Here is a 44,614-nt window from a genome sequence, read left to right as displayed (position 1 = left end):
GGAATCATTCCTTTGCATCTGGCCTAGGAATCACATCTCGATTCCACCAGTCTACCCCTAAGGTTAGCGCCTATGGGACAGCGCCCCCCTCTGTCCTGCCGGACATCTCCCCCACAAGGAGGGAGATTGGCCTTCATCACTGATTTCGCCAATCACAAACCTTGCAAAAAGGACGCTGTCCGCGAAGCTACCAATCTCCCCCCAAGTGGGGGAGATGCCAAATTTTGGCAAAGAGGGCAGGACAGAGGGGGCGCGAAGGATCGCTACAGAGCGCTTTTATTCTGAGCCGCAGCATTATGGACGGAAATTAGCTGGGATGACGAAGTCGTGGTGGCTTATGCCAATCGCCAGCGTTGGAGATCGGCTGCAGTCTGGTCGGGCAGCGGCCACCCACGGGCCTTTTCAGGCTCAGTCAAAGAACCAAATTCTCTATGCAGAGACTACGTGCTTCATCTTATCGGCAATCCGCAACGGCATCCGGAACGACCACCAGTTTGCCGACAAAATCCTTGGCAATGAAATCCGCCTGGGCGCGGTGGAAATCGGACAGCTTGTAGACACCGCCGACCAGCGGCCGGATCTTCTTCTCCTCGATGTAGCGGACGATACGAAGGAAATCGTGTCGCGTACCCTGGCTGGAGCCGTGCAGCTGCAATTGCTTGAGGTACATGGTGCGCAGATCGAGCCGCACGACCGGGCCGGCAATCGCGCCGGCGGTGGTGTAGCGACCCTCGGGCCGAAGGATGCGCAACAGGTCGTTGAAGATCGCACCGCCGACGAGGTCGGCAACCACGTCGATCGGCTGGCCGCCGGTTGCGTCGTTGACGGCGGCGGGCAGATCGGCGACGCCACGGGTGATCACCGCCTCGGCGCCGATGGCGAGCACCGCCTGTTCCTTGCCTTTGGCGACGACGGCATAGGGGATGGCGCCGCGCGCCCGCGCCAACTGCACGATACCGGAGCCGACGCCGCCCGACGCGCCGGTGATCAGCACGCGCTCGCCGCCCCTCAATGCGGCGCGTTCGAGCATCTGTTCGCCAGTAAGGTAAGCGCAGCAGAAGGTGGCGAGCTCGACGTCGGTCAGGTCGGTGGCGACGACATGGGCATTCTCGGCCGGCACGGTCTGGTACTCGGCATAGCCGCCGTCTCGGCCGTGGCCCATATAGTCGATGTCGGCGAGTGAATCATCGTCGCGGTTGTAGATCGAGAAATCGACCATCACCCGCTCACCGATGCGGGCCGAAGAAACACCCTCGCCGACGGCAACGATGTTGCCGACCGTGTCGGTGCCCTGGATACGCGGGAAGGCCAGTGTATTGCCCTGACGCCGCCAGGTCGACACGGCGGCAGCATCTTCCTCCGTGCCGTAGGCGCCCTGGCGCACCCAGACATCGGTGTTGTTCATGCCGCAAGCGGTGACCTTGACCAGCACTTCACTTGGGGCGGGCCAGGGCACTTTCACGTCGGTGCGGTAGACGAGCTTTTCCGGTCCGCCGTGGCCGGTCAGCTGCACGGCGGCCATGGTGGCGGGGAGGGCTTTGGAGGTCATTGATGTTGCTTCCAGATATTCCAGGTTCGCGCTGCCCCTCACCCTTACCCTCTTCCCGTGAACAACGGGGAGAGGGGGTCGCCAGCGCTGGAGCTTGTCCCTTCTCCTCGTCGTTCACGGTGAGAAGGTGCCGGCAGGCGGATGAGGGGCGGCACCAAGGTCGATAATTAGATGCTGGCAAACACGCCCTTCACCGCATCCGCTGTCTTGGAGACGACGATGTCCGCCTCTTCGCGGGTGAGGCACAGCGGCGGCGCGAAGCCGAGAATGTCGCCTTGCGGCATGGCGCGGCCGATGACGCCACGCTCGGCAAGCGCGGTCGCGACCTGCGGCCCGATTTTTTGCGCGGCATCGAAGAACACGCGGTCGTCCCGGTCGGCGACGAATTCGATTGCCGCCAGCATGCCGTCGCCGCGCACCTCGCCGACATTCTTGTGGCCGCCGACGGCTTTCGCCAGTTCGGCGCGGAAGTAGGCGCCGGTCTCGCCGGCGTTGGTCACCAGGTCCATCTCGTCGATCAGTTCCAGGTTGGCGACACCGGCGGCGACGCAGATCGGATGCGCCGAATAGGTCCAGCCATGGCCTATGCTGCCGAGTTTGTCGGAACCTTGGACCAGCACCTGCCAGACCTTGTCCGAGACGATGACGCCCGACAGCGGCGCATAGGCCGAGGTCAGGCCCTTGGCGATGGTGATCAGGTCGGGCTTGATGCCGTAATGATCGGAGCCGAACATGGTGCCCAGCCGGCCGAAGCCGGTGACCACTTCGTCGGCGACCAGCAGCACGTCGTATTTGTTCAGAACCGCCTGGATCTTTTCCCAGTACAGAGCGGGCGGCGGCACGATGCCGCCGGTGCCGAGGATCGGCTCGCCGATGAAGGCGGCGACCGTGTCCGGGCCCTCGGCCAGGATCATCTCTTCGAGCTTGTCGGCACAGTGTTGGGAAAACTGTTCCTCGCTCATCGAGCGGTCGGCGCGGCGGAAATAGTAGGGCGCCTCGGTGTGCAGGATCGGCGCACGCGGCAGGTCGAAGGCGTTGTGGAACAGGTCGAGCCCGGTCAGCGATCCGGTCATGACACCGGAGCCGTGATAGCCGCGCCAGCGTGAGATGATCTTCTTCTTCTCGGGACGACCGAGCACGTTGTTGCAGTACCAGATCAGCTTGATGTTGGTTTCGTTGGCGTCGGAACCGGAGAGGCCGAAATAGACCCTCGACATGCCTTGCGGGGCGCGGTCGATGATCATCTTGGAAAGGGTGATCGACGCCTCGGTGCCGTGGCCGACATAGGCGTGGTAATAGGCAAGGTTCCTGGCCTGGGCGGCGATGGCGTCTGATATCTTCTGGCGGCCATAGCCGACATTGACGCAATAGAGCCCGGCGAAGGCATCGATGCTCTTGCGGCCGTTATTGTCCCAGAGGGTGACGCCTTCGCCGCCGGCGATGATGCGGGTCGGCGATTCACCCCGCGCATGCGTGCCCATGTGGGTCGAGGGATGGAAGAAGTGGTCGCGATCCCAGGCGGCGAGTTCGTTGGACTGGTCGAGCATTTTTTTGACTCCTTGGAGAAAGATGGTCCCGACGCGGCCTAAGGTGTGTCGAGATTCAGGTCAGGCCGAGTCGACAATGGTGGCTTCAGAGAACCGGAGCGGAGCGTACTTTTTCGTACGTGTCACCGGAAGCGAAGGACGCCGCCATTTGCAGACCGGCATCACCTGAATGTCGATACACCTTACGCTACGTCCAGGCAGAGATATCTGAGATCGGTAAAGGCTTCGAGCCCGTGGCGCGAGCCCTCGCGACCGATGCCGGACTGCTTGACGCCGCCGAACGGAATCGGCGCGCCGGTGATCTTGACGCGGTTGATGGCGACCATACCGTAGTCGAGTGCACGGCCCATGCGCAATTGGCGGCCGCCGTTCTCGGTGACGACATAGGCGACGAGGCCGTATTCGGTGGCGTTGGCGCGGGCGATAACCTCGTCCTCGCTGTCGAAGGGCGTCACTGCGGCGACCGGACCAAAGGTCTCCTCGCGCATGATCAGCGCGTCGTCGGTGACATCGGCGAGCAGGGTCGGCCGGTAGAACAGCGGTCCTGCAGAATCGCGTTTGCCGCCGGTGAGGCAGCGCGCGCCATGGGCGAGCGCATCGGCGACCTGCTCCTCGACCTTCTTGACGCCGCGCTCATGCATCAACGGCCCGATGTCGATGTCATCGGCCAGGCCATTGCCGGTCCGCAGCGCCTCGATGCGCCTGGCGAAGGCGGCGCAGAAACGATCATAAATCGGACGCTGGACATAGATGCGGTTGGCGGCAAGGCAATCCTGGCCGGAAGTGGCGAATTTGGCGTCGACGGCGATGGTCACCGCCTTGTCGAGATCGGCATCGGCGAAGACGATCAGCGGCGCGTGACCGCCAAGCTCCATAACCAGCCGCTTCATCGTCGGCGCGCTTTGCGCGGCGATAAGCCTGCCGATCTCGGTCGAGCCGGTGAAGCTCATAGCGCGGACGCGCGGATCTTCGCACATCCGCCCAACGATGGTCGAAGCCTTGCCGGTGAGAACGTTGAAGACGCCAGCCGGCAGGCCGGCGCGTTCGCCGAGCTCGGCCAGCGCCAGTGCCGACAGCGGCGTTTCCGACGAAGGATGCGCGACGATCGTGCAGCCGGCAGCAAGCGCGGCCGCCGCCTTGCGGGTCAGCATGGCTGCGGGAAAATTCCACGGCGTGACGACGCCGACGACGCCGAGCGGTTCGCGCCGCACCATCATCTCGGCGTTTGGCAAATGGCTGGTGACGCTTTCGGCGTTGAGGCGCTTTGCCTCCTCGGCATACCACTCGACGAAGGAGGCGGCGTAGTCGATCTCGCCAAGCGATTCCCTAAGCGGCTTGCCCTGCTCGAGCGTCATCAACAGCGCCAGATCGTCCTTGGCGGCGATGATCAGATCGAACCATTTTCGCAGGATTCTTGCGCGTTCCTGTGGGAGGGCCGCGCGCCAGGCGGGAAAGGCGCGCGCCGCCGCGTCGATCGCCTTGCTCGTCTGCCTGGCATCGAGCGCGGCAACCCAGGCAACGGTGGCGCCTGTAGCAGGGTCGGTCACCCCAAAACTCTCGGCGGCTTCACTCGCCGTCCAGTGGCCGTCGACATAGGCGAGTTGGCGCAGCAGCCGGCGGTCGGCGAGCCGGTCAAGCGCTTCGTGGCGTTGTGGGCGGGCAAAATGCGCGGACATGTTCGAGGTCTCCCGGTTTCGGAGTGATGCGGAGAGACTATGCGCGCGGCGCAGACAGAGAGGCTGTTTCGGAGCGCACGCGTAGAGAGATTGTCTCTATTGGGCTGCTCGGGCAGACAATCTGTTCAGCTTATAGGCTGGGCTATCTCATCGAGGAAGTGCCCCCTCACCCGGATTGCCAAAAGAATTGCAAAGGGCAATTCGGGGCAATCCGACCTCTCCCCCGAGGGGAGAGGAGATCGCAGCGCCGGCACCTTTCTCTTCTCCCCGCCGGGGAGAAGGTGGCCGCGAAGCGGCCGGATGAGGGGGCTCTTTGCGATTTGCTCAGACCTCACGACGGCGCCGGCAACAGATTCGCCACCGGCAAGGCGACCTCCTCCTTCACCGTCTTGGTGACGATGTAGGTGAAGTAGCGGTCGATGCCGATCTCGCGTTCGAGCAGGGCGTCGACGAGCCGCTGGTAGGCGTCGATGTCGCGCGCCATCACTTTCAGCAGATAGTCGACGCCGCCGCCCACCGACCAGCAGGCGACGATTTCGGGGACGTCGCGGATGACGCGCTCGAAACGGTCGAAATCGGCCTGGCGGTGGCTGGCCAGCGTCACCTCCATCAGGACGGTGGCGACCGGCGCGACGGCGCGCATTGCAACCCTGGCGTGATAGCCGGAGACGATGCCGGCCTTTTCCAGCTTACGCAACCGCATCCAGCACGGCGTCGGCGACAGGCCGACCTTGTCGGCGAGCGCCAGCTTGGTGATGCGCCCGTCGCGCTGAACCGCGTCGAGGATTTTCAGGTCGATCTGATCCAGTTTCAATGCGGCCATAAGCGTCCACTTTTTTCCGCGACACCATGACGGCGCATTATTTCGATTGTCAATTGCACTGATTTCGATCTCTAATATGTCATGACATTGTGGCGTCCAGATCCCGCGCTTATCCGGCGGCCGGCCTATCAATCGCTCGCCGACCAGTTCGCGCGCGCCATTCATGACGGACGGCTGGCCAACGGCGCGCGGCTGCCGACGCATCGCCGGCTGGCCGACGATTTGAAGCTTTCGGTGCAGACAGTCAGCCGCGCCTATGAGGAACTGATCCGCCGGGGCCTGGTCTCCGGCGAGATCGGCCGCGGCAGCTTCGTGCAGACGCAGCGACGCGAGCCGGAGCCGCCCTATCTGCCGGAGCGCCTTGGCGAGGTCATCGATCTGTCGATCCTGAAGCCGGTCTGCGAGCCGATGCATCTGGAGAGGCTGAAGCAGGCGCTGGGCTGGCTCGCCGAGAACCTGCCGTCGACCTCGGCGCTGTCGTTCCGGCCGAACATGGTGTTTCCGCGCCACCGTGCAGTGGCGGTCGAATGGCTGCGGCTGTGCGGTCTCGACGTGTCGGCGCAGAATGTCAGCCTGACCAACGGCGCCACGGCCGGCATGACGGTGGCGCTGATGAGCGTGGCGCCGCCGGGTTCGACCGTCGCCACCGAGGCGATCGGCCATCACACGCTGATCCCGCTGGCGCGCTATCTCGGCTTCAACCTCGAGGGTCTGCCGATCGACGACAACGGCCTGATCCCGGAGGCGCTCGACGAGGCGTGCCGGCTTTCCGACATCCGCGCGGTATTCGTGCAGCCCTCGGTGATCAATCCGACTGCAACATTGATGAATGCCGCGCGGCGCGAGCAGATCGCTGCGGTGGCGCGCAGGCACGACATCGCCATCATCGAGAACGACGTGCTCGGGCCGCTGGTCGAGGGCCGTCCGCCGCCGGTCGCCGCCTTCGCGCCCGAGCGCACGCTCTACGTCACCTCCTTCACCAAGATCGTGCTGCCAGGCCTGCGCATCGGTTATCTCGCGGCGCCCGACCGCTATGTCGCTGCCGTCGCCAACCGGCATCTCGTCTCCAACTGGATGGCGACGCCGATGGTGGCGGAGATTGCGACAAAATGGGTGACCGACGGCACGGCGATGGAACTCGTCCGCTGGCAACGGTCGGCGCTGCGGCGGCGGCAGGAGATTGCCGCCCAGGTGCTTGCCGGGGTCGACTACCGCGTCCATCGCGACGGGCTGCATCTGTGGCTGGAACTGCCCGGCGACCGCGCCGAGGAGGGCTTCGTCTCGCAGGCCCGCCTGCAGGGCGTGGCGATCGCACCGGGCACATCGTTCCGCATCTCGGCGGCGCCCTGGCAACCGGCAGTGCGCATCTCGCTGGGCTCGACAACCGAGGGGGAACTGCGCGCCGGCCTCAGCGTTGTCACCAAGCTTCTGCTCGGCGACCCAGAGCATCTGCTGCTGGCGATCTAGGCAGACATTGCCGCGAAATTCTGCGGAGTCAGAAACATTGTCATGAGTTTATTTTCCTGATTGACATGATTTGGCGCGTTCCGCATCGTTAAGACACAGCTTCTCCAGCACGGGGAAATTCTTTGTCCGCGCCCATCATCAAGATCGACGCCATTTCGAAAAGCTTCGGCACTTTCAAGGTGCTGGACGGACTGTCGATGCAGGTCATGCCGCGCGAGAAGCTGGCGCTGATCGGCCCATCCGGCTCCGGCAAGACGACGATCCTGCGCATCCTGATGACGCTGGAGAGGATCGACAGCGGCCACATCCAGATCGACGGCGAGCAGCTTTACCACATGGAGCGCAACGGTCAGTTGCTGCCCGCCGACGAACGGCATCTGGCAAGAATGCGCCAGAAGATCGGCATGGTCTTCCAGCTGTTCAACCTGTTTCCGCACAAGAGCGTCATCGACAACGTCACGCTGGCGCCGATCCTGACCAAGGGCATGCCGCGCGCCGCCGCCGAAAAACGGGCGATGGAACTGCTCGATATGGTCGGCATGGCCGACAAGGCGAAAGCGATGCCGGCGCAGCTTTCCGGCGGGCAGAAGCAGCGCGTTGCCATCGCTCGCGCCTTGGCGCTGCAGCCCAGGATCATGCTGTTCGACGAGGTGACATCGGCGCTCGATCCGGAACTGGTCGAGGAGGTGCTGAACGTGTTGTGGCGGCTCTGCTCCGAGACCGACATGACCATGCTGCTGGTCACCCACGAAATGGGTTTTGCCCATGATTTCGCCGACCGGGTTCTGTTCTTCGACCGCGGCAAGATCGTCGAGGAAGGCAAGCCGGACGAGATTTTCCGCAACCCCAAGCAGGAGCGTACGCAAGCTTTCCTGAAGAAGATCATCGCGGCCGGACATCGCGTCTGACTGCCATGCCCCGGGCGGCAGCGCCGTCCTCCCAGGGCGGCGAAGCCGTCCCGTGGAACGACCAAACCAAAAGAGAAACAAGGAGTTGGGAACAATGAAGAAACTTGGCATTCTGGCCGGCGTCGCCGGTGTTGCGCTGACCGCAATCCTGGCCGCTTCGACCGCGGGATCGGCCGACGACAGCAAGCTCGAAGAACTCAAGGCACAGGGCTTCGCCCGTGTCGCCATCGCCAACGAGCCGCCCTATACGGCGGTTGCGGCCGACGGCAAGGTTTCGGGTGCAGCACCCGATGTGGCCCGTGAAATCTTCAAGCGTCTTGGTGTCAACGACATCGTCGCCTCGATTTCGGAATATGGCGCGATGATCCCTGGCCTGCAGGCCGGCCGTTTCGACGTCGTCACCGCCGGCCTGTTCATGAAACCGGAGCGCTGCGCGGCGGTCGCGTATTCGGAGCCGGTGCTGTGCGACGCCGAGGCGATGCTGGTCAAGAAGGGCAACCCGAAAGGCTTCAAGAGCTATGAGGATGTCGCCAAGGATGCCACCGCAACGATCGGGGCGCCGGGCGGCGGCACCGAGGAGAAGCTGGCGCTCACTGCCGGCGTGCCGCGTGACCGCGTCATCGTCGTGCCGGACGGCCAGAGCGGCCTGAAGATGCTGCAGGACGGCCGCATCGACGCCTATTCCCTGCCGGTGCTGTCGATCAACGATCTGGTCAAGAAGGCCAACGATCCGAACCTCGAAGTCGTCGCCCCGGTGGTCGGCGCGCCGGTCTATTGCGACGGCGCGGCGTTCAAGAAGGGCGATGAGGCGCTGCGCGACGCCTATGACGTGGAATTGGCCAAGCTGAAGGAGTCCGGCGAATTCGCCAAGATCATCGAGCCCTACGGTTTTTCGGCCGCGGCGGCGATGTCGACGAGCCGCGACAAGCTCTGCTCGGCAAAATAGGCGCCTTTTTCCTTCTCCCCGTTCACGGGGAGAAGGTGTCACGAAGTGACGGATGAGGGGCAGCGCCAGTTCTGCCAAATTGGCTCTGCCCCTCATCTGCCTGCCGGCATCTTTTCCCCGTGAACGGGGAGAAGATGCCAAGACTGTAACCGTAAAACGCTGGAAATTCGAACTTCATGACCCAATGGTCCGGCTATTTCGGCCTGATATTGCAGGGAGCGCTTGTTACCATCGAGCTGACGCTGATAGGGTCGGTGCTTGCCCTGATCATGGCCTTTCTCGCCGGGCTGGGGCGGCTGTCGCGCTTTTTCGCAATTCGGGCGCTGGCCACCGCCTATATCGAATTCTTCCGCGGCACCTCGATCTTCGTGCAGCTGTTCTGGGCCTATTTCGTGCTGCCGTTCATCGGCATTTCGCTGACGCCGCTGCAGGCCGGCGTCCTGGCGCTTGGCCTCAATGTCGGCGCCTACGGCGCGGAGGTGGTGCGCGGCGCCATCCAGTCGATCGGCCGCGAACAGTACGAGGCCTGCACCGCGGTCAATCTCGGCCGCTGGCAAGCCATGCGCCATGTCATCCTGCCGCAGGCGCTGCTGGTGATGCTGCCGACCTTCGGCAACAACGCCATCGAATTGCTCAAGGCCACCGCCGTCGTTTCGCTGATCTCGCTCACCGACCTGACCTTCCAGGCCCAGGTGGTACGCTCGCAGACCGGCAACACGCTGGTGCCGTTCACCACCATTCTCGTCATCTATTTCGCCCTTGCGCTGATCATTTCCTGGGGTGTGCGTTCGCTGGAACGCCGCATGGCGCGCGGCCTCGACGGGGTGCGCGTCTGATGGATCGGGCCTCGTAATGGAATGGGATTGGAATTTCGTCTGGGAGATCATGCCGACCCTGATCGAGGGCGTGAAGATCACCATCCTGGCGACGCTGCTCGGCTCGGTTCTGGCAGCGATGGTCGGCTTGGCTATCGCGCTGGCGCGGCGCTCGCCGAACAAGGGCTTGTCGCGCAGCGTCGGCTTCCTTGCCGAGTTCATCCGCGGCACGCCGCTCTTGGTGCAGCTCTATTTCATCTTCTACGTGCTGCCGGACATCGGTATCCTGCTGCCGCCGCTGGTGGCGGGCGTCATCGGCCTCGGGCTGCATTACGGCACCTACACGGCCGAGGTCTATCGCGCCGGCATCGACAATGTGCCGCGCGGCCAGTGGGAAGCCGCCAAGGCCTGCAATCTCAACGCCAGGCAGACCTGGACCCACATCATCATGCCGCAGGCTATCCCGCCGATGATCCCGGCGCTTGCCAACTATTTTATCGCCATGTTCAAGGAGACGCCGCTGCTTTCGGCGATCACCGTGCTGGAACTGATGAACCAGGCCAAGAGCGTCGCCAACACCTATTACCGCTATGTCGAGCCGATGACCTTGGTCGGCGCCTTCTTCCTCGTCATCAGCCTGTTCTCGGTCGTGCTGCTGCGCTGGCTGGAACGCCGCTACGGGCGCATTGAAAAATGACAGTTCCTTCGACCAAACCGTTGGCAAGGAGCGCATGGTGACCGCTCCAGTCGACATCCGCTTGCACTCGACACGGCCGGCGCTCGACGCGCGTCCGCTGGAAAAGCGCGTCGGCCTGATTATCCTTGCCACCGACCATACGACCGAACCGGATTTTCGTCGCATGGTGGCAAGCGACCGGATCGGCGTCTATGTCGCGCGCATTCCCTACGCCAATCCGACGACGCCGGACAATTTGCGCAAGATGCAGCCGTCGCTGACGGCGGGCGCCGCGCTCATCCTGCCTGATGAGCCGCTCGACGCGGTCTGCTATTCCTGCACCTCGGCCTCAGTCGTCATCGGCGATGCCGAAATCGAGGCGGCGGTGCAGGCGGCCAAGCCCGGCGTACCCGTGGTTACGCCGCCGATGGCAGGGCTGCGCGGCTTGAAAGCGCTGGGCGCCAGGACGATCAGTATTCTCACTCCTTATACTGTCGAGACCAGCCGGCCGATGGCCGCCTATTTCGCGGCGCACGGGTTCGAGATCGCCAGCTTCACCTGTCTCGGCTTCGACGACGACCGCGAGATGGCGCGGATTGCACCGGCCACGCTGGTCGATCTGGCGCGCGAGGCGACTGATGCGCAAGCGGACGCGCTGTTCGTCTCCTGCACGGCGCTGCGGGCCGCACTTGCCGTCGTCGGCATGGAAGAGGCGATCGGCCGTCCGGTGGTGACCAGCAACCAGGCGACCGCCTGGAACTGCCTGCGGCTTTGCGGCGACGACGAGCCGCGCGCCGAATTCGGCCGTCTGATGACCCTGTTGAGACAATGAGGCGATGTCCGGCATGAGCGAGCACCCCCCTCTGGCAACAGGCATGTCTGTAACCCTTCAGGATATCCGCGCCGCCCGCGAGCGCGTCGCAGGCAAGGTCGAGCGCACGCCGACCGTGCTTTCCCCGAGTCTTTCCGGGCACTTGGGCGCGCCCGTTTATCTCAAGCTCGAACATCGGCAGACCACCGGCAGCTTCAAGCTGCGTGGCGCCTCGAACACCATCGCTTCGCTGAACGCCGAGGAGAAGGCGCGCGGCGTGGTCGCCGCCTCGACCGGCAATCACGGCCGGGCGCTGGCTCATGCGGCAAAGCTCGAAGGCATGCGCGCGACGATCTGCATGTCGCGACTGGTGCCGCAGAACAAGCTCGACGAAATCCGCCGGCTCGGCGCCGAGATACGCATCGTCGGCAACAGCCAGGACGATGCGCAGCAGGAGGTCGACCGGCTGGTCGCGGAAGACGGTCTGATCATGCTGCCGCCCTTCGACCATCCCGATATCATCGCCGGGCAAGGCACGCTTGGGCTGGAAATCATCGAGCAGGTTGCTGACGCTGCCCTGGTGCTGGTGCCGCTGTCCGGCGGCGGGCTGGCGGCGGGTGTCGCCGCTGCCGTGAAGGGCGTCAGCCCCGGCACGAAGGTCATCGGCGTTTCGATGGCGCGGGGTGCGGCGATGAAGGCAAGCCTCGATGCCGGACATCCGGTCTTGGTCGAGGAACTGCCGACGCTGGCGGATTCGCTCGGAGGCGGTATCGGCCTCGACAATCGGCTGACCTTCTCGATGTGCCGCGACCTGCTCGACGATGTTATCCTGCTCAATGAGGACGAGATCGCCGCCGGCATCCGCCACGCCTATGAACAGGAGCGCGAGATCGTCGAAGGCGCCGGCGCGGTTTGCATCGCCGCCGTGCTTGCCGGCAAGGTCAGGGCGAGCGGCCCCACTGTGCTCATTCTGTCGGGCCGCAATATCGACATGACGCTGCACAGGAAAGTCGTTTGTGGCGAAGCATTTGAGGAGAGCGCCGCATGAGCCGGATGACGATACTGACCGAAGCCGAATTGCGCGCGATCGTGAAGCTCGATCTCGATGCCGTCGCCTGCGTCGAAAATGCGTTCCGCGCGCTTGCCACCTTGCCGGTGGCGATGCCGCCGATCCTGCGGCTCGACATTCCCGAGCATCGCGGCGAGGTCGACGTCAAAACCGCCTATGTGCCTGGCATCGACGGTTTTGCCGTCAAGATCAGTCCCGGCTTCTTCGACAATCCGAAGCTCGGCCTGCCCAGCGTCAACGGCATGATGGTGCTGCTGTCGTCAAAAACCGGGCTGGTCGAGGCGCTGCTGCTCGACAATGGCTATTTGACCGACATCCGCACGGCCGCGGCCGGAGCGGTCGCGGCGAAACATCTTTCGCGAACCGACTCCTCTGTCGCCGCGATCTTCGGCGCCGGCGTCCAGGCTGGACTGCAGCTCGAGGCGCTTATGCTGGTGCGGCCGATCGCCGAGGCGCGGATCTGGGCGAGGGATGCCGCGAAGGCCGAAGCCGCGGCGGATGCATTGCGCGAAAAACTGGGCATCGTCGTGCATGCTGAGCCCGACGCGGCAAAGGCGGCGGCCGGCGCCGACATCATCGTCACCACGACGCCGTCGACCGAACCGCTGATCAAGGCCGGCTTCGTCTCGGCCGGCCAGCACATCACCGCGATGGGCTCGGACGCCGAGCACAAGAACGAGATCGCGCCGGCGATCCTGCGCATGGCCGATCTCTACGTCGCCGACAGCGCGAAGCAGACGCGGCTGCTGGGCGAATTGCATCATGCCATCGCAACGGGGGTGATGGCAGCCGATGCCGAGATCACAGAGCTCGGCCTGATCATCGCCGGCGATAGACATGGCCGCCGTTCGGACAGCGACATCACCATCGCCGACCTCACCGGCACCGGCGTGCAGGACACCGCGATCGCCACGCTCGCCCGCGACCGTGCCCGGGCGGCCAAGACGGGTACGATTTTCGAAAGCTGATGCCGGCCGCAAGGCCCAACAAACGAGGACCAAGAACAATGCAGCCCAATCTAAAATTCTCGCGCGGCGAATATGCGGATCGCCTCGCCAAGACCCGGAAGGCCATGGAAGCCGAGGGCGTCGATCTGCTTGTTGTCAGCGATCCGTCCAACATGGCCTGGCTGACCGGCTATGACGGCTGGTCGTTCTACGTGCACCAGGCCGTCATCGTGCCGCCGTCGGGCGAACCGGTGTGGTACGGGCGCGGCCAGGACGCCAACGGCGCCAAGCGCACCGCCTATCTCGCGCACGACAACATCGTCGGCTATGCCGACCATTATGTGCAGTCGACCGAACGCCACCCGATGGATTTTCTCTCGCAGGTGCTGGCCGATCGTGGCTGGGGCAAGCTCAGCATCGGTGTCGAGATGGACAATTACTGGTTCTCGGCCGCTGCCTTCGCTTCGCTGCAGAAACATCTGCCCAATGCCCGCTTCGTCGACGCCACGGCACTCGTCAACTGGCAGCGAGCGGTGAAGAGCCCGACCGAAATCGACTATATGCGCAAGGCCGCCCGCATCGTCGAAGCGATGCACCAGCGCATTGTCGACAAGATCGAAGTCGGCATGCGCAAATGCGACCTGGTCGCCGAGATCTATGATGCCGGCACGCGCGGCGTCGACGGGCCAGAGGGAAGAATTGGCGGCGACTATCCGGCGATTGTGCCACTGCTGCCGTCGGGCGCCGATGCGTCGGCGCCGCATCTGACCTGGGACGACCGGCCGATGAAGTCGGGCGAGGGCACCTTCTTCGAGATCGCCGGCTGCTACAACCGCTACCATTGTCCGCTTTCGCGGACTGTGTTCCTCGGTAGACCGACGCAGGAATTCCTCGATGCCGAGAAGGCGACGCTGGAAGGAATGGAAGCGGGGTTGGCCGCGGCAAAGCCCGGCAATACATGCGAGGACATCGCCAACGCCTTCTTCGCGGTGCTGAAGAGATACGGCATCGTCAAGGACAACCGCACCGGTTATCCGATCGGGCTTTCCTATCCGCCGGATTGGGGCGAGCGCACTATGAGCCTGCGCCCCGGCGACCGCACTGACCTGAAGCCCGGCATGACCTTCCATTTCATGACCGGCCTGTGGCTGGAGACGATGGGGTTGGAGATCACCGAATCCATCCTGATCACCGAGACCGGCGTCGAGTGCCTGGCCAATGTGCCGCGCAAACTGGTGGTCAAGAATTGAGCCCGATGTCCAGCCTTCGCCCATCGCCAATCACGCCGAGCGTAGATTTCGACCGCGACGGCGTGCAGCACGGCTTCTTGCGCCTGCCCTACAGCCGCGACGACTCAGCCTGGGGATCGGTGATGATCCCGATCTGCGTGATCCGCAACGGCAGCGGGCCAAGCGCATTGCTCACCGGCGGCAACCATGGCGACGAGTATGAGGGGCCGCTGGCGCTCTACGATCTCGCCCGCACGCTCGATCCCAAGCAAGTCAGCGGCACGGTCATCATCGTGCCGGCAATGAACTATCCGGCGTTCCGCGCCGGCACCCGCACCTCGCCGATCGACAAGGGCAATTTGAACCGCAGCTTTCCCGGCCGGCCTGACGGGACGGTGACCGAGAAGATCGCGGACTATTTTCAACGTGAGTTGCTTCCCCGCGCAGACATCGCGCTCGACTTCCACTCCGGCGGCAAGACGCTCGACTTCGTGCCGTTCTGCGCCGCCCATATCCGGCCCGACAAAGTGCTGGAGGCGAAGGGCTTCGCCGTGGTCGAGGCGTTCTCGGCACCCTGGTCGATGAAGATGCTGGAAATCGACGCGGTCGGCATGTTCGACACTGCCGCCGAGGAGATGGGGAAGCTGTTCATCACCACGGAGCTTGGCGGCGGTGGCACCTCCCGCGCGGAAACGGTGCGGATCGCCCGTCGCGGCGTGCTCAATGTGCTGCGCCATGCCGGCATTGTCGCCGGTGCGGTCGAGACGCAGCCGACCCGCTGGCTCGACATGCCGTCGGGCGATTGTTTCTCGTTCGCCGAGGACGACGGGATGATCGAAACGATGATCGATCTCGGCGAGCCTGTCGAGAAGGGCCAGGTCCTGGCGCGCATCCACTCCATCGGCCGCACCGGTGCCGCACCTCAGGAGATCAGGGCAAGGATGTCGGGTCTTTTGGCTGCCCGCCATTTCCCTGGATTGGTCAAGGCGGGCGACTGCACCGCAGTGGTCGCTGTGCTGGTCGATTGAAGGCAAGGCAATCGAAAAGCTTGCGACTTCGCTACTCAATCAGCAGCAAGCCGCGCTTTTTGTCGCCATCGCTATCGATTGTGTCCATGGCTGAGAACAGGCGCTCACGCTCGACCAGCCAAGGCTTATAATCCTCGTTTACATCGAGGACGAAGACCATGTCCTCGGCCTCCAGATATCCTCCGACCGGGGAGAAATGGCCAACGCCGGCGCCGAAAATCTTCTCACGGGTAAAGTTGACGATGTAACGGCGGCCGGGATCGTTGGCGCGCTTCATGTGCTCGCGAAATGCATCGGCGCTCAGATCCCGAAGCACGGAGACCTTCCGCTTGGTGTTCGTTCGAGCGACCTCGGCAAGCTCGTCCAGCGTGAGCCCGATGATGCAGAAGCCCGTCCAGCACTTTCCGGTTCCAGCGAGGACTTCGGCTTCGGTTGTCTCCTCCTCGCCGATGGAGCGGAATGTGTTTGCGACACTTGCCGGGCCGCACCTTGATCCGTTTGATTGCCATGTGACGTCGGCATCGAACGTGGCAGCCACGGGCAGCTTCCAGGCGCTGTCGATCAATTCAGCGGTGCGGGTAACCGACGACTGGATCGCATCTTGCGAAACTCTGGACTGGCCGGCAATCAAAAGTGCGGCGCCGCCCAGCAGGCCGAGGACGGCGATCACAATCACACCGAAAGCGAGACTGCGCTTCATTGCTGAATCTCGTATCAGGCAGCAACAGGAGAATGAAGAAAAGGCACAGCAACGTCAATCGGCGCCCGCACCCGGCCAGTCGCGATCTGGTCCGGCAGCAACCGGCCGCTTGCCAAGCGGGCTGCCACCGCTCATCGCCGTGAGCGCTGCGTCTGGGAGAGTATGGATCAGGCAAGGAACTTCGCCGGTGAAAGAGCGGGGTCGTTTCGCTAGCCAATAGCTGCTGCGCCTGCAAACCTCAGGCTCCCAGAGACGACCCAAATTACGACTTGCTCGGCGTAGGCGTCGCTAAAGGCGAACCTAACGAAGGCCAAGGAAGCTGAGTATCGCAATTACGATAACGACGGCCCCGACCAGCCAGATGATATTGTTCATGACAGCTCTCCTTTATCTTTGCCGCGAGCCTGTGGCGGCTCCCGATAATTATGGCGAACGCCCTCACGGCGTTCTCGTTCCAAACTGAGCCTAAGCCGCCAATTACTCTTTGGACCGGAGGCCCGCGCCTCTGGAGGAGCGCGGGCCGACCGGGATCCCGGTCCAGCAGCCAACATCCGGGAGATATTCGCTGTCACCCTACAATCGTTAGTATGCGCTAATGTTCCATCGCTCAGAAAAATACCGCGCCTACCGAGGGCCGGAAGCAATGGCGCCGCGGCCCGAAGCGAGGGTACTTCGGTGGACGCCTCGGTTATGGAGCCTATGTTCCTACATGCCGGCGAACCGCAGCATCGCCTGGCAACAGCACAGGTGGGATGAAATCAGTTCTCAGAAACGTTCATCAACAACACTCAATGCCTGCTGCCCGACACCTGGTGCCGATGACCAAACAACCTCCGGCGGTGGTTTTAGAAAATACCGTGCGCGACGCCGTGGAGACCGAATATGCCGGCCAAAGCGTATATTAACCGGATCGCGACAGCAGTGCCGGAGCACGAGGTTCATCAATTCTATCTGCGTTTCGCCGCCTCCATGCTTGCGGCCGATCGTCGAAGAATTTTCGAACGCATGGTTGACGTTGCCGGCATCGAGCACCGCTATTCATGCTTTGCACCTGCCGGCGACCCCGAAGGTCCATCAGCAGATCTGGCCGGGAGGTTCATCCGGGGTGCCTTTCCTGGAACAGCCGAGAGAATGGCGATGTTCTGTCATGCCGCACCTGTTCTCGCGCAAAAAGCCGTCGACGGATTGGAGCTTGGTGGTGGCGCTTCCCGCATCACCCATCTCATCGTCACCACCTGCACCGGTTTTTCAGCGCCGGGCATCGACCTGGAGCTGGTTGCGCGATGTGGCCTGCCGGACACGGTCGAACGCACGATGATCGGTTTCATGGGCTGCTACGCGGCGATCAACGGCCTCAAGCTTGCCCGCCACATCGTCCGCTCCGATCCGCAGGCCAGGGTCCTGCTGGTCAATATCGAACTCTGCACGATGCATCTGCGGGAAACCAGCGAACTGGAAAAGCTGCTGTCGTTCTGCCTCTGGGGCGATGGCTGTGCGGCTGCGCTCGTCACCGCCGAGCCGCACGGCATCGAGCTCGAAAGCTTCTACGGCATCGTGGCGGACGAGCGGCGGGATCTGATGAGCTGGAGCATTAGTGACCACGGTTTCGAAATGGTTCTTTCCGGCCAGGTCCCGGCAGCAATCCATAACGCGTTGCGGAGCAATCACGACGCCATCCTCGGTGGTCGGCCGACCGAGGCGATCGACCTCTGGGCCGTGCACCCGGGGGGACGTTCGGTGCTCGACGCCGTCGAACGGGCCCTGGAACTCGCGCCCACCGCGCTGGAGCCATCGCGCGAGGTGTTGCGCCGATATGGAAACATGTCGTCGGCGACCGTCATGTTCGTGATGAAAGAGATGTTGAAGGCGCCACCAGGCATGCTCGGCTGCGGCATGTCGTTCGGACCCGGGCTGGCGGCCGAAACCATGCTTTTCCGAACGGCGTCATGAGCAGCCTGGAGCACCGCCAGCTTGCGCCGGAAATCCTCGACGGGCTTGCGGCCGACGATCCACGAGCGCTTGCGGCGCGCCGCGACCTCCGCCGCATCAACGCGCTGATGTTTCAGGCCAGGATCATGGCGTCGCTGCTGCAGAAATTTGTGCCAGGGCCGCCGCGCCGGATTCTGGAGATCGGCGCCGGCGATGGCTCCTTCATGCTGGCGGTGGCGCGGCGCATGGCCGGGCATTGGCCTGGGGTCGAACTGGTAATGCTCGACCGCGTCGACCTCATCACCGCGCAATTGCGTGGCGATTTCGACAGGCTGGGATGGATGGTCGAAGGCGTCACCGCCGATGTCTTCGACTGGGCGAGAAAGAATGCGGGCACGCGGTTCGACGCGATCACCGTCAATCTGTTTCTGCATCATTTCGACGATGCCGGGCTCGTGCGTCTGTTTTCGCTGATGGCGCCGAAGGCCCCGTTGCTGTTGGCGACAGAGCCGTTGCGGACCAAACTGGCATTGGCCGCGACCCGCCTTCTCCCGGCGATCGGCGCCAATGACGTCACACGAAACGACGCGGCTCAAAGCGTGCGTGCCGGCTTTCGCGGCAGCGAGCTTTCCGGTCTCTGGCTCGCGGCAAACGGCAAACCGGTCGAAGAACGGCGCGCCGGCCTCTTTTCCCACATTTTCGTCGGCGCCAGCGCCGGTCATGACCTATGACGCGATTGTCGACCCATGACGCGATCATCATAGGCGCCGGCCCGGCGGGCACGTCCGTCGCGCTGACGCTGGCCCGGCGCGGATGGGCCGTGGCTATTGTGGAAAAGAGCGTGTTCCCGCGCCGCAAGGTCTGCGGCGAATATATATCGGCAAGCAATCTTGCGCTTCTGGACCAGCTGGAGATCGGCGATGCCTGGCGTGCCAACGCCGGCCCCGAAATCCGCCGCGTCGGCTTCTTTTCCGGCGATGCGAGTGTCGAAGCGCCAATGCCTCCCGCGAAAGATGGGTCCTGCGAGAAAAAAGATGGTTTCGGCCGGGCGCTTGGCCGAGACATTCTCGACTGTCTGCTTTTGCAGGCGGCGCAATCGGCGGGCGTCGAAATCTTTCAGCCTTGCCGCGCCGTCGCCATCGACCCGGATGGCGAGGCGCAATTGGTGCGAATTCAAACCGGAAACGAAACGACGATGCTGCGCGCGCCGGTGATTGTCGCCGCACACGGCTCCTGGGAGGCAGGACCGCTGCCCAGCCAGCTCGGAAAGACCAACCGCCCTTCGGACCTGTTCGGCTTCAAGGCGCATTTTACCGGGTCGTCCCTGGCGCCTGATTTGATGCCCCTGCTGGTATTTCCTGGCGGTTATGGCGGCATGGTTTCGGCGGATCATGGCCGGCTGTCGATCTCGTGCTGCATTCGGCGCGATATGCTCGCGCAGTTGCGCAAACAAGCTGGCCCTAGACACCAGAGCCATTTGTCGGCGGCCGAGGCGGTCTCCCGTCATCTGATGGAATCATGTCGGGGAGTGACGGATGCACTAGAGTCAGCTGCCGCCGACGGGCCGTGGCTTGCCGCAGGTCCGATCCGGCCGGGAATTCGCTCCTGCTACGAACGCGACATCTTTCGCGTCGGCAATGCAGCCGGAGAGTCTCATCCCGTCATCGCCGAGGGCATCTCGATGGCGCTTCAGTCTGGTTGGCTGCTGGCTTGCGAACTCTCATGCGCGCCAAGCGGCCGTGCAGGGCGCGAGGCCGCCGGCAGACGCTGCGAGGCAGCCTGGAAAAGTCTGTTTTCAACCCGGGTCTACGCCGCCGCCGCCCTTGCCGGGATTGCCGTTAATCCAAGCAGCGCCCCATTGATGGCGGCAATTATTCGGAATTTACCGCAGGCGCTGACGTGGGGTGCGCAACTGAGCGGAAAGACAAAGCCGGTTCCCGGCTTTGTCTGACAGGTGGCGCGGCGCGCCACTGCGGCCTCAGGGGGCCTTGGCTCCGTTACTCGGGGCAATCCTCTCTATCCGAAGTTGCAGTGCCACTGGCAGTGTTCTTATCGGCCTCCACTACGTCCTTGCACCGATCACTCATGCCGTCGGCGCCGTCGGTGGTTGAACCGGTTACGTTTGGATCGGCAGGAGTTGCATTATCGGTGCCGGGAGCCATGGTGCCAGTGCCTGTCCCGGTGGCCGCTCCCGGATCGTTGGTGCCGGATCCAGTGCCGTTTGATTGCGCCATCGCCGAAGTGGCAAGGGCAATGCTGAGTGCGGTTGCGGAAAGGATTTTTTTCATCATGGTCGGTCTCCATTAGAGCTGCATCGCTGGTTGCGATGATTATCCAACGAGCGTTTTTTGGAGTTGTTCCGTCAGACAGAAATCGTGATCGAAGGTCGGGCCGAAGGCGATCCAAGCAGCAATGCTGGCGAACCGCGCCATGTTTTTCGGTTCCGGTGGAACAACAACCACGGGCAACGGTTGGAAGCGCAGTCGTTCTACTCTAGCGACTGTGACAGCCGATCGCACGGCATTCGGACAAAGGCCCGGCGCTTCCTCCCCGCCGGGCCTTTCTGTCGCTGGAGGAACTTTCACGGAATTTGGCCGAAACCGTGCGGCTGCCACGGTATTGAACTGCTGCCGTTCACGGCTCGTCGATATCCTGCCTCGAGGGGTTGCGCGAGAGGGCGCGTTCCTCTTCGTCGTCCGGCAGCGCCTCGTCGCTCTCCTGGTACGGATTGTCGTCGTCTTCCTCGGGCAGTTCAGCCTCTTTGTCGAGATCGTAACGGATGTCGCCGTTTCCCGGCACGCTGTCTGGTAGAATTTTACTGCCTTTGATCGCGTCCCAATCCTGCTGTTCGATGGTCGGGCCTTCGGATGGATCGTCGGGTTTTCTGCGCGGTGCCATCAGAGCTCTCCTCTGCACTGGTTGCTGTACGCCTAACTCCGCGGACCGCTGCGTAGTTCCTCCGATCGAACCGACGAGATCGTCTAGAACGATCCAGCACTCATTTCGGCTTAGCCTGCCGGCGGCTTTTAGCTCAAAGAGAGCTGACCGTTATGCGGGTTGCGCAATGCCGGCCAGAGCGATCATGAACTTGCGCGACTTCTAATATAAAGGCAGACTTGGAAACGGGTGGAGGGAAAACGGCTCAAAACATCGGGAGGAAAGCCATGGATAGCATGAGCCTCACCACGCTTGAACGCGGCAAGACGACAGTCGATGCCGCGGTCCTGGAGGCGCTTTCGGCGCAATTGCGCGGCACCGTGCTGAGGGAAGGCGACGCCGCCTATGACGAGGCACGCAGCATCTGGAACGCCATGATCGACCGGCGGCCCGGGCTGATCGTGCGCTGCGCCGGTGCCGCCGACGTTGTCGCCGCCGTCAATTTTGCCAGGGAAAACAGGCTGCTCGTCGCCGTTCGCGGCGGTGGCCACAACATCGCCGGCAGCGCCGTCTGCGACGGCGGCCTGATGATCGATCTGTCGCCGATGAAATCGGTGCGGGTCGATCCGGCGACGCGGCGGGCATGGGTGGAACCTGGCGCGACGCTCGCCGACGTCGACGCGGAAACACAGGCCTTCGGACTGGCGGTGCCGACCGGCATCAACTCGACGACCGGCATTTCGGGCCTGACGCTGGGCGGCGGCTTCGGCTGGATCACGCGGAAGTTCGGCCTGACTATCGACAATCTTCTCTGCGCTGACGTGGTTACCGCCGAGGGCAAACTGCTGCGCGCCAGCCAGACCGAGAATCCGGATCTGTTCTGGGCGCTGCGCGGTGGCGGCGGCAATTTCGGCGTCGTCACGGCTTTCGAGTTCAAGCTCCACCAAGTCGGTCCGCAGGTGCTGTCGGGGCTTGTCGTTCATCCCTTCGCCGATGCCGAAAACGTGTTGCGGGAATACCGAGCGGCGCTCGAAGCAGCGCCCAATGAGCTGACCTGCTGGGCGGTCATGCGGCAGGCGCCGCCGCTGCCGTTCCTGCCGGCCGAATGGCATGGCAAGGAGGTGCTGGTCCTGGCCATGTGCTATTGCGGCGACCTTCAGGGGGGTGAGAAGGCGACACAGAGGCTTCGCGCCATCGGCACACCGATTGCAGACGTGGTCGGTCCCAACCCGTTCACCGGCTGGCAGCAGGCATTCGATCCGTTGCTGACGCCTGGCGCCCGCAACTATTGGAAGAGCCATGACTTCACCGAGCTTTCCGACAGCGCGGTGGAGGTCGTCACGGCGGCGATACCCAGGCTCCCCGGCCCCGAATGCGAGATATTCATTGGCCATGTCGGCGGTGCCGCGGGCCGGGTGACAGCGGATGCAACGGCGTTTCCGCAACGCAGCGCGCACTACGTCATGAATGTCCACGCCCGCTGGCGCGAACCGGAAATGGACCAGGCCTGCATCGACTGGGCGCGGGGTCTCTATGAAGCAGCCAAGCCCTATGCCGCGGGCACGGCCTATGTGAACTTCATGCCCGGGGACGAGGTCGACAGGGTCGAAGCAGCCTATGGCGGCAACTATCGGCGGCTGCTGGAAATCAAGCAGCGATATGATCCGCTGAACCTGTTCCGCATGAACCAGAATTTGCGGCCGATGGAAGCGCAGCGTGCCGCATAGTCTGCGCAGGTATGACAAGGCCCGCGCCTCCAACGGAGGACGCGGGCCTCGTTTCGGATCATGCGCTGGCAGGTGTCAGCCTTTAGCTGACGCCGCCCAGGCAAGGTCTAATCCTTTCGTTTTGTTGACTCGGCCTGCAAAAACGGGCAGCAAAGCCTGGCATGGAGGGCATTTCCGCTATTTTCATAGTTTTGGAGGGAGCCTTTTTTGACATAGACCTTCGCCTAATCGGCGATCGGTAGAGGGATTGGTTAACCAAGTTTGTCCATCTTTTGATTCAATCGGCAACAGACGTGAAGCGTGCCGGGGGGCACCAGGCGACTGTGATTGTGACGGCTGCGAGCCCGCATGCCGCAAGGCCGATTGAGGTTTGGTTGTATGGCGTTGATGCGTTTGAATAACCGGGGTGACAATCCTGATAGTGGATTGCCCTCGATGAGGCCCGGACTGCGCTGGGTCGCGATTCCCGTTGTTGGCGCTGCGATCGCGCTGTGGTCGGCTGCGACCGTGGCCGGCCTCCATTCGGTGGGAACTTCGCTCACCGCCGCCTCCAACAGTCTTCCGCAAAACCTGCTCGCGCCGCGCTCCATGGCGCTCGCCGATCCCCGACACACACTTGTCAATCCACGGGCCAGTTCGTGGGCGCCGTCACTGGTAAGCCGGCAGCGTCAGGCGTCGCTGCTCGGCCGATGCAATGCCGGCTGCGCGCAGGCCGCCGCGAGCTTCGAGCATGAAGGCAAGGTAGCGCGTCTCAAGCCGTTAGCGCGGCCGGATGCTGTGCAGCTTGTCGCCGAAATCTCACCGCAATCGCGCTTCGACAGGGTGGTGGCGAATGCGGCGCTATCGCCGCAAAAGATTGCTGCTGCCTTTGCCCGCGCCTCCGGCGGGGCCGCGCCGTTTGCGGTCGTCAGTCTGCCGACGGGCCAGCGCTTTGCGGAGCCGGTGCGCCTGGCCGATCAGCATGGTCCCGCGTCGGTGCGCTTCGGGCCCGAGATTGCGGAAATCGACCGATCCTCCCGGCTGGCGCTGGCGCTGGCGCTTGCGAATGCATTGCCGGAAGCGATGATCGACGTGCTGCCGCAGGCGACGACGGCCGATTCTGCTGCCACGCAAGAGGGCGAGGTGCAGATGGCGTCGCTGCCGCCGCAGGACGCAATGCCCGGCAGCGTTCCCTTGCCGACTTGGCGTCCGCAGGCGGAAATCGATCAGTCAGACGAGGCGCCCGAGGTCAAGGCACCCGAGGTTAGGGCACCCAAGGCCAATGCGCCCAAGGTCCAGGCATCGAAGGCCGCCAAAGCCCAGTCTCAGCCATCCAAAGCCAACAGGGTGGAGACCGCCGCCGCGCCGCAGATGCCCCGGGCGCCAGCCTTGTCGCCGAGGAGTTCGTCACCGGCGGCGAAACCAAGCATGCAAGAGGACATGCAGGGCAGCCCGGGCAAGCCGGGCAAGCGATCGAAGGCCGCAGACATGCTGGCCTATGCCAAACCCGACAGCCCGGCGGGCGGCGGCGGGGTCTTCGGCAACCTGTTCACCAAGCCCGGCAGCGGCGTCGCCGTCTACGACATTTCGGCGAAAACCGTCTATATGCCGGACGGCTCGCGGCTCGAGGCGCATTCGGGACTGGGCTCGATGGCCGACCAGGCGCGCTACGCCAACCGGAAGAATGCCGGCCCGACGCCGCCCCACACCTACGATCTGAGGCTGCGTGAATCGCGCTTCCATGGGGTGGAGGCGCTGCGTCTCACTCCTATCGACGGCAAGAACAAATATGGCCGCGAGGCTTTCTTGCGCATACCTACCTGCTGCGCGGCCGCCGCGGGGAATCGAGCGGCTGCGTCGTCTTCAAGGACTACGCCAGCTTCCTCGCCGCGTTCAAGAAGGGCAAGATCAAACGCCTCGTCGTGCGCGGCTAAGCAAGCCGCTGATGTGGCGCTCCTTCGCGCCCCCTCTGTCCTGCCGGACAGAGAGGGGCGCTGTCCCGCCGACTTCCAGCCAATTGTCAGCAGCCAGCCTCGAAACCGTTTTCAATCCCGGCCGAGGATACTATGACTGACCTGACCGGGGCGGCGGCTTCAACCGATCAAGAGGAATGTCATGACGATACGCGCTGTCGTTTGGGGCGAGAATATCCATGAGCGGACCAATGAGGTGGTGGCGGGGATCTACCCCGAGGGCATGCATGCAACGATCGCCGACGCGCTGAAGCTCGACCCCGAAATTTCCGTATCGTGGGCGACGCTTGAGCAACCGGAGCATGGCCTGCCGGCCGATCGTCTGGCGCAAACCGATGTCCTCGTGTGGTGGGGACACAAGGACCATGGCGCCGTTGCCGATGAAGTCGTCGAGCGCGTGGCGCGCCGTGTCTGGCAAGGCATGGGGCTGATCGTGCTTCATTCCGGCCATTTCTCGAAGATCTTCAAGCAGCTGATGGGCACGCCCTGCACGCTGAAATGGCGCGAGGCCGGCGAGCGCGAGCGGCTCTGGGTGACGAGCCCCAACCACCCGATCGCTGCCGGGATCGGCGAGTATTTCGAGCTTGAGAACGAGGAGATGTATGGCGAGCAGTTCGCCGTGCCGGAACCGCTGGAAACGGTTTTCATCTCCTGGTTCCAGGGCGGCGAAGTGTTCCGGTCGGGGCTGACCTGGCGCCGCGGCGCCGGCAACATCTTCTATTTCAGGCCCGGCCACGAGACCTATCCGACCTATCACGACGCGAATGTCCAAAAGGTGCTGCGCAATGCGGTGAAATGGGCGCACAACCCGCAGGGCGCGCATCCAGCCATCCTCGACGCGCCGAACGTGCCGGTGGAAAGGGCGCTCGAGCCGATCGTCGAGCGCGGCGGAAAGCTCCATGCCGCGGGCGAAGCCGGGTTTCGCTAGACCGCTATCGCGAAGCTTCGGTTCTGAAAAATCCATGATCGAACAAGAAGATAAGGCCTCATCCTAAGGATAAGAATCATGCGTCTCCTGATACTCGGCACCGGCTGGATGGCGGAGGAACACGCCAGGCAGTTCAGCAGGATCGAAGGCGTCGAACTGGTCGGCGCCGTCGATCTCGACCGTGCGCGTGTCGACAAGTTTTCGGACAGCTACGGTATTCCCAACCGGTTCACGTGGCTGGAGGACGCGCTCGCATGGGACAAGTTCGACGCGGTGGCGAACGTGACGCCAGACCGCATCCACCATCCGACGACCATGATGCTGATCGCGGCGGGCAAGCCGGTGCTGTGCGAAAAACCGCTGGCCGAAAATTACCAGCGGGCCAGCGAAATGGCCGATGCCGCCGAGCAAGCCGGCATCATCAACATGGTCAACCTGACCTATCGCAACGTCGCCCCGCTGCAGCGGGCGCGCGCGATGGTGCTTGCCGGCGAGATCGGCACGGTCAGGCACGTCGAAGCGTCCTATCTGCAGAGTTGGCTGGTTTCCAAATTCTGGGGCGACTGGCGCACCGATCCGAAATGGCTGTGGCGGCTGTCACGCGGCCACGGCTCCAATGGCGTGCTGGGCGATGTCGGCATCCACATACTCGATTTCGCCAGCTATGGCGCGGCGCTCGACATCGACCATGTGTTCTGCCGCCTCAGGTCCTTCGACAAGGCGCCCGGCAACCGGATCGGCGAGTACGAGCTCGACGCCAATGACAGCTTCACCATGGCGCTGGATTTCAGCAACGGCGCCTTCGGCGTCGTCCATGCCAGCCGCTGGGCAACCGGCCATCTTAACGAATTGCGGCTGCGCATCTATGGCGACAAGGGTGGTATCGAGGTCGTGCACAATCTGACCGACTCGGAACTGAAAGCGTGCATGGGCGAGGACATCGAGAACGCAAAATGGCAGGTTCTCGATGCCGGAACGGTGCCGACCAACTACCAGCGTTTCGTCGATGCTGTGCGCAACTGCGTCCAGGCCGAGCCGTCGTTCCGCCACGCGGCCGAATTGCAGAAGGTTCTCGACCTTGCCGTAGTGTCGGATCAGAAGAGGGCAGAGCTGAGGGCCCATGCCGAAACCCATTGATGTTCGCTGAAAGGGGCCAGCCATGGTCACGCGCCGCGCCCAATGTTCCTGCGGTCAGCTGTCAGCCACCTGTTCGGGCGAGCCTGTACGCGTCTCTGTCTGCCATTGCCTGGCCTGCAAGCGGCGCACCGGCAGCGCGTTCAGCTTCAATGCGCGGTTTGCGGAGAATGATGTGTCGATCCAGGGACGAGCGGCGGAGTTCACGCGCGTTGGCGACGAAGGCGGCCGTGTCATCTACAGTTTCTGCCCGGATTGCGGCACCACTGTCCATTACCGGATCGATGTCCAGCCCGGTCTGATCGCCATTCCGGTGGGGGCTTTCGCCGACCCATCGTTCCCGCCGCCCTTCCTGTCGTTCTATCACGACAGCCGGCGCTGCGAGTGGGTCGAGGTCCGCACTGAGCCTCTGGCGACGTTCGGCTGAAGCCGTCGTTCGGCTGACGTTTTTGGACGGTTCAGCCTGCTGATCCAGGGCGAGCCAACGATCGCTTGTTCGATGAATTGGAACCGTCCACACTCTCCACGCATTCGATGGACTGTGAACACGATGACTTCCAACAATGATCCGGGCGGCAATGATCCGGGTGGATCACCGGCAGGCTGGACGATCAAGCTCGGAGAGTCGCCTATAGTCGGTACAGCTATCCACAGCGGCACCGACGTTGGCAGGGCTTGTCGATCGCTCATGTGTCTCTCCGATCCCGACCGGCGTAGAGAAGAGGACCCGTTCACCGAGCGTTTCATCGCCGATTTTCCTACCCAGATCATCGTTCATCGGTCACGCTTCCAAGTGGATCTGAACCGTGCGCGAGACGCTGCGGTCTACCGGTCGCCGGACCAGTCCTGGGGCCTGAAAGTCTGGCGAGAGCAGCCGGACGAGGACACCGTTACGGAGTCTCTCTCCTTTCACGACGCCTTCTACAGTGAGCTGAACCGTGTCCTTGCCGGTATCGAGAAGCGCCATGGCAGGTTCGTTCTCATCGACGTCCATAGTTATAATCACCGGCGCGACGGACGGGAGGCTATGCCTACGTCCCGTGACGTCGCGCCCGACATCAACATCGGTACGTCTTCCATGGACCGCGAGCGCTGGGCACCGGTCGTCGACGCTTTCATCGAGACGCTTCGCGGCCAGCGTCTCAACGGCGAGCCGATCGATGTGCGCGAGAATGTGTCCTTCCAGGGCAAGGGCGAACAGACCCGTTTCGTCCATGCCAATTTTCCGGAAACCGGGTGTGCCATCGCCGTCGAGTTCAAGAAGATTTTCATGGACGAATGGAGTGGCGAACCCGACTGGGGAACAATCGAGCGGCTGCGCGCCATGCTGGCGTCTACGGTGCCCGTCCTGGAATCGGCGCTGCGGGCCATGCGATGAAGCCCAAGCTCGTTGAGCCCGCGCCTCCATTGGCGCAAATCGAATCGGACCTGGACGCGCTTTTGCGGGACGGCAGGCCAATCCGCCGCGATTTCGGCAATGGCAACCGTTTGCACATGGATCGGCCGCTGCCCTTTCTGTGTGTCCATGTTGGGTCGCATCAGGATGCGGCATTCCATGCCGTCTCCGCCAACGCGTCCTATCTGATCGCGGCCGACATCGGCCTCGCCCGCGAGGCCGCGCGGCTGGTGGTGCGAAGGCTGCGCGATCACTGCGGCGCCTTCCTCATGCTGGACATCGGCGAGTTGGCCGAAGACCGGTTCCTGACCGAGGATGTTCCGTTCCTGCCGCCCTTCGAGATTGCGCTGGCCTGCGGCGACACGGCGGCGGAGAAGGCGGCACTGAAGCGCTTCGCCACCGCTGCGTCCGCACGCGAAGCAAAATACCGCACGCCCCGCGTCGACGAACTCAACCCCACGACACGCGCCGAAGCACGGCTTCTGGATGATCTCGGTGATGCGGCGTGCTTGACGGTACGCTTCGCACCGATTTACCGGGTGCCTGGCACCAAGCGCGTCTACCCCGAACTCCACGACCTTGTCGTCGCCAACATGGTCGATTCCGCGCTTCAGGCCGTCAGCGCCTTCCTGAAGGCATCAAGGCTGGAACAGCCGGCAACCCATCGTTCGCTGGGGCGGCGCGCCTATATCGACGCAGTGGTGCGCGCTGATCGGGCGATCGACAACGTCGCGTCGACATTCGATTTTCTGCTTGCCGTCACACCGATCAATGCCGAACCAGCCTGGCTGGAATTCCATGCAGGCGCCTTCGAGCGTGTGCCCGTGCTGCTCTACAGGCCGCTCGAGTTCGAGGTCGCCGGCCAGAAACGGAAGCTCTATTCGGTCTCGCTCGATCATCTGGAAGATCCGCTGCTGACCACGCTGCTCTCGCAAAAGCAGCAGGAGCTCGATCTCCAGCTGTCGATGCTCGCGGCGCGCGAAACGCCCCGCTTCGTCGAACTCGGACGAGCTCTCTATGGTAGCGTCGAGCCGAGCCTGGCGGCGCGAGCACGCGCCATTCTCGAAAAGGCGCCTAGCGTTGCGTCGGCCACCCGGCAGAAGGGCCTGGGCGCCGACGCTGTCGCCGCGGCCGCGCGAGACATGATCGCCGGCTACCGGGCAGCCTATCCCGAATTCGATGCCTCCGTGGAGATCCGCGGCGACCTGCCGGCCGGCCTCCTCGTCTCTCGAAACCGGCTGCTGGTTTCACGCGATACCAACCTTCCACCGGAGCGTCTGACTGCGCTGCTCAGTCACGAGATCGGTGTCCATCTGCTGACCTATTTCAACGGCGATGCGCAGGGGCTCGCCATTTTCCGCAACGGGCTCGCCGGCTATGAGGGCATGCAGGAGGGACTGGCCGTGCTGGCGGAATATCTGGTCGGCGGCATGACCGCAGCGCGGTTGAGGTTGATCGCGGCCAGGGTTATTGCCTGTCAGGCGATGCTCGACGGAGCAACATTCGAGGAGACCTTCCGCATCCTCCACAGGGATTTCGGTCTCGACGATCGCGGGGCCTTCAACGTCGTTCTGCGTGTCTATCGAGGCGGGGGCCTTGCAAAGGACGCCATCTATCTGCGGGGCATGGTGCAGATCCTCGATCATCTGAAGGACGGCGGCAGCCTCACGCCGTTCTGGATCGGCAAGATCTCCGCCGCGCATTTCGGAGCGATCCAGGAACTCAACGCGCGCGGCTTGCTGCGGGCGCCGCGCCTCGAGCCCGCGTTCCTCTCTTCCGACGCGGCGCGTCCGCGTCTCAAGAAAGCGATGGCGGGAATCGGTCCGATCGATATGGTTGAAACTTGAGCGGAGTCTCCTCGATGCGCATTGCGTTCTTTGTCAATTCCATTGAGAGCGAGACGCCCGCCTACACGACGACAGCGTTGGCGCTGGCCGCCGTCCAGCGCGGCCATTCCGTTGTCTATGTTGAACCAGGCGACTTCATACTGCGTCCGGATGACGGTCTGGCTGTCAGCGTAGCGGTTCTGCCGGATGTTTCCTACAAGACGTCCGACAGACTGCATGCTGCTCTGAAGGATGCAGCGAAGCAGAAAAAGACTTTGGCGATAAGCGATATCGACATTGTGTTTCTGCGCAACGATCCATCGCTGGACGCCACCGATCGGCCATGGGCCGCCAACGCAGGCGTTATGTTCGGGCGGCTCGCGGCGGCTCGCGGCGCGATTGTCGTCAACGATCCGGATGGCCTGGGACAGGCGCAGAGCAAGCTCTACCTTCAGTCTTTTCCCGAGGCGGTCAGGCCGGCTACCCTGATATCGCGCAGCATTACCGAGATCCGCGCATTTATCGACAAACGCTCGAAGGGCTGCATCGTCAAGCCACTCCAAGGATCGGGTGGCAAGAACGTCTTCCATATTGCAACGCCCACCGATTCCAACCTCAACCAGATTTTCGAAGCGGCCAGCGGTGACGGCTATCTCATCGCGCAGGTCTACATTCCGGAGGCCAAGGCTGGTGACGTGCGTCTTTTCCTGATGAACGGTCTGCCGCTGGTGCGCGACGGCAATTACGCAGCCTTTCGCCGCCTTCCAGCCAAGGGCGACGTCCGGTCCAATATCCATGCCGCCGGAACAGCCCGCAAAGTCAAGGTAACAGGCACGATGTTGGGCATTGCCGAGATGGTGCGCCCCAAATTGATCAATGACGGCATGTTTCTGGTTGGGCTCGACATCGTCGGGGACAAGCTTCTGGAGATCAACGTCTTCACGCCAGGCGGGCTGACACGGCTCGCCGTCATGTACAAGACGGATTTTGCCACAAGCGTCATCATTGCGCTGGAGGAGAAGCGGACGCTGCGGCAAGCCTATGGAACGGCCATGACAAATTCGCGGCTGGCGACGCTCTGAGGGATGCAGGCAGGCCGGCTAGCAGGCCAACTAGGACGGCAAGTGGGTTGAGGTTCGCACTGAGCCTCTGGCGACATTCGGCTGAAGACGCTGGCCGGCTCTTTCCAGATTAGGGCAGAATCCAATCACTCTGAACGACCGAGTTCAATCCTTGTCTGCCCTTCGTTCGGAGAACTTCTACGGCAAGTTCTGACCCGAAGACGACTGACATCTGCCGCGACGTGGACGGCAGCTTTGCGCCCCATCTCGGCCGTACAGATGAGTTTTGCCGCTTCCCGAAAGCGGACATCATGGGCAACACGCTGTAGGTCGACGTTGCGCCATTTCGTGACCTTTGCGGACGCCGTCAGAAAGGTCCGGTTCCTGACACATTCTGCCTTCGGACCGCGCATTGACGCCCTGAAACCCGTAAGCGTGGCCCCGGCTCGCAGCCCGAGCTAGTGCCGGGTCGGCCGTGGCAGGATTTGACGGAGCACCGTTTGGCACTGCAACCGGTCTCGCTGCATGCCTACTGGGACGGTCTGGTCGGTGACAAAGCAATGCCGCAGAAGGCAGTCGAAGCCGCGCGACGCTGCCGATTGCGCAATCCTCTTCACATTGCTGCATGCGGCGCGGTGCGGGTGTTGCGCGTCCCGCGATAATGCCAGCAAATTGGTGGGCCAGCGTCGCAATCCAGACAACCTGCGCCTGCGCCATGCCTGGGGTCGCGTGTTTGCGAAGCTACATGGCGTCGCGTCTCCCCTTCGGTCCGCGCGGCGGCCTGCTCGAGATCGGCGGTACCGGATCCGCGTTCGCGATCCCCGCAATGCTGCACCAAAACCTGTGTGCTGCACGATTTAGCACAAAGGTTTCCGGCATTGAGCGTTTTCAAAGACTTAGCTTAGTGCTCGACGTGCAGCATTCGACGCTCGGGCTCCTTGGCCGCGCATATGGTCTTACCATGGGGCTTTCCCTATAGTCATGCGCAGTGGAACAGGACCAACATCTGGAACGCAAGCTGGTCGCCATCCTCGCCGCCGATGTGGTGGGGTACAGCCGGCTGATGGGGCTGGACGAGACAGGCACGCTCACCCGGCTCAAGGCGCTTCGCCGCGAACACATAGAGCCGTTGATCGAAGGATATCATGGCCGCGTCGTCAAGCTCATGGGCGACGGCGCGTTGGTCGAGTTCGCCAGTGTGGTCGATGCAGTGGCCTGTGCCGTCGAAATCCAGCGCGTCGGCGCGCAGCAGAACTTCAACGTGCCGGAGAACGCCCGGATCGTGTTCCGCATCGGAATCAACCTGGGTGACGTGATCATCGACAACGATGATTTTTACGGCGACGGCGTCAATATCGCGGCCCGCCTGGAAGGACTGAGCGATCCCGGCGGTGTCGTCATATCCGGAACAGCCTATGATCAAGCCCGCAACAAGCTCGGCCTGACCTTCAAGTCGCTGGGCGAACAGCGCCTGAAAAACATTGCCGAGCCGGTGCGCGCCTATCGCGTGCTGTTGGAGCAAGCCCCTAGTGCCAGGAAGTTGCGCTCTCGGCGGCCGTTGATCGGCGCTGCAGCGCTTTTCCTGGTGCTGGCGGCGGGCCTCGCCGTGGTTCTCTGGCCGCGGGCGGTCGCGCTTCTGCAGGACCAAAGCTCGACGATCTCTGCAGAGGGCAAGCCCTCCATTGCTGTGTTACCCTTTGCCAATCTCGGCCAGAAGGCGGACCAGGACTATTTCGCCGAAGGGCTCACAGACGATCTCATCACCGATCTCTCGAAGGTCTCCGGGCTCCTCGTCATTGCCCGCAACTCCTCGTTCTCCTTTGGGGATCGATCCCTCGACATCAACGAGATCGCGAAGCAGTTGAATGTCCATTACGTGGTCGAAGGCAGCGTTCGCCGGGACGGAAATTCGGTCCGCATCAACGTCCAGCTCATCGACGCCAAAACCGGAAGCAACATCTGGGCCGAGCGCTTCGACCGCGACTACTCCAAGATTTTCGTGCTGCAGGACGAAGTGATCGGGCGCATCGTCGAGGCTCTGTCGGTGCGCCTGACGGAAGGCGAGAAGGCGCAGATTGCTCGCCTGCCGACGCGAAATCTGGAGGCGTACGACTTCTACACCCGCGCCGAGCAGAAAGCGTACGTGGTCGACTTCACGTCTCTCGGTGAGGCTCTGTCCCTGTATCAAAAGGCCATCAAGCTCGATCCGGCGTTCGCGGACGCCTATTCGGGATATGCCCGGGCCACCGTGGACGTGCTCGGCTTCGATTTCCAGCGCCTGATGCTGAGTGCCGTCGCACGGCAGCGCGCCTATCAAGCGGCAGGGCGAGCGCTGGAGCTCAATCCCCAGTCCTCGCGAGCCTATGCCGCGCTCGGCATCCTGCAGATGCTCGACGGCGAGATCGACGAGGCGCTCGCGTCCGTCCGCAAAGCCGTCGCGCTCGACCCGAACGGCGCGGAGGCAGAGCTCAACCTGGCGATCGTGCTGACGTATGCCGGGCAGAACCCGGAGGCACTGGCGGCTATGGAACGGGTGCTGCAGCTCGATCCCAAGCCACGGGCGCAGATCTACGACTATTACGGCTTCGTGCTCTATATGAACCATCAATACGAAAAGGCCCTGCAGGCGCTGAGCCAGGTCCAGCCGGAAGAGCGCAGCGACCTCGGCCTGGAGGCGCTCGCCATGGCAAATGCGCGCCTGGGCCGAATGGCCGAGGCGCGCGATGCGGTTGCAGCAATCCTGAAGAAGATTCCCGCGCAGAGTCTCGCCGGCTTTCGCGTCGTATACGCCCACCACCGGCGGCAGCAGGATCTCGATCATCGGCTGGATGCTCTTCGCTTAGCCGGGTTTCCGGAACGCGCCTTCGATTTTCGTGCGCAGGAGGAGGACCGCCTGGACGCCGAGGCCGTGCGAGCCTTGACGGGCGATCGAACCTGGACCGGACGTCAAAACAATGGCGCACCGTTCGTCATGGAGCTGAGCGCAAACGGAGATTTCGCCCTGAGCTCGCAGGGCAGCATCATCACCGGTACGTCCACGCCGGAGGGCGACCTCTTCTGCACGCAATCCGTAGCGACGTTGCTCGGCCGCAAGTTCTGCGGCCCGCTCTATCGCAATCCCCAGGGGAACCGCGAAACGCAGGACGAGTATGTCTGGCCGGACTCCGTCACGGTATGGTATTTCTCGGTGTCTCAGTGATACGCTCGGTTCGACTCGAGCGACCGCGACATCGCGCCTGAGCCGAGTCAGTTGCCGGCCGCTCTCGCCTCGAATTCCTTCGCTTCGACCGCAGGCCATTCGGCGTCGGCCTTCGCAAGGACAGCGGCGGGGTCGGCATCGAAGTCTTCCTCCAGGCCCTCCTTCCCAGAGAAAAGGAAGAGCTTGCCGTTCACAATGCGCCAGGCTTCCGGGTCAATGTTCGCGGATGCCCCCTTGAATGCCGCATTCAGCGTGCAGAAGCCGCCAAACTGAGGGGCATAGCGCACCGGCTCGGAAGCGAAGGCATCGCGATGTTCGACGCTGGCGAAATACCACGTCGCCCCGAGCCACTTCTTCGAGATCTCGGGCGAACCCATGGTCGCACGACCGTCGGTGAAATACGCCACCGGATCGTAGCCCAGTATGGCGACGTTGCCGAAGTATCCAGTGTTCACTCCATCGACGGCGTAGGATGCGCCAGTGCCAAGGAGCAGGAGGGACGCGGCTGCCACTCCTGCGCAAAGCAAACTGTCAAACGCTCTGGAACGGTTTTGTGTCATGTTTCTCTCCAGTAACCTCGTGAGGTCAGTTTCCCGCGGCCATGCAATCCTTGAGCGCCGCCCCCAATTTTTCCTTGGGTTGGCATTTCGCCCCGCGCTGCTTGAGCAGAACCATCACCTGCGCACTCTGAAAGAACGTCGCCCGGCTGAGAGGTGTAAAGCCGTACTCCTGGATTGCCTCGACCTGTGCACCACGCGCGATCAACAGGTCGGCGACGGCCACCTGGTTCTCTTCGGCCGCTACGTGCAGCGGGGTGATCTTGTGCGTGCTCAACGAATCAACCGCGGCCCCGTGGTCGAGCAGCAGTTCCGCTATCTCCAGGCTTCCTGAATACGCCGCCGCATGAAGCGCGGAGAAGCCGCGGTCGTTGCGGGCGTCGACGTCGGCCTTGGCCTCGATCAGCACCGTCGCTACCTCCACCTTGCCGGCAAGCGCGGCGTCGATCAGTGCAGTCTCGCGGCTTTCGTCGCGACTGTTCACATCCTCGCCTTGTGCAAGGAGCTCGCCGACTTTGGCGGCATCGCCCTCGCGCGCAGCGTCGTGAAGCGGCCCGGCAGTCACCGCACCGGCGGCTAACCAGGAAATGAAAGTAACGACGAGAGCCCGACTGAAAATCCGAAGCCAGCCGGTTCGGAAACGCCTGACCCGCATCGAGAAGGCCCTCGGCAGCAACAATCGCCTCGAGATCGTCATCGTCTAACCCTCCGGGCGCCGTTCGCCCGCGGATGGACGTGTATGAGACCACTCTAATACATTCGGCGCAGCGGAGCCATAGGGTGCGCGAGTCGAACTCGCGCGAGGCGCGCCGTGTGCTCAACTGGCCGTCCGCGATGAAGGTGATCGGCGAGGTTGCCCACAAGGCCGTGATCGCGCGGGACAGCATGAGCCATATCGACGACATTGCCGGTGGGCTGCTGTATGATGTCCCGTGCCCGAGCGCCCCGACGACGTCATCGAAGTCAGCCTCCCGTTCCTGCGGGGCGAGGCGAAGAACGCCGGCATCGACTAAATCGCGTGAGGGCAGACGGCGTGCCCAACAAGGCGACGCGAGAGCGTCAGCCGGTCCCTCTCGACGTGATCATCAATCGCATGCGCTGTCACGAGCGCAGTTCCTACCTGGCGCTCGGGGCGAACAATGACGTCGAGGCCGAGCGGCACCTCAAGAGGCGGACCGCAGCCAGGGCCGCGGTGCCATACGTGATCCGAAGCTGTCCGCGATCGAGATGAACGGCGAGCTTGGGCGCGGGCGTGGTCAACGTCGTCGGGGTAGGCAGTAACGAGGATCGTCGGAATCGCGTAACCCGCCTCGATGAGGTGAAATGTCCGCCTTCCACTCCAATGCGGACCTCCAACGCGGTTCCGTGGAACGGCAGCATCGGGTCAGGTTTTACCGTTCGAGCTGGCCACCGGAATGGGCAACTAGCGCCAGAAACGGATCTATAGGCTGGTCAAACTCAAGGTCGTGTTCGACCATTTCCGGACCTTCATGTACCATGTGCGGAGGGCGGCAATTAGGTCGAAGCAGCATACCGCTCAGCCTTGGATGCCGTGACGACGAGAACGGGCATATCGAACGCTACAGCGCCGCCCGCCCGTTGCCCTCATGCAATTTATGTGAACGGAACGTCGCCACAGGCATTCACCGCGGCGGTTCCGTGCTGAACGCGAAGAACCTGCGCGCAGGCGATGCCGCTGTGCCGTGCCAATCGGCAGCTTCGCCCATTCCAAGATTGCGGGTCCCTGATATATTACTCTGACCATCTCGTTCGCAGAATCCGTTTTGCGCATATGCAGCCGGCAACTCGAGCGAGAGCGTAAGCAAGCCTTCCTTCCCGCCGACGCGCCGAACCTCGGAGGTGTTATGCTAGTACTGGTTTTCGGCCTCGTGATCTTCTTTGGAATCCATTCTGTTCGGATCGCCGCCGGCAGCTTTCGTGATGCGCAAATCGCCACAAACGAGCGGCGCTGGAAGGGACTTTATTCGCTCCTATCGATCATCGGCTTCGTGCTGATCGTCTGGGGCTGGAGTCTTTATCGGCCCAATGCGCCTGAGATCTACGAGCCGCCCTCTTGGGGCCGCCATGTCGCGTCGGTGTTGGTGCTCGCCGCATTCGTCTTTCTGGCAGCCGCTTACTTGCCCACGGGTTCAATCAAGCATCGGCTGAAGCACCCGATGCTGGTGGGCATCATCCTTTGGGCCATCGGCCACCTCCTGGCCAATGGCGACCTTGCCTCGCTCCTAGTCTTCGGAGCGTTTCTGGTTTACGCGATTGTCGATCTCATTGCCGTCATTCCACGCGGCGATCCGGCACCCGCGGTCGTGCGACCGCGTAGCGACCTGATTGCTGTGGGCATCGGCTTGGTTGCTTTCGCATTGTTCGGGCTCTGGCTGCACGGCTGGCTGTTCGGAGTCTCGCCCTTCGCTTGAACGTCCGCAGCGACGGCGCGCCTTCGAGGATGTCCTGGCGAATCCCACCAGTTGCCGCGGATCGAGCGCCTCGCGGACGCCACAGTGAACCAATGCTTGGCATAAGGTCGGCACATCAGAATTTTGATCCATAGACGGCTCCAGGCGGCAACGTTGCAGTAATTCGGCTCGTGTCGCGCCTTGCTTTGCCAACCGCGCGCGACGCTGCAAACACGAGCGGTACGGGATACAATTATCGGAGCGAATGCGTCCCCGGGATGGCTCAGATGTCCTCCGTCGATTCTCGGGAGTTCCCGCTAACTCGATGGCGGACTTGAGCTGATTGCGCTCGCAAAGAAGCTGCATCGGTATCCAGTCAATGGCCGCCAACGCACCCTGGCCGACGTCGCTAAGGCGCTGGCTGGGGCGGGATATCTGTCGAGTGCCGGAAAGCCTTACACACCCACTGCCGTCTCGCGGATGCTGGTATCAAGGAGAAGTAAGCGCACCACGCCACGAAAGGTCGACGCCAAATCATCATCGTCGACGTTCGAACCAATCGCCGCAGAACTGCAACAAGAGGCCGCTGAGCCCGCAACGCGGACACCGCTCGGGTCGCGCTGGTAGCCCCCGGCACCCGCCCCGCCCGGGTTCGTCGGTGGCGGGGGTGGGGTGGCTTGTGGCCCCTATCAGGCGCGCGCTACCGACACCCTCGTTCACATTTCGGGAAGTTCTCATGGCCGGCCGCTCTCATCCCCAAAACCCAAATCACTCTGAACGACCGAGTTCGACCCTTTTGCGGTCATTCAGTTGCGAGCGTTGCATGACGCGATCTGACCAGCGTGTTAGGGCTGCTATGCGCCTGCGCAAGGCAGTCAGAGCGATCGGTGCATTACCAGCGTGTCCACGAACCCCAGAACCGGATGCTCGAAACCTTGCGGAATGGTTCCGACCACGTCGAATCCAAGATGACGCCAAAGCTTGACCGCGCGTTCGTTGGTACTGACAACACAGTTGAACTGCATGGCCCGGAAGCCTCGCGCAGCCGCGCGACCCAGAGAGTGCTGGCACATCGCCGTTGCAATACCCCGGCCGACCGAGTCCGGCGCGGTTATATAACCGCAGTTGGCGACGTGGGCACCGCCGCCCCGTTGGTTCGCGTGCAGATAATAAGTTCCCATCACCAGTTCGTCCGTCTCTGCGACGAACACCTCGTGATCCGGGGAAAACCAGTATGACAGCGCGTCGGATCGGCTCCAGTCAGGCGGCAACGCGTAGGTTTCGCCTGCCCGCAAGATGGGCTCGAGTATGCTCCAAATGGCGTCTGCGTCGGCAAGTGTGGCTGTGCGAATGGTCAGCAAGGCTAGATATCCAAATTTGCACGGATGGGGTTGCGGCCACGTCCGGCCCTACTGTGGCAGGCCGGCGTCTTCATAGCCATCGATGAAATGCTGTCGATCAGCCTCGTGCAGGAACGGTTGTGTGCTGGCCCAGTGCTGTATCGAGAAATCCTGATTCGAGGCGAGGAATTGCCTTGCTTCTTCCCTGGCCTCTTCCATATGCCCCAGCCGTGCCAGACTTGCAGCCAAGATACGTTGCGAGCCGAGCCGGTGCGTTGCCTCATGCCGGAGTGTTTCGACGGCATCGGCGTATTGACCCGCTGCGTATTGGGCGAGCCCGAGAAGCCAATAGTACCACCCCGGCGGGTGCGGATTGAGGCGAATGGCGTGGCGCAAATGTCCGATGCCCTCGATAGCCTTTCCCTCGAATGCCTTCAGTTGCCCCAGGAATGCCCAGGCATCAGCATGATTGGGGTTGACCCGAAGGGCAGTGGCCAGCTCCGCCGCGCCTTCATCCGGCTTGCCATCGTAGATCAGCACGTCGCCGAGGATTGCATGGGCCACGGCATTTTCCGGATCAAGCGATACGGCGCGCCGGGCTGCCGCCAGAGCCAGCGAATGATGGCGCTCTGGAGCATCCAGCCAATACGCCCAGGCAAAATGGTGGCTCATCGCAAGCCAAGCATGAGCATCGGCGAAGCCAGGATCAAGTTCGATGGCCCTTTCCAAGAGCACGGGAGCGGCCCTGTTGCTTTCGGGCGACTGAACCACCAGCATGCGGCCGCGGACGAAGAGGTCATACGCTTCGAGACTTGCTGTCCTACGTGTGCTGGTGGTCACCGCGGCCGGCAACACGCCGGACAGGGCACTTACAATCGTGCTGACGACCTCGTCCTGCAACAGGAAAACGTCCGCCAAATCGCGATCGAAGCGATCAGCCCAGAGGTGACTGCTGTCCGTCGCGTCTATTAGCTGGGCATTGATCCGCACCCTCGCCTTCTCCCTGCGGACACTACCTTCAAGCACATAGCGCACCCTCAGCTCCCTGGCGACGGAGCGGACATCGACTGACCTCCCCTTGTAAGCGAATGTGGAGTTGCGTGCGATCACCAACAGACCAGGCACTTTCGACAAGTCAGTGATCAGGTCTTCCGCCAGACCGTCAGCGAAGTACTCCTGCTCGGGATCGCTGCTCATGTTCGTGAATGGCAGAACGGCAATCGAAGGCTTGTCGGTGATGGCCTTGGATGTGGAAGTCACAACAGGCGGCGTGCCGGAAACGCGGTAGATGCGAACTGGCAGGGCAATGTTTTTCACGGTCTGGGCCCCGAGATCCTCGAAACCAACCTCGATCTTATTTCGGACGTGGTCGTAGATCGTTCCAGAGATGAGGATGCCGCCTGGCTCGGCGGTGGTTTCCAGTCGCGCAGCGATGTTGACGCCATCGCCATAAAGGTCACTGCCCTCGACCATCACATCACCCAAATTGACGCCAATGCGCAGCACAATACGGAGCTTCTCAGGCAGAGCGGCATTGGCCGCAGCCATCGCATGCTGCACGTCTATGGCGCATTGCAAAGCATTGACGGCGCTGGCGAACTCCACCATCACGCCGTCGCCAGTCACCTTAAAGACCCGGCCATGGTGCCTGGCGACCAACGGCTGCAGCACTTGCTTACGTCGATACTTGAGCGCGGCCAGCGTGCCGGCCTCATCCGTTTCCATGAGGCGGCTGTAGCCAACGACATCGGCCGCCATTACGGCGGCGAGTCGACGCTGGATGCGTTCGTCGGTCATGTGCGGCGATTGCTCTCATTTGAAAGCAGTCCGGCAGTGTACCGACGCTTCGTGAACGAGTCTATCAGCCCGACCCCGGCCTACCTCGTAGGAAGGTCAGAAACGGATCAGCACTGGTCGCGGCCTATGTGTGCTTTCTGGCAAGAGCACCGGCTCAAGAAGGTCAGTAAGGGGTCAAATCGCGTCATGCAACGCTCGCAACTGAATGACCGTAGAGAGCGAAAAGTTGCCCTTGGCTCATCTGCGCGAGCAGGTCGCGCCAGACATTGCTGGCGCCTGCTTCGGCGGAGTGACCAGATCCACCTGCTGGCACAGGGCTTTGCAGTCACCTTTCCGCTAACCTCTCGCCTTCAGGTCGGGAATTTCCACATCGAGTTCTTCGCGCTTCCGGGCCAGTTCGAAGATCCGCTGTGCGGGCGCCGGCCCGAAACGGGAATCGCGCGTGAAACCAATGATGACCGCGATTTTCAGCTTGGACATGTTGCTACCTCATGCTCCCGATCACGGAAGTCTACGAAAGGAACGTAGGGAGAAGCAGAAGTCGGCAAGATCGTTTGTAGACAGTGATGGGCTCAAAGGCCGTATGATAGGAGCTTGGCGATTGCCCCTCGGAAGCCTATCTGTCGTTTGAATGACGCCGCGAGGAATGATGCCGGCTCAACGATCCGAACTCGCTGAAGCATCGATGTCGACTGGTCCGGTGGGATTGGAATATCCGCCTGATCTCCAGTTGGTCCGGCGCCGACCCATTTCGCTAGTCACGACAGATGATGGCACGGCGCTCGACTGGCTGATGTCGGGGACGGCAGCATCCGCCGGACCGGCAGAGCTGCTGGACGGCGTCATCGCCCGACTGGTCGCGGCAGGCCAGCCGATCGAGCGGGCAACGCTCAACATGTCGACGCTGCATCCGCAGCTTGTGGGCATCACGGCGCACTGGCGCGGAGATCTCGGTGTCTGTGATGAGGTGGAAGTCAACGCGCATGTCCGCGAAACAACCGACTACTTGACCAGCCCCCTCAGGCCGATCATCGAGGAGGGCCGGTCAATTCGGGTGAACCCCCAGGATTCAGTGGCGCAGTCGACATACCCGATCATGCAGACCCTCGCGGAGGCCGGATACACGGACTATTGGGGCTTCGCGCTGAAGCGGGACGACCGCCAGTTTACGCTGATGACGCTTGCCACACGGCAAGCAGGGGGCTTTTCCCGCGCCACCATCGAAGCCGTCGAGGCGTTGCGCCCGGCTCTGGCGCTCAATGTCGAGATCGTCTCGCGTGGCAAGATCGCCGAGCACGTGCTCGATGCGTATCTCGGCCGACGCATTGGCAAGCGGGTCCTCGCCGGTGACATAAGGCGCGGATTTGGCGAGACCATCGAGGCGGTCATCTGGGTATCCGACATGCGCAACTTCACCAGCCTCTCGGATCGCATCGATAGCGCCGAGATGATCCGGCTGCTGAACGCCTTTTTCGAAGGTCTCGTGGATGCGGTGCATGAACAAGGCGGTGAGGTCCTGAAATTTGTCGGTGATGGCATGCTGGCGGCCTTTCCCATTTTCGGCATGCAGTCGGCGCCGGCCGCCGCCGCTGCGGCACTCGCCGCCGCTCGGAACGGTTTGGTTGCGGTGGACAGCCTGAACGAGGCTCAGTCCGGCGAGCCGTCGCGCGACCTTTCCTGGCGGCCGCTCAGCATGGGAATTGCGCTGCATCGCGGTCCGGTATTCTTCGGCAATATCGGATCCAGGGATCGGCTCGACTTCACCGCCATTGGGCGCACTGTCAATCTGGCGGCGCGGATCGAACCGCTATCGAAAACGACCGGGCGGCGCTTGCTCCTGTCCGACAGGGTTGCTGAATTGATCGAAGAGCCCGTCGAGGAACTGGGCGACTTCCCCATCCGCGGCATCCCTGACCCTGTGAGCCTGTTCACCGTACCGGAACACGGACTCTGACGCCGCTGGTTGAAGCGACGCATTGGAGCTCCAACCTCGCGTCAGCCGGGTTCGGCGGTCGCAAGGCGCAACATGGTCGCCAAACGCCGCGAAGCTGCAAACACAATCGGCAAAGGTGGAGCCGCAGCGGGTCCGACGGTCTTCCTGTCTTGGAAAGTCCAAGCGCAGCTACCATCAGCAGCTGTGGCCTCCAGCAGCAATCAAATGGCTTCTGAAAGCAAACCTCGGACTTCATTGAAGCAGCGCCCGATACCACATGGTGGTCCATAGCCAGCCAAGGCGAGGAAAGCTCACCCCGACACGGTCGTGCTGCCCTTCACGGTGGAAGCAGACTAGTACGTCATGGCGATGGCCTACTGCCAACCCTAGGATCCTGAAAGACATCATGCCTGAAATTGCCAGACTAAGTAAGTACGAGCGGCGTCCCCTCATTAGGCTGGGCTCCTGTCAATGCCGCTTTCCGGTTCGCGAAGACCCGTTAGTGCCCGGCGGCCACCGCTTTTGTGCTGGGCCAACCTCGCCGGACCGCGTCTATTGCGATCACCACCACAGCATCGCTACTGTAACTAAGTGGCGGGCGGCGGCCCCCGAACCGGTCTCAAGGGCTTGACGCGATGCGCTCCACGTCAGGTCGCACACCACATCGTCGGGGCCGATCAGTGCAGTGGGAGACCGCAGACCATGCACTTGTGTTGAAGCGAGCGGTGGGTATTTGTGATCATTACCTCCCCAGCTGTCGACTGGGCCTGCCGCTGAAACCAGCCGCCTGCATATCGGGTAGGCCCCACATTCGACCCCACCCCCGCCCGAGCGCGTGCCGGCGACCGGCCGTCCCGGCAGCGGCGATCTCGCACGCCGACGTGCAGCGTCAAAACTCCACCAGCTGGCCGCCGCCAACGGCCGAAATGGATGGGAAGTTGCCATTCGGCTCAACAGCCAGAACGAGCACGTTGCGCCAGAAGCGGACATCCGGCACGTGGTTAACAAGTCTGCTCTTGGACCAGCAAAAAGGGATCAGCCCGTCACTGGATAGATTATCCTGACACATGTGCCATAGTCGCGTTGCAAAAGGGGCTCAGCCTGACGGAGACCACCTGAAAGGCGTCGAGGATCACATGCCATCAAATTTCGTCGCCAAAGGTGCGGATGGCTATGAAGCCATCATGGGACGCTGGAGCCGGCGGCTGGCCGAACCATTCCTCGATTTTTCGGGAGTGCCACCCGGTGGCTGCGTGCTCGATGCGGGATGTGGTACCGGCAGTCTGACCTTGGCGTTGGCGGCTTATCTCAATCTGGCAGCGATCGAGGCCGTGGACTTTGAGGAGGACTTCGTCACCGCTCTGCGCAAGCGCACGACCGATCCCAGAATAAAAGCCCAAAAAGGTGATATCTGTGCGCTGCCCCATGGAGATGGGGAGTTTGACGGCGTCTACTCCCTCTTGGTGCTACACTTCGCGTCGGATCCGCATCGAGCGGTGCGGGAAATGCGGCGTGTCCTGCGGCCCGGCGGCAGGGCCGCGGCTGCGGTCTGGGCTTACGGCGGCATGCCGAGTTGGCGTTTGTTCTGGGACGCAATCGTCGCGATCGAGCCGGAAGCAGCCGATACAAGCCCGACAAGCGCAAAGCAGCCGATGACCGGCGAAGGAGAGTTGCGCGAAGTCTTCGAGCATGCAGGCTTTGCGGATGTCGCAGACACGGTGCTCGCGATCCGTATGGACTATGCAAATTTCGAAGACTTCTGGTATCCGATGGTTTACGGACAGGGAACGTTTGGCGGCTTTTTTGACGGTCTACCTGAGACGAGGCGAGACCGGCTTCGGGACGCGGTGAGAGCAGCTTACCTTGGCGGCGACAGCGACGGCCCTCGCGGATTTGCGAGCGTTGCCTGGGCAGTCCGAGGCACTGCTTAACGCCCATTCCGGCAAAGCATCCGAACGCGCTGCGAAAGACAGGCCCTCCTGGTTGACGCGGCGACAATCCCTCGCCTCTCGCGAATCGCTGCACGCCCTGTGGTCAAGGCGGTGTAGGTCAGGTCCGGTCATTACAGCCACGCAAAAGCAGACCGGGTGGGAGGTCCGCCTGGGGTCAGGCCACGACATCGGGCCTTGCAGGTTGAATGTCCGCTATCGTTATCCCCTGCACCGCAAGCCGACTGACCGTTAAGGCCCCATTGCGGTCATTCAAGGGCTTGCTACGGAGTGACCGCTTCTGGCGCTAATTGCTCGTTACCATCGACGAGACGAATGGCAACATTCCACCGATTGTGTTGAAAAAGTCCGGGTTGCAGCAGTCCTGAAGCACTGATTCAATGTTCGTCGTAAGAGGAGATTGAGTC

At 62.7% G+C, this 44,614-nt stretch carries 37 protein-coding genes; 25 read left to right on the top strand and 12 right to left on the bottom strand.

All coding sequences use genetic code 11. The features are described 5' to 3' along the window. Positions 1–454 precede the first annotated feature (454 nt). The 4 genes from AC0L2Z_RS30195 to AC0L2Z_RS30180 form a co-directional block, all read right to left on the bottom strand. Positions 455–1,549 (bottom strand): alcohol dehydrogenase family protein, encoded by a 1,095-nt coding sequence (locus AC0L2Z_RS30195; protein ID WP_473630064.1) that lies wholly within the window; start codon positions 1,547–1,549, stop codon positions 455–457. Positions 1,550–1,716: 167 nt separating this feature from the next. Continuing rightward, positions 1,717–3,096 (bottom strand): aminotransferase, encoded by a 1,380-nt coding sequence (locus tag AC0L2Z_RS30190; protein ID WP_473630063.1) that lies wholly within the window; start codon positions 3,094–3,096, stop codon positions 1,717–1,719. Positions 3,097–3,278: 182 nt separating this feature from the next. After that, positions 3,279–4,772 carry an NAD-dependent succinate-semialdehyde dehydrogenase gene (locus AC0L2Z_RS30185; RefSeq protein ID WP_473630062.1) on the bottom strand — a complete coding sequence of 498 codons (1,494 nt, stop codon included), beginning with the start codon at positions 4,770–4,772 and terminating at the stop codon, positions 3,279–3,281. Between the two features lie 331 nt (positions 4,773–5,103). Beyond that, positions 5,104–5,586: an Lrp/AsnC family transcriptional regulator gene (locus tag AC0L2Z_RS30180; protein WP_473630065.1), complete on the bottom strand. Its 483-nt coding sequence runs from the start codon at positions 5,584–5,586 to the stop codon at positions 5,104–5,106. A gap of 90 nt (positions 5,587–5,676) precedes the next feature. Here AC0L2Z_RS30180 and ehuR point away from each other — a divergent pair, with 90 nt between their 5' ends. The 10 genes from ehuR (at position 5,677) to doeB (ending at position 15,491) form a co-directional block, all read left to right on the top strand. After that, on the top strand, positions 5,677–7,062 hold the full coding sequence (gene ehuR, locus AC0L2Z_RS30175) for a MocR-like ectoine utilization transcription factor EhuR (protein ID WP_023797845.1): 1,386 nt from the start codon (positions 5,677–5,679) through the stop codon (positions 7,060–7,062). Positions 7,063–7,184: 122 nt separating this feature from the next. Beyond that, positions 7,185–7,970: an ectoine/hydroxyectoine ABC transporter ATP-binding protein EhuA gene (gene ehuA, locus AC0L2Z_RS30170; RefSeq protein ID WP_023797847.1), complete on the top strand. Its 786-nt coding sequence runs from the start codon at positions 7,185–7,187 to the stop codon at positions 7,968–7,970. Positions 7,971–8,064: 94 nt separating this feature from the next. Continuing rightward, complete coding sequence (gene ehuB, locus AC0L2Z_RS30165; RefSeq protein WP_023797848.1) at positions 8,065–8,916, top strand: ectoine/hydroxyectoine ABC transporter substrate-binding protein EhuB; 852 nt, start codon at positions 8,065–8,067, stop codon at positions 8,914–8,916. Positions 8,917–9,092: 176 nt separating this feature from the next. Further along, positions 9,093–9,752: an ectoine/hydroxyectoine ABC transporter permease subunit EhuC gene (ehuC, locus tag AC0L2Z_RS30160; protein WP_473630061.1), complete on the top strand. Its 660-nt coding sequence runs from the start codon at positions 9,093–9,095 to the stop codon at positions 9,750–9,752. Positions 9,753–9,768: 16 nt separating this feature from the next. Beyond that, on the top strand, positions 9,769–10,428 hold the full coding sequence (gene ehuD, locus AC0L2Z_RS30155) for an ectoine/hydroxyectoine ABC transporter permease subunit EhuD (protein WP_027155679.1): 660 nt from the start codon (positions 9,769–9,771) through the stop codon (positions 10,426–10,428). A 37-nt stretch (positions 10,429–10,465) separates the two neighbouring features. After that, the gene (gene eutA / locus AC0L2Z_RS30150; protein WP_473630060.1) at positions 10,466–11,239 is read left to right on the top strand and encodes an ectoine utilization protein EutA; all 774 of its coding nucleotides are present in this window, start codon (positions 10,466–10,468) and stop codon (positions 11,237–11,239) included. Positions 11,240–11,282: 43 nt separating this feature from the next. Then, the gene (gene eutB / locus AC0L2Z_RS30145) at positions 11,283–12,266 is read left to right on the top strand and encodes a hydroxyectoine utilization dehydratase EutB (protein ID WP_473630059.1); all 984 of its coding nucleotides are present in this window, start codon (positions 11,283–11,285) and stop codon (positions 12,264–12,266) included. After that, positions 12,263–13,255, top strand: a complete 993-nt coding sequence (gene eutC / locus AC0L2Z_RS30140) for an ectoine utilization protein EutC (protein ID WP_128173102.1) — start codon at positions 12,263–12,265, stop codon at positions 13,253–13,255. Before eutB ends, eutC begins: the two co-directional genes overlap by 4 nt. Before the next feature lie 38 nt (positions 13,256–13,293). Continuing rightward, the gene (doeA, locus tag AC0L2Z_RS30135) at positions 13,294–14,484 is read left to right on the top strand and encodes an ectoine hydrolase DoeA (RefSeq protein WP_128173101.1); all 1,191 of its coding nucleotides are present in this window, start codon (positions 13,294–13,296) and stop codon (positions 14,482–14,484) included. 5 nt (positions 14,485–14,489) lie between these two features. Next, positions 14,490–15,491 (top strand): N(2)-acetyl-L-2,4-diaminobutanoate deacetylase DoeB, encoded by a 1,002-nt coding sequence (gene doeB / locus AC0L2Z_RS30130; RefSeq protein ID WP_287171126.1) that lies wholly within the window; start codon positions 14,490–14,492, stop codon positions 15,489–15,491. A 31-nt stretch (positions 15,492–15,522) separates the two neighbouring features. Here doeB and AC0L2Z_RS30125 read toward each other — a convergent pair whose 3' ends face one another. Then, positions 15,523–16,191, bottom strand: coding sequence for a phytochelatin synthase family protein (locus AC0L2Z_RS30125; RefSeq protein ID WP_287342162.1), 669 nt, complete (start codon positions 16,189–16,191; stop codon positions 15,523–15,525). A gap of 882 nt (positions 16,192–17,073) precedes the next feature. On the opposite strand from AC0L2Z_RS30125, the gene AC0L2Z_RS30120 reads away from it, so the two are divergent. The 3 genes from AC0L2Z_RS30120 to AC0L2Z_RS30110 are packed head-to-tail and all read left to right on the top strand — an operon-like array spanning position 17,074 to position 20,071. Further along, the gene (locus tag AC0L2Z_RS30120) at positions 17,074–18,141 is read left to right on the top strand and encodes a type III polyketide synthase (protein ID WP_287171122.1); all 1,068 of its coding nucleotides are present in this window, start codon (positions 17,074–17,076) and stop codon (positions 18,139–18,141) included. Then, on the top strand, positions 18,138–18,851 hold the full coding sequence (locus AC0L2Z_RS30115; RefSeq protein ID WP_473522806.1) for a methyltransferase domain-containing protein: 714 nt from the start codon (positions 18,138–18,140) through the stop codon (positions 18,849–18,851). The genes AC0L2Z_RS30120 and AC0L2Z_RS30115 overlap by 4 nt, the downstream gene beginning before the upstream one ends. Beyond that, complete coding sequence (locus AC0L2Z_RS30110) at positions 18,848–20,071, top strand: NAD(P)/FAD-dependent oxidoreductase (RefSeq protein ID WP_473630058.1); 1,224 nt, start codon at positions 18,848–18,850, stop codon at positions 20,069–20,071. The genes AC0L2Z_RS30115 and AC0L2Z_RS30110 overlap by 4 nt, the downstream gene beginning before the upstream one ends. Before the next feature lie 46 nt (positions 20,072–20,117). On the opposite strand, the gene AC0L2Z_RS30105 is transcribed toward AC0L2Z_RS30110, so the two are convergent. Together AC0L2Z_RS30105 and AC0L2Z_RS30100 are read right to left on the bottom strand one after the other, a co-directional pair. Next, positions 20,118–20,411, bottom strand: a complete 294-nt coding sequence (locus AC0L2Z_RS30105) for a hypothetical protein (RefSeq protein WP_023797860.1) — start codon at positions 20,409–20,411, stop codon at positions 20,118–20,120. A 343-nt stretch (positions 20,412–20,754) separates the two neighbouring features. Next, positions 20,755–21,018, bottom strand: coding sequence for a hypothetical protein (locus AC0L2Z_RS30100; RefSeq protein ID WP_128173097.1), 264 nt, complete (start codon positions 21,016–21,018; stop codon positions 20,755–20,757). Between the two features lie 266 nt (positions 21,019–21,284). Here AC0L2Z_RS30100 and AC0L2Z_RS30095 point away from each other — a divergent pair, with 266 nt between their 5' ends. The 9 genes from AC0L2Z_RS30095 (at position 21,285) to AC0L2Z_RS30055 (ending at position 34,220) form a co-directional block, all read left to right on the top strand. Continuing rightward, entirely contained in the window at positions 21,285–22,724 is a 1,440-nt protein-coding gene (locus AC0L2Z_RS30095) for an FAD-binding oxidoreductase (RefSeq protein WP_473630057.1), read from the top strand. Positions 22,725–23,072: 348 nt separating this feature from the next. Then, positions 23,073–24,773: a tlde1 domain-containing protein gene (locus AC0L2Z_RS30090; RefSeq protein ID WP_473630056.1), complete on the top strand. Its 1,701-nt coding sequence runs from the start codon at positions 23,073–23,075 to the stop codon at positions 24,771–24,773. Between the two features lie 45 nt (positions 24,774–24,818). Further along, positions 24,819–25,604, top strand: a complete 786-nt coding sequence (locus tag AC0L2Z_RS30085) for a ThuA domain-containing protein (protein WP_128173095.1) — start codon at positions 24,819–24,821, stop codon at positions 25,602–25,604. 78 nt (positions 25,605–25,682) lie between these two features. Beyond that, complete coding sequence (locus AC0L2Z_RS30080) at positions 25,683–26,741, top strand: Gfo/Idh/MocA family protein (protein ID WP_473630055.1); 1,059 nt, start codon at positions 25,683–25,685, stop codon at positions 26,739–26,741. Positions 26,742–26,763: 22 nt separating this feature from the next. Continuing rightward, complete coding sequence (locus AC0L2Z_RS30075) at positions 26,764–27,165, top strand: GFA family protein (RefSeq protein WP_027155694.1); 402 nt, start codon at positions 26,764–26,766, stop codon at positions 27,163–27,165. A gap of 123 nt (positions 27,166–27,288) precedes the next feature. Then, positions 27,289–28,116: an N-formylglutamate amidohydrolase gene (locus AC0L2Z_RS30070; protein WP_473630054.1), complete on the top strand. Its 828-nt coding sequence runs from the start codon at positions 27,289–27,291 to the stop codon at positions 28,114–28,116. Further along, a complete protein-coding gene (locus tag AC0L2Z_RS30065) occupies positions 28,113–29,981 on the top strand; it encodes a flavohemoglobin expression-modulating QEGLA motif protein (RefSeq protein ID WP_473630053.1) in 1,869 nt (622 codons plus the stop codon). Before AC0L2Z_RS30070 ends, AC0L2Z_RS30065 begins: the two co-directional genes overlap by 4 nt. A 14-nt stretch (positions 29,982–29,995) precedes the next feature. Continuing rightward, positions 29,996–31,042, top strand: a complete 1,047-nt coding sequence (locus AC0L2Z_RS30060; RefSeq protein WP_473630052.1) for a glutathione synthetase — start codon at positions 29,996–29,998, stop codon at positions 31,040–31,042. A gap of 967 nt (positions 31,043–32,009) precedes the next feature. Continuing rightward, entirely contained in the window at positions 32,010–34,220 is a 2,211-nt protein-coding gene (locus tag AC0L2Z_RS30055; protein WP_473630051.1) for an adenylate/guanylate cyclase domain-containing protein, read from the top strand. A 47-nt stretch (positions 34,221–34,267) separates the two neighbouring features. Here the strand turns inward: AC0L2Z_RS30055 and AC0L2Z_RS30050 are convergent, their stop codons facing one another. Next, the gene (locus AC0L2Z_RS30050) at positions 34,268–34,780 is read right to left on the bottom strand and encodes a YHS domain-containing (seleno)protein (protein WP_023799193.1); all 513 of its coding nucleotides are present in this window, start codon (positions 34,778–34,780) and stop codon (positions 34,268–34,270) included. Positions 34,781–34,805: 25 nt separating this feature from the next. Continuing rightward, positions 34,806–35,474 (bottom strand): ankyrin repeat domain-containing protein, encoded by a 669-nt coding sequence (locus tag AC0L2Z_RS30045; RefSeq protein WP_473630050.1) that lies wholly within the window; start codon positions 35,472–35,474, stop codon positions 34,806–34,808. A gap of 1,168 nt (positions 35,475–36,642) precedes the next feature. Between AC0L2Z_RS30045 and AC0L2Z_RS30040 the strand changes: the two genes are divergently transcribed. Beyond that, a complete protein-coding gene (locus AC0L2Z_RS30040) occupies positions 36,643–37,209 on the top strand; it encodes an NnrU family protein (RefSeq protein ID WP_023797875.1) in 567 nt (188 codons plus the stop codon). Between the two features lie 854 nt (positions 37,210–38,063). On the opposite strand, the gene AC0L2Z_RS30035 is transcribed toward AC0L2Z_RS30040, so the two are convergent. The 3 genes from AC0L2Z_RS30035 to AC0L2Z_RS30025 all read right to left on the bottom strand — a co-directional run bounded on the left by AC0L2Z_RS30035 (position 38,064) and on the right by AC0L2Z_RS30025 (position 40,805). Continuing rightward, positions 38,064–38,546, bottom strand: coding sequence for a GNAT family N-acetyltransferase (locus AC0L2Z_RS30035; protein ID WP_031254455.1), 483 nt, complete (start codon positions 38,544–38,546; stop codon positions 38,064–38,066). 51 nt (positions 38,547–38,597) lie between these two features. Continuing rightward, a complete protein-coding gene (locus AC0L2Z_RS30030; protein WP_023797877.1) occupies positions 38,598–40,325 on the bottom strand; it encodes an adenylate/guanylate cyclase domain-containing protein in 1,728 nt (575 codons plus the stop codon). Between the two features lie 336 nt (positions 40,326–40,661). Then, positions 40,662–40,805: an NADPH-dependent FMN reductase family protein gene (locus AC0L2Z_RS30025; RefSeq protein WP_287260806.1), complete on the bottom strand. Its 144-nt coding sequence runs from the start codon at positions 40,803–40,805 to the stop codon at positions 40,662–40,664. Positions 40,806–41,220: 415 nt separating this feature from the next. Between AC0L2Z_RS30025 and AC0L2Z_RS30020 the strand changes: the two genes are divergently transcribed. Together AC0L2Z_RS30020 and AC0L2Z_RS30015 are read left to right on the top strand one after the other, a co-directional pair. Beyond that, the gene (locus AC0L2Z_RS30020) at positions 41,221–42,279 is read left to right on the top strand and encodes an adenylate/guanylate cyclase domain-containing protein (protein WP_473630049.1); all 1,059 of its coding nucleotides are present in this window, start codon (positions 41,221–41,223) and stop codon (positions 42,277–42,279) included. A gap of 1,115 nt (positions 42,280–43,394) precedes the next feature. Continuing rightward, positions 43,395–44,189: a class I SAM-dependent methyltransferase gene (locus tag AC0L2Z_RS30015; protein ID WP_473630048.1), complete on the top strand. Its 795-nt coding sequence runs from the start codon at positions 43,395–43,397 to the stop codon at positions 44,187–44,189. Positions 44,190–44,614 lie beyond the last annotated feature (425 nt).

The sequence above is a fragment of the Mesorhizobium sp. WSM4850 genome (assembly GCF_055811735.1).
This window is presented reverse-complemented; position numbering and strand designations above follow the sequence as displayed.

Bases quoted from the DNA above. Each gene is read 5' to 3' on its own strand.
- AC0L2Z_RS30195 (WP_473630064.1), bottom strand. From the start codon at position 1,549: ATGACCTCCAAAGCCCTCCCCGCCACCATGGCCGCCGTGCAGCTGACC.
- AC0L2Z_RS30190 (WP_473630063.1), bottom strand. From the start codon at position 3,096: ATGCTCGACCAGTCCAACGAACTCGCCGCCTGGGATCGCGACCACTTC.
- AC0L2Z_RS30185 (WP_473630062.1), bottom strand. From the start codon at position 4,772: ATGTCCGCGCATTTTGCCCGCCCACAACGCCACGAAGCGCTTGACCGG.
- ehuR (WP_023797845.1), top strand. From the start codon at position 5,677: ATGACATTGTGGCGTCCAGATCCCGCGCTTATCCGGCGGCCGGCCTAT.
- ehuB (WP_023797848.1), top strand. From the start codon at position 8,065: ATGAAGAAACTTGGCATTCTGGCCGGCGTCGCCGGTGTTGCGCTGACC.
- ehuC (WP_473630061.1), top strand. From the start codon at position 9,093: ATGACCCAATGGTCCGGCTATTTCGGCCTGATATTGCAGGGAGCGCTT.
- ehuD (WP_027155679.1), top strand. From the start codon at position 9,769: ATGGAATGGGATTGGAATTTCGTCTGGGAGATCATGCCGACCCTGATC.
- eutB (WP_473630059.1), top strand. From the start codon at position 11,283: ATGTCTGTAACCCTTCAGGATATCCGCGCCGCCCGCGAGCGCGTCGCA.
- eutC (WP_128173102.1), top strand. From the start codon at position 12,263: ATGAGCCGGATGACGATACTGACCGAAGCCGAATTGCGCGCGATCGTG.
- doeA (WP_128173101.1), top strand. From the start codon at position 13,294: ATGCAGCCCAATCTAAAATTCTCGCGCGGCGAATATGCGGATCGCCTC.
- doeB (WP_287171126.1), top strand. From the start codon at position 14,490: ATGTCCAGCCTTCGCCCATCGCCAATCACGCCGAGCGTAGATTTCGAC.
- AC0L2Z_RS30125 (WP_287342162.1), bottom strand. From the start codon at position 16,191: ATGAAGCGCAGTCTCGCTTTCGGTGTGATTGTGATCGCCGTCCTCGGC.
- AC0L2Z_RS30120 (WP_287171122.1), top strand. From the start codon at position 17,074: ATGCCGGCCAAAGCGTATATTAACCGGATCGCGACAGCAGTGCCGGAG.
- AC0L2Z_RS30115 (WP_473522806.1), top strand. From the start codon at position 18,138: ATGAGCAGCCTGGAGCACCGCCAGCTTGCGCCGGAAATCCTCGACGGG.
- AC0L2Z_RS30110 (WP_473630058.1), top strand. From the start codon at position 18,848: ATGACGCGATTGTCGACCCATGACGCGATCATCATAGGCGCCGGCCCG.
- AC0L2Z_RS30105 (WP_023797860.1), bottom strand. From the start codon at position 20,411: ATGATGAAAAAAATCCTTTCCGCAACCGCACTCAGCATTGCCCTTGCC.
- AC0L2Z_RS30100 (WP_128173097.1), bottom strand. From the start codon at position 21,018: ATGGCACCGCGCAGAAAACCCGACGATCCATCCGAAGGCCCGACCATC.
- AC0L2Z_RS30095 (WP_473630057.1), top strand. From the start codon at position 21,285: ATGGATAGCATGAGCCTCACCACGCTTGAACGCGGCAAGACGACAGTC.
- AC0L2Z_RS30090 (WP_473630056.1), top strand. From the start codon at position 23,073: ATGCCGCAAGGCCGATTGAGGTTTGGTTGTATGGCGTTGATGCGTTTG.
- AC0L2Z_RS30085 (WP_128173095.1), top strand. From the start codon at position 24,819: ATGACGATACGCGCTGTCGTTTGGGGCGAGAATATCCATGAGCGGACC.
- AC0L2Z_RS30080 (WP_473630055.1), top strand. From the start codon at position 25,683: ATGCGTCTCCTGATACTCGGCACCGGCTGGATGGCGGAGGAACACGCC.
- AC0L2Z_RS30075 (WP_027155694.1), top strand. From the start codon at position 26,764: ATGGTCACGCGCCGCGCCCAATGTTCCTGCGGTCAGCTGTCAGCCACC.
- AC0L2Z_RS30070 (WP_473630054.1), top strand. From the start codon at position 27,289: ATGACTTCCAACAATGATCCGGGCGGCAATGATCCGGGTGGATCACCG.
- AC0L2Z_RS30065 (WP_473630053.1), top strand. From the start codon at position 28,113: ATGAAGCCCAAGCTCGTTGAGCCCGCGCCTCCATTGGCGCAAATCGAA.
- AC0L2Z_RS30060 (WP_473630052.1), top strand. From the start codon at position 29,996: ATGCGCATTGCGTTCTTTGTCAATTCCATTGAGAGCGAGACGCCCGCC.
- AC0L2Z_RS30050 (WP_023799193.1), bottom strand. From the start codon at position 34,780: ATGACACAAAACCGTTCCAGAGCGTTTGACAGTTTGCTTTGCGCAGGA.
- AC0L2Z_RS30045 (WP_473630050.1), bottom strand. From the start codon at position 35,474: ATGACGATCTCGAGGCGATTGTTGCTGCCGAGGGCCTTCTCGATGCGG.
- AC0L2Z_RS30040 (WP_023797875.1), top strand. From the start codon at position 36,643: ATGCTAGTACTGGTTTTCGGCCTCGTGATCTTCTTTGGAATCCATTCT.
- AC0L2Z_RS30030 (WP_023797877.1), bottom strand. From the start codon at position 40,325: ATGACCGACGAACGCATCCAGCGTCGACTCGCCGCCGTAATGGCGGCC.
- AC0L2Z_RS30025 (WP_287260806.1), bottom strand. From the start codon at position 40,805: ATGTCCAAGCTGAAAATCGCGGTCATCATTGGTTTCACGCGCGATTCC.
- AC0L2Z_RS30020 (WP_473630049.1), top strand. From the start codon at position 41,221: ATGTCGACGCTGCATCCGCAGCTTGTGGGCATCACGGCGCACTGGCGC.
- AC0L2Z_RS30015 (WP_473630048.1), top strand. From the start codon at position 43,395: ATGCCATCAAATTTCGTCGCCAAAGGTGCGGATGGCTATGAAGCCATC.